This is a genomic window from Actinosynnema sp. NPDC037264, assembly GCF_055603705.1.
Genome location: NZ_JBVJVK010000047.1, coordinates 1 through 54,597 on the forward strand (window position 1 = coordinate 1; position 54,597 = coordinate 54,597).

The 54,597-nt window shown below is 72.5% G+C and carries 54 protein-coding genes, 1 tRNA gene and 2 riboswitches (1 of these 57 only partly in view); of the genes, 35 read left to right on the forward strand and 20 right to left on the reverse strand.

What is annotated here, in order from left to right:
- The first annotated feature begins 135 nt into the window (after positions 1 to 135).
- Complete coding sequence (locus ACZ7GX_RS34235; protein ID WP_498782936.1) at positions 136 to 390, forward strand: hypothetical protein; 255 nt, start codon at positions 136 to 138, stop codon at positions 388 to 390.
- 168 nt (positions 391 to 558) lie between these two features.
- On the opposite strand, the gene ACZ7GX_RS34240 is transcribed toward ACZ7GX_RS34235, so the two are convergent.
- The gene (locus ACZ7GX_RS34240; RefSeq protein ID WP_498782938.1) at positions 559 to 1,659 is read right to left on the reverse strand and encodes a winged helix DNA-binding domain-containing protein; all 1,101 of its coding nucleotides are present in this window, start codon (positions 1,657 to 1,659) and stop codon (positions 559 to 561) included.
- The gene (locus ACZ7GX_RS34245; protein WP_498782940.1) at positions 1,656 to 2,051 is read right to left on the reverse strand and encodes a hypothetical protein; all 396 of its coding nucleotides are present in this window, start codon (positions 2,049 to 2,051) and stop codon (positions 1,656 to 1,658) included. Before ACZ7GX_RS34245 ends, ACZ7GX_RS34240 begins: the two co-directional genes overlap by 4 nt.
- Before the next feature lie 124 nt (positions 2,052 to 2,175).
- Between ACZ7GX_RS34245 and ACZ7GX_RS34250 the strand changes: the two genes are divergently transcribed.
- The 3 genes from ACZ7GX_RS34250 to ACZ7GX_RS34260 all read left to right on the forward strand — a co-directional run bounded on the left by ACZ7GX_RS34250 (position 2,176) and on the right by ACZ7GX_RS34260 (position 7,471).
- Positions 2,176 to 2,730 (forward strand): DM13 domain-containing protein, encoded by a 555-nt coding sequence (locus ACZ7GX_RS34250; protein ID WP_498782941.1) that lies wholly within the window; start codon positions 2,176 to 2,178, stop codon positions 2,728 to 2,730.
- A 248-nt stretch (positions 2,731 to 2,978) separates the two neighbouring features.
- On the forward strand, positions 2,979 to 3,971 hold the full coding sequence (locus ACZ7GX_RS34255) for an AraC family transcriptional regulator (protein ID WP_498782942.1): 993 nt from the start codon (positions 2,979 to 2,981) through the stop codon (positions 3,969 to 3,971).
- A 116-nt stretch (positions 3,972 to 4,087) separates the two neighbouring features.
- On the forward strand, positions 4,088 to 7,471 hold the full coding sequence (locus ACZ7GX_RS34260; RefSeq protein WP_498782944.1) for a phosphodiester glycosidase family protein: 3,384 nt from the start codon (positions 4,088 to 4,090) through the stop codon (positions 7,469 to 7,471).
- A gap of 48 nt (positions 7,472 to 7,519) precedes the next feature.
- Here the strand turns inward: ACZ7GX_RS34260 and ACZ7GX_RS34265 are convergent, their stop codons facing one another.
- From ACZ7GX_RS34265 to ACZ7GX_RS34275, 3 genes are read right to left on the reverse strand one after another with little or no spacing between them, the layout of a single operon-like run.
- Complete coding sequence (locus tag ACZ7GX_RS34265) at positions 7,520 to 9,583, reverse strand: 3-hydroxyacyl-CoA dehydrogenase NAD-binding domain-containing protein (protein ID WP_498782945.1); 2,064 nt, start codon at positions 9,581 to 9,583, stop codon at positions 7,520 to 7,522.
- Complete coding sequence (locus ACZ7GX_RS34270; protein ID WP_498782947.1) at positions 9,583 to 10,785, reverse strand: acetyl-CoA C-acetyltransferase; 1,203 nt, start codon at positions 10,783 to 10,785, stop codon at positions 9,583 to 9,585. The genes ACZ7GX_RS34265 and ACZ7GX_RS34270 overlap by 1 nt, the downstream gene beginning before the upstream one ends.
- A gap of 56 nt (positions 10,786 to 10,841) precedes the next feature.
- Entirely contained in the window at positions 10,842 to 11,294 is a 453-nt protein-coding gene (locus tag ACZ7GX_RS34275) for a GNAT family N-acetyltransferase (RefSeq protein WP_498782948.1), read from the reverse strand.
- Between the two features lie 238 nt (positions 11,295 to 11,532).
- On the opposite strand from ACZ7GX_RS34275, the gene ACZ7GX_RS34280 reads away from it, so the two are divergent.
- The 9 genes from ACZ7GX_RS34280 to ACZ7GX_RS34320 all read left to right on the forward strand — a co-directional run bounded on the left by ACZ7GX_RS34280 (position 11,533) and on the right by ACZ7GX_RS34320 (position 19,342).
- Positions 11,533 to 12,681 (forward strand): acyl-CoA dehydrogenase family protein, encoded by a 1,149-nt coding sequence (locus ACZ7GX_RS34280; protein WP_498782950.1) that lies wholly within the window; start codon positions 11,533 to 11,535, stop codon positions 12,679 to 12,681.
- Positions 12,681 to 13,805 carry a CaiB/BaiF CoA transferase family protein gene (locus ACZ7GX_RS34285; protein WP_498782952.1) on the forward strand — a complete coding sequence of 375 codons (1,125 nt, stop codon included), beginning with the start codon at positions 12,681 to 12,683 and terminating at the stop codon, positions 13,803 to 13,805. Before ACZ7GX_RS34280 ends, ACZ7GX_RS34285 begins: the two co-directional genes overlap by 1 nt.
- Before the next feature lie 416 nt (positions 13,806 to 14,221).
- Positions 14,222 to 14,383 (forward strand): hypothetical protein, encoded by a 162-nt coding sequence (locus ACZ7GX_RS34290; RefSeq protein ID WP_181319924.1) that lies wholly within the window; start codon positions 14,222 to 14,224, stop codon positions 14,381 to 14,383.
- 202 nt (positions 14,384 to 14,585) lie between these two features.
- A complete protein-coding gene (locus ACZ7GX_RS34295) occupies positions 14,586 to 15,074 on the forward strand; it encodes a helix-turn-helix transcriptional regulator (RefSeq protein ID WP_123746208.1) in 489 nt (162 codons plus the stop codon).
- A gap of 110 nt (positions 15,075 to 15,184) precedes the next feature.
- Positions 15,185 to 15,583, forward strand: coding sequence for a hypothetical protein (locus ACZ7GX_RS34300; protein WP_498782954.1), 399 nt, complete (start codon positions 15,185 to 15,187; stop codon positions 15,581 to 15,583).
- 14 nt (positions 15,584 to 15,597) lie between these two features.
- Complete coding sequence (locus tag ACZ7GX_RS34305) at positions 15,598 to 15,900, forward strand: DUF3817 domain-containing protein (RefSeq protein ID WP_498782955.1); 303 nt, start codon at positions 15,598 to 15,600, stop codon at positions 15,898 to 15,900.
- A gap of 63 nt (positions 15,901 to 15,963) precedes the next feature.
- Positions 15,964 to 16,051, forward strand: a riboswitch (glycine riboswitch).
- Position 16,052: 1 nt separating this feature from the next.
- Positions 16,053 to 16,148, forward strand: a riboswitch (glycine riboswitch).
- Between the two features lie 128 nt (positions 16,149 to 16,276).
- A complete protein-coding gene (gcvT, locus tag ACZ7GX_RS34310) occupies positions 16,277 to 17,377 on the forward strand; it encodes a glycine cleavage system aminomethyltransferase GcvT (RefSeq protein ID WP_498782957.1) in 1,101 nt (366 codons plus the stop codon).
- 14 nt (positions 17,378 to 17,391) lie between these two features.
- Entirely contained in the window at positions 17,392 to 18,657 is a 1,266-nt protein-coding gene (gene glyA / locus ACZ7GX_RS34315) for a serine hydroxymethyltransferase (protein ID WP_498782959.1), read from the forward strand.
- 79 nt (positions 18,658 to 18,736) lie between these two features.
- Complete coding sequence (locus tag ACZ7GX_RS34320) at positions 18,737 to 19,342, forward strand: malonic semialdehyde reductase (protein ID WP_498782961.1); 606 nt, start codon at positions 18,737 to 18,739, stop codon at positions 19,340 to 19,342.
- A gap of 87 nt (positions 19,343 to 19,429) precedes the next feature.
- On the opposite strand, the gene ACZ7GX_RS34325 is transcribed toward ACZ7GX_RS34320, so the two are convergent.
- Positions 19,430 to 20,080 (reverse strand): hypothetical protein, encoded by a 651-nt coding sequence (locus ACZ7GX_RS34325; RefSeq protein ID WP_498782963.1) that lies wholly within the window; start codon positions 20,078 to 20,080, stop codon positions 19,430 to 19,432.
- Positions 20,081 to 20,311: 231 nt separating this feature from the next.
- Here ACZ7GX_RS34325 and ACZ7GX_RS34330 point away from each other — a divergent pair, with 231 nt between their 5' ends.
- Complete coding sequence (locus ACZ7GX_RS34330; RefSeq protein ID WP_498782965.1) at positions 20,312 to 22,372, forward strand: S9 family peptidase; 2,061 nt, start codon at positions 20,312 to 20,314, stop codon at positions 22,370 to 22,372.
- 53 nt (positions 22,373 to 22,425) lie between these two features.
- Here ACZ7GX_RS34330 and ACZ7GX_RS34335 read toward each other — a convergent pair whose 3' ends face one another.
- The 4 genes from ACZ7GX_RS34335 to ACZ7GX_RS34350 all read right to left on the reverse strand — a co-directional run bounded on the left by ACZ7GX_RS34335 (position 22,426) and on the right by ACZ7GX_RS34350 (position 26,231).
- On the reverse strand, positions 22,426 to 23,268 hold the full coding sequence (locus ACZ7GX_RS34335; protein WP_498782967.1) for a spermidine synthase: 843 nt from the start codon (positions 23,266 to 23,268) through the stop codon (positions 22,426 to 22,428).
- Positions 23,265 to 23,678, reverse strand: a complete 414-nt coding sequence (gene speD, locus ACZ7GX_RS34340) for an adenosylmethionine decarboxylase (protein ID WP_498782968.1) — start codon at positions 23,676 to 23,678, stop codon at positions 23,265 to 23,267. Before speD ends, ACZ7GX_RS34335 begins: the two co-directional genes overlap by 4 nt.
- 55 nt (positions 23,679 to 23,733) lie before the next feature.
- Entirely contained in the window at positions 23,734 to 24,918 is a 1,185-nt protein-coding gene (locus ACZ7GX_RS34345; RefSeq protein ID WP_498782969.1) for a type III PLP-dependent enzyme, read from the reverse strand.
- Positions 24,919 to 25,016: 98 nt separating this feature from the next.
- On the reverse strand, positions 25,017 to 26,231 hold the full coding sequence (locus ACZ7GX_RS34350) for a metallophosphoesterase (RefSeq protein WP_498782971.1): 1,215 nt from the start codon (positions 26,229 to 26,231) through the stop codon (positions 25,017 to 25,019).
- Positions 26,232 to 26,349: 118 nt separating this feature from the next.
- On the opposite strand from ACZ7GX_RS34350, the gene ACZ7GX_RS34355 reads away from it, so the two are divergent.
- From ACZ7GX_RS34355 to pabB, 3 genes are all read left to right on the forward strand, one after another.
- Positions 26,350 to 26,853 carry a SigE family RNA polymerase sigma factor gene (locus ACZ7GX_RS34355; RefSeq protein ID WP_498782973.1) on the forward strand — a complete coding sequence of 168 codons (504 nt, stop codon included), beginning with the start codon at positions 26,350 to 26,352 and terminating at the stop codon, positions 26,851 to 26,853.
- On the forward strand, positions 26,850 to 27,791 hold the full coding sequence (locus ACZ7GX_RS34360; protein ID WP_498782975.1) for a hypothetical protein: 942 nt from the start codon (positions 26,850 to 26,852) through the stop codon (positions 27,789 to 27,791). Before ACZ7GX_RS34355 ends, ACZ7GX_RS34360 begins: the two co-directional genes overlap by 4 nt.
- A gap of 139 nt (positions 27,792 to 27,930) precedes the next feature.
- Positions 27,931 to 29,955, forward strand: a complete 2,025-nt coding sequence (gene pabB, locus ACZ7GX_RS34365) for an aminodeoxychorismate synthase component I (protein ID WP_498782977.1) — start codon at positions 27,931 to 27,933, stop codon at positions 29,953 to 29,955.
- A 65-nt stretch (positions 29,956 to 30,020) separates the two neighbouring features.
- On the opposite strand, the gene ACZ7GX_RS34370 is transcribed toward pabB, so the two are convergent.
- Positions 30,021 to 30,362 carry a histone-like nucleoid-structuring protein Lsr2 gene (locus tag ACZ7GX_RS34370; protein ID WP_015104119.1) on the reverse strand — a complete coding sequence of 114 codons (342 nt, stop codon included), beginning with the start codon at positions 30,360 to 30,362 and terminating at the stop codon, positions 30,021 to 30,023.
- 273 nt (positions 30,363 to 30,635) lie between these two features.
- Here ACZ7GX_RS34370 and ACZ7GX_RS34375 point away from each other — a divergent pair, with 273 nt between their 5' ends.
- Complete coding sequence (locus ACZ7GX_RS34375) at positions 30,636 to 30,917, forward strand: metal-sensitive transcriptional regulator (protein WP_053722042.1); 282 nt, start codon at positions 30,636 to 30,638, stop codon at positions 30,915 to 30,917.
- Positions 30,918 to 30,985: 68 nt separating this feature from the next.
- Positions 30,986 to 31,059 (forward strand) — tRNA-Leu (locus ACZ7GX_RS34380).
- Positions 31,060 to 31,378: 319 nt separating this feature from the next.
- Here the strand turns inward: ACZ7GX_RS34380 and ACZ7GX_RS34385 are convergent.
- Both ACZ7GX_RS34385 and ACZ7GX_RS34390 read right to left on the reverse strand, forming a co-directional pair.
- Positions 31,379 to 32,260: a sigma-70 family RNA polymerase sigma factor gene (locus tag ACZ7GX_RS34385; protein ID WP_498782979.1), complete on the reverse strand. Its 882-nt coding sequence runs from the start codon at positions 32,258 to 32,260 to the stop codon at positions 31,379 to 31,381.
- On the reverse strand, positions 32,257 to 32,652 hold the full coding sequence (locus ACZ7GX_RS34390) for a VOC family protein (protein WP_498782981.1): 396 nt from the start codon (positions 32,650 to 32,652) through the stop codon (positions 32,257 to 32,259). The genes ACZ7GX_RS34385 and ACZ7GX_RS34390 overlap by 4 nt, the downstream gene beginning before the upstream one ends.
- Positions 32,653 to 32,833: 181 nt before the next feature.
- Here ACZ7GX_RS34390 and ACZ7GX_RS34395 point away from each other — a divergent pair, with 181 nt between their 5' ends.
- The 3 genes from ACZ7GX_RS34395 to ACZ7GX_RS34405 all read left to right on the forward strand — a co-directional run bounded on the left by ACZ7GX_RS34395 (position 32,834) and on the right by ACZ7GX_RS34405 (position 36,722).
- Positions 32,834 to 34,207: a hypothetical protein gene (locus ACZ7GX_RS34395; protein ID WP_498782983.1), complete on the forward strand. Its 1,374-nt coding sequence runs from the start codon at positions 32,834 to 32,836 to the stop codon at positions 34,205 to 34,207.
- A 68-nt stretch (positions 34,208 to 34,275) separates the two neighbouring features.
- Positions 34,276 to 35,505, forward strand: coding sequence for an AAA family ATPase (locus ACZ7GX_RS34400; protein WP_498782985.1), 1,230 nt, complete (start codon positions 34,276 to 34,278; stop codon positions 35,503 to 35,505).
- On the forward strand, positions 35,502 to 36,722 hold the full coding sequence (locus tag ACZ7GX_RS34405) for a vWA domain-containing protein (RefSeq protein ID WP_498782987.1): 1,221 nt from the start codon (positions 35,502 to 35,504) through the stop codon (positions 36,720 to 36,722). The genes ACZ7GX_RS34400 and ACZ7GX_RS34405 overlap by 4 nt, the downstream gene beginning before the upstream one ends.
- Positions 36,723 to 36,762: 40 nt before the next feature.
- Here ACZ7GX_RS34405 and ACZ7GX_RS34410 read toward each other — a convergent pair whose 3' ends face one another.
- Positions 36,763 to 37,083, reverse strand: coding sequence for a hypothetical protein (locus tag ACZ7GX_RS34410; RefSeq protein ID WP_498782989.1), 321 nt, complete (start codon positions 37,081 to 37,083; stop codon positions 36,763 to 36,765).
- A 98-nt stretch (positions 37,084 to 37,181) separates the two neighbouring features.
- On the opposite strand from ACZ7GX_RS34410, the gene ACZ7GX_RS34415 reads away from it, so the two are divergent.
- On the forward strand, positions 37,182 to 37,751 hold the full coding sequence (locus tag ACZ7GX_RS34415) for a TetR/AcrR family transcriptional regulator (protein ID WP_498782991.1): 570 nt from the start codon (positions 37,182 to 37,184) through the stop codon (positions 37,749 to 37,751).
- A 5-nt stretch (positions 37,752 to 37,756) separates the two neighbouring features.
- The gene (locus tag ACZ7GX_RS34420) at positions 37,757 to 39,913 is read left to right on the forward strand and encodes an MMPL family transporter (RefSeq protein ID WP_498782992.1); all 2,157 of its coding nucleotides are present in this window, start codon (positions 37,757 to 37,759) and stop codon (positions 39,911 to 39,913) included.
- 46 nt (positions 39,914 to 39,959) lie between these two features.
- Here ACZ7GX_RS34420 and ACZ7GX_RS34425 read toward each other — a convergent pair whose 3' ends face one another.
- Positions 39,960 to 40,703 (reverse strand): SDR family oxidoreductase, encoded by a 744-nt coding sequence (locus ACZ7GX_RS34425; RefSeq protein WP_498782994.1) that lies wholly within the window; start codon positions 40,701 to 40,703, stop codon positions 39,960 to 39,962.
- An 85-nt stretch (positions 40,704 to 40,788) separates the two neighbouring features.
- On the opposite strand from ACZ7GX_RS34425, the gene ACZ7GX_RS34430 reads away from it, so the two are divergent.
- From ACZ7GX_RS34430 to ACZ7GX_RS34450, 5 genes are all read left to right on the forward strand, one after another.
- Entirely contained in the window at positions 40,789 to 41,283 is a 495-nt protein-coding gene (locus ACZ7GX_RS34430; RefSeq protein ID WP_498782996.1) for an RrF2 family transcriptional regulator, read from the forward strand.
- Between the two features lie 154 nt (positions 41,284 to 41,437).
- Positions 41,438 to 41,737: a WXG100 family type VII secretion target gene (locus ACZ7GX_RS34435; RefSeq protein ID WP_498782998.1), complete on the forward strand. Its 300-nt coding sequence runs from the start codon at positions 41,438 to 41,440 to the stop codon at positions 41,735 to 41,737.
- On the forward strand, positions 41,737 to 43,098 hold the full coding sequence (locus ACZ7GX_RS34440) for a putative T7SS-secreted protein (RefSeq protein ID WP_498782999.1): 1,362 nt from the start codon (positions 41,737 to 41,739) through the stop codon (positions 43,096 to 43,098). The genes ACZ7GX_RS34435 and ACZ7GX_RS34440 overlap by 1 nt, the downstream gene beginning before the upstream one ends.
- Positions 43,099 to 43,121: 23 nt before the next feature.
- Entirely contained in the window at positions 43,122 to 43,607 is a 486-nt protein-coding gene (locus tag ACZ7GX_RS34445; RefSeq protein WP_498783001.1) for a hypothetical protein, read from the forward strand.
- Entirely contained in the window at positions 43,604 to 44,083 is a 480-nt protein-coding gene (locus ACZ7GX_RS34450; RefSeq protein WP_498783003.1) for a YbaB/EbfC family nucleoid-associated protein, read from the forward strand. The genes ACZ7GX_RS34445 and ACZ7GX_RS34450 overlap by 4 nt, the downstream gene beginning before the upstream one ends.
- A gap of 1 nt (position 44,084) precedes the next feature.
- Here the strand turns inward: ACZ7GX_RS34450 and ACZ7GX_RS34455 are convergent, their stop codons facing one another.
- Both ACZ7GX_RS34455 and ACZ7GX_RS34460 read right to left on the reverse strand, forming a co-directional pair.
- On the reverse strand, positions 44,085 to 44,261 hold the full coding sequence (locus ACZ7GX_RS34455; RefSeq protein WP_498783005.1) for an RGCVC family protein: 177 nt from the start codon (positions 44,259 to 44,261) through the stop codon (positions 44,085 to 44,087).
- 491 nt (positions 44,262 to 44,752) lie between these two features.
- Positions 44,753 to 44,953 carry a cold-shock protein gene (locus ACZ7GX_RS34460; RefSeq protein WP_230566948.1) on the reverse strand — a complete coding sequence of 67 codons (201 nt, stop codon included), beginning with the start codon at positions 44,951 to 44,953 and terminating at the stop codon, positions 44,753 to 44,755.
- 515 nt (positions 44,954 to 45,468) lie between these two features.
- Between ACZ7GX_RS34460 and ACZ7GX_RS34465 the strand changes: the two genes are divergently transcribed.
- Positions 45,469 to 45,621 (forward strand): hypothetical protein, encoded by a 153-nt coding sequence (locus ACZ7GX_RS34465; RefSeq protein ID WP_230566947.1) that lies wholly within the window; start codon positions 45,469 to 45,471, stop codon positions 45,619 to 45,621.
- 80 nt (positions 45,622 to 45,701) lie between these two features.
- Here ACZ7GX_RS34465 and ACZ7GX_RS34470 read toward each other — a convergent pair whose 3' ends face one another.
- Positions 45,702 to 46,577, reverse strand: coding sequence for a dioxygenase family protein (locus ACZ7GX_RS34470; protein WP_498783008.1), 876 nt, complete (start codon positions 46,575 to 46,577; stop codon positions 45,702 to 45,704).
- Positions 46,578 to 46,702: 125 nt separating this feature from the next.
- Positions 46,703 to 47,599: a helix-turn-helix transcriptional regulator gene (locus tag ACZ7GX_RS34475; protein ID WP_498783010.1), complete on the reverse strand. Its 897-nt coding sequence runs from the start codon at positions 47,597 to 47,599 to the stop codon at positions 46,703 to 46,705.
- Between the two features lie 264 nt (positions 47,600 to 47,863).
- Here ACZ7GX_RS34475 and ACZ7GX_RS34480 point away from each other — a divergent pair, with 264 nt between their 5' ends.
- From ACZ7GX_RS34480 to ACZ7GX_RS34495, 4 genes are read left to right on the forward strand one after another with little or no spacing between them, the layout of a single operon-like run.
- Entirely contained in the window at positions 47,864 to 48,928 is a 1,065-nt protein-coding gene (locus tag ACZ7GX_RS34480) for an ABC transporter substrate-binding protein (protein ID WP_498783012.1), read from the forward strand.
- Between the two features lies 1 nt (position 48,929).
- Positions 48,930 to 50,432, forward strand: a complete 1,503-nt coding sequence (locus ACZ7GX_RS34485) for a sugar ABC transporter ATP-binding protein (protein ID WP_498783014.1) — start codon at positions 48,930 to 48,932, stop codon at positions 50,430 to 50,432.
- On the forward strand, positions 50,429 to 51,379 hold the full coding sequence (locus ACZ7GX_RS34490; protein ID WP_498783016.1) for an ABC transporter permease: 951 nt from the start codon (positions 50,429 to 50,431) through the stop codon (positions 51,377 to 51,379). The genes ACZ7GX_RS34485 and ACZ7GX_RS34490 overlap by 4 nt, the downstream gene beginning before the upstream one ends.
- Positions 51,380 to 51,432: 53 nt before the next feature.
- Positions 51,433 to 52,320 (forward strand): ABC transporter permease, encoded by an 888-nt coding sequence (locus ACZ7GX_RS34495; RefSeq protein WP_498783054.1) that lies wholly within the window; start codon positions 51,433 to 51,435, stop codon positions 52,318 to 52,320.
- Between the two features lie 21 nt (positions 52,321 to 52,341).
- On the opposite strand, the gene ACZ7GX_RS34500 is transcribed toward ACZ7GX_RS34495, so the two are convergent.
- Complete coding sequence (locus tag ACZ7GX_RS34500) at positions 52,342 to 53,775, reverse strand: AAA family ATPase (protein WP_498783018.1); 1,434 nt, start codon at positions 53,773 to 53,775, stop codon at positions 52,342 to 52,344.
- Between the two features lie 169 nt (positions 53,776 to 53,944).
- On the opposite strand from ACZ7GX_RS34500, the gene ACZ7GX_RS34505 reads away from it, so the two are divergent.
- A protein-coding gene (locus tag ACZ7GX_RS34505) for a phosphorothioated DNA-binding restriction endonuclease family protein (protein WP_498783020.1) crosses the window boundary here: on the forward strand, positions 53,945 to 54,597 show its 5' end (the start). Its footprint extends 1,003 nt past the window's final position; the window shows 653 of its 1,656 coding nt (coding positions 1-653); the start codon lies at positions 53,945 to 53,947; its stop codon lies off the right edge, out of view.

The following is a 54,597-nucleotide window of genomic DNA, read 5'->3' on the forward strand; positions in this document are numbered from 1 at the left end:
CGCTACATCGCCCGCGAGGTCTACTCGGTCCTCTGCCCCGCTACGCCTACCCCAACCGATCTTGAAACCGCAGCTTGACATCCATAGGAGCATCCCCCGCGCGCTCAGTCCCGGCAGTGCGGCGGCGGCAGCGGGTTGAGCGGGCTGCACGGCCACTCGGTGTTCTTCACCGTGGTGGTCGTGGTGGTCGTCGTCGGCGCCTCGGTCGAGGTGTCCGGCGGTGGCGGCGGCGCGGCCGGTGGCGGCGTCGTCGTGGTGGTCCGGACCGCGGTGGTCGAACTCGGCGCCGCCGAGATGGCGTCCGTGGTGACGGAGCTCGGTGGCGTGGTGACGCTGCTGGTCGACGGCCGACCGGTGATCCACGTCGAGGCGGGGGTGTCGGCCTGCTGATCGTCGTTCACCCCGTCGAGGTACACCCCGATGAGGACACCGGTCAGCGCCGACGCCGCCACGGCCAAGCCGCACGTGGCCCACAGCACCCGCACAGCAAGCCTCCTAACAGAACGCACTTGTGGCGCAACGGTGAGCGGCTGAACAGTACCGCCCGCCGGACCGACCTCACCCGACCCAGTGCACCTCGGTCGGCCCGGTCATCCGGTCCACCTCGTTGAGCACGGCTTTCCGCGCCGCAGCGGACAACGAGCGGAACGGCTCGAGGGTGACGGCCAGCCGGCCGCCCTTGCGCTCCTGCGACCACACGCCGGCCAGCATCCCGTCCACCATGAGTACCGGTGACAGCCATCCCTGCGGTCGGTACACCTTTTCGGGGGTCCCACCATCGAGAAGGTGCGTGGCGTGGCGTGTCGCCGCGACGACGTACTGGTCGAACGCCGGCAGCAGCCGCACCGTCCGCACCGGCTCCGCCTCGCGCAAGCTCTCGACGTCCTCCGCCCGTGCCCAAAAGGCCGCGCCCTCGACGTCGACGGGCTCGATCCGGTCGCCGAGCGCCTTGAACACCCGCCCGCCGTCGGCCGGCGTGACACCCCACCAGCGCGCGAAGTCCTCCCTGGTCGCGGGCCCCTGCTGGGCCAGGAACCGCAGCGCGATCTCCTCGACCGCGCCCTCCCGCGCCGCCAGGTCGACCCCGAGCCACGTGCGCGGGGCGGTGAACCGGACGAACTGGCCCTCGCCGGGCCCGAACACCAGCCTGCCCTGGAACGACGCGGGCTTGAGGTACGCGCCCCAGCTCTCCCGCAGCTTCTCGCCGATGTGCGCGGACGTGCGCGCGGCGACCTCGTCGGCCAGCTCGGCGCGGGTCAGCACGCGGTCGGCCAGCACCTCGCCGATCGCGTCGACCAGCGTGGTCAGCTCCTCGGCGGTGATGTGGAAGTTCCGCAGCCACACCGGCTTCAGGTAGTGCCGGTAGGTGGCGAACCCGGCCTGCCACAGCGGGTACTCGGCGGCGGGCAGCAGGTGCAGCGTGCCGCGCATCGACCACGTCTTGACCAGCGCGCGGTCGGTCCACAGCGCCCGTTCGACGGCGTCGTCCGCGAGCCCGTCGACGCGTGCGCGCAACGTCGCCTCGGCCGAGGACATGAGCTGGGCGTGCAGCCCGCACAGCCGCGAGACCACCGCCGCGGCCTCGTCGGCCGGTCGTCGGGCGTCGAGGTGGTGCCTGCGGGTGCGCCAAGCCGCGACCTGCCGCCACGTCACGCTCACCGGCGCTCACCCCGGTTCGGCCCGGCCGAGAGCCTGCGTTCCAGCACCGCCGTGCCGAGCACGCGGGCCAGCACGAGGCCCGCGCCGGCCAGCCCCGCCACGAGCACCGCGCCGGTCATGTGCCAGGTCGGTGAGTCACCCGTGCAGGTGAACACGTCCGTGAACTTCTCCGAGGAGCAGGTCACGTACGGCACGGAGGCCAGACCGATGCTCGCCGCCGCGACCCCGCCGAGCAGCGCGGACCCGAACGTGCGCATCAACGGGAACGCGGCGTTGGCGGCCCCGACCGCGGCGATCAGGAACAGCAGCGGGACCGGGTGCGGGAACGGGCCGAACGCGGCGCAGCCCACCATGAGCGCGCACACGATCGCCAACCCGGCCCGTTCACCCACCCGGCGACCCTAACAACGCCGGACGGCAGACGTCAGAACTTCGTAATCGGGTTTTGCCCGCAGACCGGCGTCCGGTTCGCCAGAGTTGTCCGGTAGGGACGGGTCGACTTCCGGAAGGCGTGAGATGTCCAAGCGGGTAGTGGTGATCGGGGTGGCCGGCGTGCTGGCGGTCGCCCTGGTGGTGGGGCTGGCCCTGTTCCAGCCGTGGCGGCTGGTCACCGACCGGACGGCTGACGAGGCGTTGCTGCTGCCGGCCACGACGACGGTCGGGTCGACGACGACGGCTCCCGCGACGACGACGGCTCCGGTGACCACGACGCCCGCACCGCCCGCGGGCCCGGTCGCGCTGGCCTCCGGACCGTTCCGCTCGCTGGAGCACGCGACGACCGGCAGCGCGACGCTGGTCCGGTTGCCCGACGGCGGCCACGCGGTGCAGTTCGAGGCATTGGACACCAGCGACGGGCCGGACCTGTACGTGTACCTCTCGGACAAGGCATCCGACTCGCCCGAAGCGGCATTCGGCTCCGGTTTCACGAACCTCGGTGAACTGAAGGCGAATCGGGGCAACCAGGTCTACCAGGTGCCCGCCGGCACCGACCTGACCGCGGTGCGCAGCGTCGTGATCTGGTGCAAGAGGTTTTCCGCCGGTTTCGCGGTAGCGCCGTTGGAACAGGGCTGACACATAGGCGAAACAAATACGGGGTGGTCTGGGCCACTTATAGCCTTTTCGCAGTATTGACGTATCTGGTCTAGACCACATACAGTGGTAGCACCACAACGTCCCTCGTTGGTGGGCGGGCGGATGCCCCATCGACGAGGAGCCGGCTCACTGGGGTGGGCCACCGTTGGCGGCGGCGCGGCGCTCTCTCTCCCCGTTCCGCGCCGCCGCACACGGCCTGCGGACCACCGTGATGCACACTGTGAGTGATGCTCACCAGGACCATCGCCATCCACTACGTCAACGCCGCGCTGCGCGGCGCCGTGCGGCGCGGTCACGACGTCGCGCGGCTGCTGGCGACCGCGGGCATCGGCGAGGCCCTGCTCTCCGATGAGCGCGCGCGCGTCACCCCGGCCCAGTACACCAAGATCATCCAGGCCTTGTGGGACGCGCTGGACGACGAGTTCATGGGCCTCGGGCCGCGACCGAGCAAGCGCGGCACGTTCCCGACGATGTGCCTGCTCGCCGTGCACTGCGCGTCACTGGAGGACGCCCTGCGGCGCGGTCTGGCGTTCTACGAGCTGTTCGACGTGCGGCCGGCGATGGCGTTGGGGGAGCACGACGGCGTCGCCGCGTTCACCCTGTCCACGGAGGGCGTGGACGACCCGGACCGGTTCCTGGTCGAGTCGCTGCTGGTGCTGTGGCACCGGTTCTCGTCGTGGCTGATCGGCCGGCGGATCCCGTTGCGCGGGGTCGATCTCGACTATCCGGAACCGCCGCACGGCGCGGAATACCACCTGATCTTCGGCGCTCCGCTGCGGTTTTCCGCGCCCGCCACCACGTTGACTTTCGACGCGCGGTTTCTGCGGATGCCGGTCGTGCAGGACGAAGCCGCATTAAGGCGGTTTCTGCGGAATTCACCCGCCGAGTTGCTGTCCCGGCGCGATTACGGCGCGGACGCGTCCAGCCAGGTGCGGCGGATGCTCGGCGGCGGCGTGGTGGGGCTGGAGAACGTGGCCGCGCGGCTGGGCGTGAGCGCGCCGACGTTGCGGCGGAAGCTGGCGGCCGAGGGCACGTCGTTCCGCGAGGTGCGCGAGCAGCTGCTGCGCGACCAGGCCGTCGCGAGCCTGGTGCGCGGCGGCGAGTCCGTGGAGGAACTGGCGCTGCGGCTGGGTTTCTCCGAGGCGAGCGCATTTCACCGGGCGTTCAAGAGGTGGACGGGCGCCAGTCCTGGAACCTACCGGGGTGGTGGGGTTGGCTGACGTCGCCGGACGGCCGATCGGGTCGTCAACTGCGGCCGAACGGCCGTGTCCGGCGAATCGTCAACACGGTGGACTTACATCGCGTAAGTTCCTCACCCATCCCTGCGGGAGTGCCCGTGTTCCCTCGCCCTCGCTCCGCCGCCCTGGCCGCGTCGCTGGTCCTCGCACTGGCGGCGGCCACGCCCGCGGCCCACGCCGACCCGCCGACCGCTCCTCCCTCGCCGTCCGTCGTCGACCTGCCGGGCGTCGCCGTCGCGCCCGCGGTCGACCCCGCCCGCCGCATCGAGACCGCCCGCACCACCCGGCCGGTCGCGCCGGGCGTGTCGCTGAGCTCGTTCGACTGGTACGAGCCGGGCGGCGCGGGCGGGTGGATCCGCGGCGACGCGCTCACCGTCGACCTCACCGCCGGGACTAAGGTCGACTACCTGCACCCCGGGCAGGTCGCCGCCGCCGAACCGCTGTCCGCGCAGGCGAACCGGACCCGCGCCGTCGCCGCCGTCAACGGCGACTTCTTCGACATCAACAACTCCAACGCGCCGCGCGGCGTCGGCGTCCAGGACGGCCGCACGGTCAAGTCGCCCGTCGCCGGGCACCGCCGCGCGGTCGGCTTCGACGCCGCGGGCGTCGGCCGGGTGATGGAGGTGTTCTTCGACGGGAAGATCACCCGCGCGGACGGCACGTCCATCGGGCTGGACCAGCTCAACAGCGCCGCCGTCGAGCCCGGCGGCGTGGGGCTGTTCGACCCGATCTGGGGTTCCTACAGCCGGGCGCGGGCCGTGCAGGGCGCCACCCGCGTGACCGAGGTCGTGGTGCGCGCGGGCGTGGTCGCCGAACGGCGCGACCGGGCGGGTGACGACCCCGTGCCCGCCGACGGCCAGGTGCTCGTCGGCCGGGAGGCGGGCGCCGACGCGCTCGCGAGGCTGGCCGTGGGGGAGCGGGTCGCCGTCGAGCACACGACGAAGGCCGACGACGGCAGCGCGTTGCGCGCCGCGATCGGCGGGAACCAGTTGCTGCTCGAGGACGGCGAGGTCGTCGCGCCCACCGATCCGCTGCACCCGCGCACGGCGGTCGGCTTCTCGGCGGACGGCAAGAAGATGTTCCTGCTCACCGTGGACGGCCGCCAGGGCGCCTACCTGCTCGGGTTGAACCTCCAGGACGTGGCCGCGATCCTGAAGGAGATGGGCGCGCACAACGCGCTCAACCTCGACGGCGGCGGCTCGTCCACCCTGGTGGCCCGCACGCCCGGTGCGGAGACCGTGACGGTGGAGAACACGCCGTCCGACGGCGGCGAGCGGCCCGTGCCGAACGGGCTCGCGCTCTACGCGCCGACCGGCAGCGGGCAGCTCACGGGCTTCTGGGTGCGCACCGCGATCGACCCGCGGGCCGCGCCGGGGTCGGACACCGTGCCGGGCGGTCACCCGGAGCGCGTGTTCCCCGGCCTGACCCGGCGGCTGGTGGCCGACGGGCACGACGAGACGTACGGCCCGGCGCGGGACGACGAGCACCGGTGGCGGACGGCGCGCGCCGACGTGGGACGGGTGGACGACGACGGCGTGTTCCACGCGCGCCGGCCCGGCACGACGACGGCCGTGGCGCAACGCGGCGGCGTGACCGGCGAGGTGGAGCTGACCGTGCTGGGCGCGTTGGCCGGGCTGTCGGCGACCACGAGCCGGCTGAGCCTGCCCGAGGTGGGTGGGACGAGCGGGTTCGGCGTGGTCGGGCGGGACGGCGACGGGTTCACCGCGCCGGTCGAGCCCGCGGACGTGTCGCTGGACTACGACCGCTCGGTGATCGGCGTCGCGCCGGGCGCCGACGGCTCGCTGCGGGTCACCGCGCTGAAGCCGGGTGCCACGACGGTCGTCGCGCGGGTCGGGTCGCACGTGGTGCGCGTGCCCGTGACCGTGGGGCTGGAGGAGCGGCTGATCGCCGGTTTCGACGACGGCGCGGCGTGGACGTTCGGGTCGGCGCGGGGCTCCGGCTCGGTCGCGCCGGTGGCCGAGGGGCGCACCGGGGCCGGGCTGCGGATGACGTACGACTTCTCGAAGTCCACCGGCACGCGGACGGCCTACGCGATCCCGCCGAAGCCGATCGAGGTGCCGGGGCAGCCGCTGGCGTTGGGCGCGTGGGTCTACGGGCACGGTCGCGGCGAGTGGACGGCGTTCACCGTCACCGACTCCTCGGGGCTCAGCCGGTCGCTCTACGGGCCGTACATCACCTGGACGGGGTGGCGCCACCTTGAGGTGCCGGTGCCGTCGGGGCTCGCGTTCCCGTTGCGGGTGAACAGGTTCTACACGATCGAGACCAAGGCGGACCGGCAGTACACCGGCGAGGTGCTCGTGGACGACATCGTGGCCAAGGTGCCGCCCGCGGTGGACCTGCCGGTGGTGGACGAGCCGGCCGACCGGTTCGTGGTGCAGGACGGCACGGTGGCCGACCGGCCGTGGCGGTTCGCGGTGATGTCGGACGCGCAGTTCGTGGCGCGCAACCCGGACAGCGAGCTGGTGCGCGCGGCGCGGCGGACGTTGCGGGAGATCAAGGCTCAGCGGCCGGACTTCGTGGTGGTCAACGGCGACTTCGTGGACGAGGCGTCGCCCGCGGACCTCGCGTTGGCGCGTCGGGTGCTGACCGAGGAGCTGGGCGACGAGCTGCCCTGGTACTACGTGCCGGGCAACCACGAGATCATGGGACCGGGCACGATCGACAACTTCCGGCGCGAGTTCGGGTCGACCAGCCGGGTGTTCGACCACAAGGGCACGCGGTTCGTGCTGCTGGACTCGTCGACCGGGACGGTGCGCGGCGGTGGGTTCGACCAGGCCGTGATGCTGCGCGACGCGTTGCGCGACCACGGTTCGGTGGACTCCGTCGTGGTGATGGAGCACCACCCGCCGCGCGACCCGACGCCGACCAAGGGCAGCCAGCTGTCCGACCGGATGGAGGCCGACGTGGTCGAGGACTGGCTGGCGGCGTTCCGGCGTGACACCGGGAAGGGCGCGGCGTTCATCGGGGCGCACGTGGGCCTGTTCCACGCCTCGCGGGTGGACGGCGTGCCGTACCTGGTCAACGGCAACTCGGGCAAGGCGCCCGCGGGCGAGGCGGGCCGGGGCGGCTTCACCGGCTGGACCATGCTGGGCGTCGACCCGCGGCGCGGCGACACCTGGCTGGCCGCCGAGATCCGCCCGCACGTGGACGGCCTGACCCTGACCGCCGAGCCCACCACCCGCATCGGCAGCCCGACCGAGGTGAGCGCGTCGATCACCCAGGGTTCCCGCCGAGTCCCGGTCGCCTACCCGGTGACGGCGGACTGGTCCGGCTCACCGAACCTGCACCTCGGCCAGGCCTCCGGCCTGCGCCCGTGGCACGTCGCGTGGCTCGACCCCGACACCGGCGCCCTGACCGCGCTGCGCCCCGGCCAGGTGACCGTCGCCGTCACCGTCAACGGCGTGACCCAACGCGCCGAGGTGGCCACGGCGTTCCCCGAACGGGGCCGCGCCACCGCCTGACCCGCGGCGACAGGCCCCTGGGATCGTTGCCCAGGGGCCTGTTCCCGGTCAGAACTTCTCGCCGCGGGTGGCGCGGTCGCGCAGCGAGGCCGGTGGGCGGAAGCGCTCGCCGTAGGTGTCGGCCAGGTAGTCCGCGCGCTCCACGAACTCCGTCAACCCGTAGGAGTTGACGAACTGGAGGGTGCCGCCGCTCCACGGCGCGAAGCCGAACCCGAACACGCTGCCCACGTTCGCGTCACCGACCGACGTCAGCACGCCCTCGTCCAGGCACCGCACCGTCTCCAACGACTGGATGAACAGCAACCGGTCCTCGACGTCCTGCTCCGTCACGCCCGCGTCGGCCCGCGCGTACCGCGCCAGGCCCGGCCACAGGAACTTCTTCCCGCCCTCGGGGTACTCGTAGAACCCCGCACCGCCGGACTTGCCCGTGCGCCCCTCCGCGACCAGCTCCTCCAGCACGCGGAACGCCGGGTGATCGCCCAGGGCGCCCGCCACCGCCGGGTCGTCGGCCAACGTCTGGTCGCGGATCTTCAGCTGCAACGTCAACGTGACCTCGTCGGACACCGCCAGCGGACCCACCGCCATGCCCGCGCGGCGAGCCACGTTCTCGATCAGCGCCGGCGACACGCCCTCCGCCACCATCGACACCGCCTCGGTGACGTACGTGCCGAACGTCCGCGACGTGTAGAAGCCCCGGCTGTCGTTCACCACGATCGGCGTCTTCCCGATCCGCAGCACGTAGTCGAACGCCCGCGCCAACGTCTCGTCCGACGTCTTCTCCCCGCGGATGATCTCCACCAGCCGCATCTTCGGCACCGGCGAGAAGAAGTGCAACCCGATGAACCGCGACGGATCGCCCACCGCCGACGCCAACCCGGTGATCGGCAACGTGGAGGTGTTCGACGCGATCACCGCGTCGGGCAGCGCCGAGGCTTCTGCCGCGGGCAGCACCTTGTTCTTCAGCTCGCGGTTCTCGAACACCGCCTCGATCACGAGGTCGCAGCCCGCCAGGTCGGCGTCGGAGTCGGTCGGCGTGATGCCCGGCGTGTCACCGGCGCCGCGCCGCGCCGCCTCCAGCGTCACGTCCTTCAGCACGACCTCGATCCCGGCCTTGGCCGTGACCTCGGCGATGCCCGCGCCCATCATGCCCGCGCCGAGCACGCCGACCTTGGCCACCTTCGACCGCTCGACCCCGGCCGGCCGCGACCCGCCCGCGTTGATCTCGTTGAGCTGGAACCAGAACGTGTTGATCATGTTCTTGGAGACCTGACCCGCGGCCAGCTCCACGAAGTACCGGGCCTCGACCTTGAGCGCCGTGTCGAAGTCCACCAGCGCGCCCTCGACCGCGGCGGCCAGGACCTTCTCCGGCGCCGGGTACACGCCGTGCGTCTTCTTCCGCAGCACGGCGGGCGCGGCGGCCAGCAGCCCGTACAGGTTCGGGTCGCCGACCCGCACGTCCGGCACGGTGTACCCCGGCCGGTCCCACGGCTGCTGCGGCGCCGGGTTCTCCTTGATCCACGCCCGCGCCTTGGCGATCAGCTCCTCGGGCGAGGACGCCAGCTCGTGCACGATCCCGGCCTGCAACGCCCGCGCCGGCCGCAGCTGCTTGCCCTCCATCAGCAGCGGCAACGCCGGCTGCACGCCCAGCAGCCGCACCATCCGGGTCACGCCGCCACCGCCGGGCAGCAGGCCCAGGGTCGCCTCGGGCAGTCCGAGCTTGATCTTGTCGTCGTCCAGGACCACCCGGTGGTGGCACGCCAGCGCGATCTCCAGGCCGCCGCCCAGCGCGCTGCCGTTGATCGCCGCGACGACCGGCTTGCCCAGCAGCTCCAACCGCCGCAGCTGGCCCTTGATCTCCTCCAGGAACCCGAGCGCCTCGGCCGCGTTCTCGGGCGTGATCCGGATCAGCACGTTCAGGTCGCCACCGGCGAAGAACGTCTTCTTGGCCGACGTCAGCACCACGCCGGTGATGTCGTCGCGCTCCGCCTCCAGCCGCGCGACCGCGTCGCCCATGTCCTTGTGGTACTCGGCGTTCATCACGTTCGCCGAGCCGGACATGTCCATCGTGAGGGTGACGACGCCCTCGTCGTCCCGCTCGAAGTGGATAGCCATCAGACCCTCTCGATGATCGTCGCGATGCCCATGCCGCCGCCCACGCACAGCGTGGCCAGACCCCGTCGCAGGTCCCGGCGCTCCAGCTCGTCGAGCAGGGTGCCGAGGATCATGCAGCCGGTCGCGCCGAGCGGGTGGCCCATGGCGATCGCGCCGCCGTTGACGTTGACCTTGTCGTCGGGCAGGTCCAGCTCCCGCTGGAACTTCAGCACCACCGACGAGAACGCCTCGTTGATCTCGAACAGGTCGATGTCCTCGACGGTCAGCCTGGCCTTGTCCAGCGCCTTGCGCGCGGCCGGCGCCGGGCCGGTCAGCATGATCGTGGGCTCGGAGCCGACGACCGCCGTCGCGATGATCCGCGCGCGGGGCGTGAGGCCCAGCTCCTGCCCGGTGCGGGCGTTGCCGATCAGCATCGCCGCCGCGCCGTCCACGATCTGCGACGAGTTGCCCGGCGTGTGGACGTGGTCGATGCGCTCCACGGTCGGGTAGCGGTCGATGGCGACGGCGTCGAAGCCCAGGTCGCCGTGGAACGCGAAGCTCGGCTTGAGCTTGCCGAGCCCGTCCAGCGTGGTCTCCGGGCGGATCGCCTCGTCGTGGTCGAGCACGACCGAGCCGTTCTGGTCGACCACGGCCACCAGCGACCGGTCGAAGTAGCCCTTGTCGCGCGCCAGCGTGGCCCGCTGCTGCGAGCGCAGCGCGAAGGCGTCCACGTCCTCGCGGGTGAAGCCCTCCAGCGTGGCGATGAGGTCCGCGCTCACGCCCTGCGGCACGAAGTTGGTCGCCATGTTGGTCTCCGGGTCGGCCATCCACGCGCCGCCGTCCGAGCCCATCGGCACCCGCGACATCGACTCGACGCCGCCCGCCACCACCAGGTCCTCGAACCCGGACGCGACCTTGGCCGCGGCCAGGTTCACCGACTCCAGGCCCGACGCGCAGAACCGGTTGAGCTGCACGCCGGCGGGCCGCAGGTCCCACCCGGCCGCCAGCACCGCCGTGCGGGCGATGTCCGCGCCCTGCTCGCCGACCGGCGACACGACGCCGAACACCACGTCGTCCACGGCGGAGGTGTCCAGGTCGTTGCGCCGCGCCAGCGCCGCGAGCACCCCGGAGGCGAGGGTGATCGGCTTGACGCTGTGCAGCGAACCGCGCTTTCCCCGGCCACGCGGTGTGCGCACCGCGTCGAAGATCAAGGCTTCGCTCATGCACCCCACGGTAGGGAGCACGCCGGCGGTTGCCCATGACCTCCCGAGGTGACTTATTAGCTCACCGGCGTGAGCGGGTAGTCCATGATCTCGCCCTCGCCGACGAACCCCAGCCGCGCGTACAGCCGCCGGGCGGTCTCGTTGTCCTGGAACACGCGCAGCTGCACCCGCGCCCACCCGTGCTCACGCGCCCACGCCAGCACGTCGGCGATCAACGCCGCGCCGACGCCGCGCCGCCGGAACTCCGGCATGACCCACATGGAGTACAGGTACAACACGTCCGGGCCGACTTCGTGCGGCACCCCGGCGACGAGCCCGATCGGCTCCGGGGCCTCGGCGACGACCTTCACCCCGCGCCCGGGCGTCACCAGCTCGCGCCACCGCTTCTCGTCGAACGTCCGCTCCAGCGCCAACGTGGAGCCGAACTCCCCGGGATCGCTGCTCAGCGCGGTCAACCGGATGTCACGCCAGGTCGCCCAGTCCTCGGGCCCGAGCCGCCGCAGTCGCATACCCCCAGTGTCCCGCCAACCCCCCGCGAGGTCGCGTCGATCGTTCGCGTCCTCATTCCCGGCGATCACGCTTTTCGATCGTCGGCGAATCAGGACGCGAACGGTCGACTTCCCGGCGACCTCGCCCGCCGTCTGCGGAGCAGCGGCCATCCAACACTGACTTTTGCGCTCACGATCACCCCCCACGCAGCGCGCTGCGGTCATGGCGGCGCGGGCCGGCCGGTGGGACCGTCGAGGCATGCCGACTCGCCGTTCCGCATGGATGACCGAGGACCTGGACCAGTTGCGCAAGCTGGCCCGCACGTTCTTCGAGAGGGAAGCGGTCCCGAACCAGGAGCGCTGGGCCGCGCAGAAGCAGGTGGACCGGGACTTCTGGCGCCAGGCCGGCGAGGTTGGCCTGCTCTGCCTGTCCATCCCCGAGGAGTACGGCGGTGGCGGCGGCACGTTCGCGCACGAGGCCGTGCTGCTGGAGGAGCAGGCCCGGTGCGGCGACACCGCGTGGGGCAACAGCGTGCACAGCGGGATCGTCGCCCACTACCTCAACGCCTACGGCACCGAGGAGCAGAAGCTGCGCTGGCTGCCGAAGATGGCCTCCGGCGAGTACGTCGGCGCGATCGCCATGTCCGAGCCCGGCGGTGGCTCCGACCTGCAGAACATCAAGACGCGCGCGCTGCGGCGCGGTGACGAGTACGTGCTGTCGGGCTCGAAGACGTTCATCACCAACGGCGCGCAGGCCGACCTGGTGGTCGTGGTCGCCAAGACCGACCCCAGCCAGGGCGCGACGGGCATCTCGCTGCTGGTCGTGGAGACCGCGCAGGCGTCGGGCTTCCGCCGCGGCCGGGTGCTGGACAAGATCGGGATGCACGGCCAGGACACCGCCGAGCTGTTCTTCGACGACGTCCGCGTGCCCGCGGCGAACCTGCTCGGCACCGGCGAGGGCCAGGGGTTCATCCAGCTGATGCAGCAGCTGCCCCAGGAGCGGCTGATCATCGCGGTGGCGTCGGTCGCGGGCATCGAGGCGGCGGTCGACCTCACGCTCGCCTACGTCAAGGACCGCACGGCGTTCGGCCGGGAGCTGATCAAGTTCCAGAACACCCGGTTCAAGCTCGCCGAGTGCGCCACCGAGGCCCGCGTGACCAGGGCTTTCGTGGACGAGTGCGTGCAGGAGCACCTGGCGGGCCGCCTCGACGTGCCCACCGCGGCGATGGCCAAGTGGTGGGCCACCGAACGGCTGTGCCAGGTCGTGGACGAGTGCGTGCAGCTGTTCGGCGGCTACGGCTACATGGCCGAGTACCCGATCGCGCGCGCGTGGGCGGACGCGCGCGTGCAGAAGATCTACGGCGGGACGAACGAGATCATGAAGGAAATCATCGCGAGGTCGCTCTAGTGCCGGGGCCGCTGGAGGGGTTGAAGGTCGTCGAGCTGGCCGGCCTCGCGCCCGCGCCGTTCGGCTGCATGGTGCTGGCCGACCTCGGCGCGTCCGTGGTCCGGGTGGACCGCGTCGGCGGCGGCACGGAGGTGCCCCTGCTCGGCCGCGGCCGGCGCTCGATCGGGGTGGACGTGCGCCGACCCGAGGGCGCCGAGCTGGTGCTGCGCCTGGTCGCGGAGTCGGACGTGCTGGTCGAGGGCTTCCGGCCGGGCGTGACCGAACGGCTGGGCATCGGCCCGGCGCAGTGCCTGGCCCGCAACCCGCGCCTGGTCTACGGGCGGATGACCGGCTGGGGCCAGGACGGGCCGCTGGCCGACCGCGCCGGGCACGACATCAACTACATCGCGGTGGCGGGCGCGCTGGAGCCGATCGGCCGGGCGGGCGCGCCGCCGACCGTGCCGCTCAACGTCGTCGGTGACTTCGGCGGTGGCGGGCTGCTGCTGGCGCTCGGCGTGCTGGCCGCGCTGTACGAGCGGGAGCGGTCCGGGCGGGGGCAGGTGGTGGACGCGGCGATGGTCGACGGCGCGGCGCTGCTGACCACGTTCCTGCACGGGATGTCGTCGGTGGGCGCCTGGTCGGGCGCGCGCGGGACGAACCTGCTCGACGGCGGCGCGCCGTTCTACGACGTGTACGAGGCGGCCGACGGCCGGTTCGTCGGCATCGGGGCGCTGGAGGAGAAGTTCTACGCCGAGCTGCTGGTCGTGCTCGGGCTCGCCGACGCCGGGCTGCCCGGGCGGCACGACCCGGCGAACTGGCCGGAGCTGCGGGCCCGCATCGCCGCGGCGGTGGCGACCCGGACCAGGGACGAGTGGGCCGCGCTCGCCGAGGGCACCGACGCGTGCCTCGCGCCCGTGCTGGCGCCCGGTGAGGCGCCGAAGCACGGGCACAACGCCGAGCGGGGGACGTTCGTCGAGGTGGACGGGGTGGCGCAGCCCGCGCCCGCGCCGCGGTTCGGGCGGACGCCCGCGGCCACGCCCGGTCCGCCGCCCGCCGTCGGCGAGCACACGGTCGAGGTGCTGGCCGGGCTGGGGCTGGGCGGGGACGAGATCGCCGGGCTCCGGCGGTCCGGCGTGATCGGGTGACGGACCCGCGGGCGCGGACCCGATCGGGCCGGAAAAAGGCAAGGGAAATCACCTGAAGGGGTACCGGAAATGAGTGGCAGCCGCGAGCGGCCTTTGTCACGCTCGGTGCGTGCGTCGGCGCAATCAGGTGATGGGCTGTGCAGAGGTGGCAGTGTCTGAAGAACCTCGGTGTCCGTGCCAGGGGGGTGGGCGAGCGCCCGTACCTTGGTGATCGGCGGGACCACCGGTCCCCTTGATCGTCCGTTCGGGTGACTCTCCGGGCGACCCAGGCGTGGTTGCGTGGTGTTCGTGCGACCGGTCGAGGGATGGCGGCGGGTTCGATCGTCATCATCCGGGTGAATGAGGGACCATGGCCGTTGACACGACCGGAGCGGCGCTCGGCCGCCCTGCCCAGTGACACGGACGGAGACCGATCAGTGAACGTCAAGAAGGTGGTGACGCTGGCGGCGGTCGCGCTGGTGCTGTTCCTCCTGATCACCCAGCCGAACGAGTCCGCCGAGGCGGTGAGGACCGCGCTCGGGTGGCTCCAGTCCGGCGCCGAGTCGATCATCACCTTCGTCCGCAGCCTGTTCGCCTAGAGGTCCCGCGGTAACCCCGCGTACTCCCGCTCAATGCGGTCACGATCGGTGACTATGCGCCCCGAACGTTGCACCGTACGGGTGGAATGAGGGCTATAACGCCCTGGTAACAGGGTTTTAGACAAACCAGGGTCTAGCGGTTGTCGGTACCCGCTAATACGGTGCGTCGCATTGGCTGATCTTCGACCGATGAGGAGGCAGAATGGTCGAGGACTCCGGAGTCGACGAGCTGTTGCGGCAGTGGGCGGCTGAGCGCTCGGACGACGCCGAGCTGCAGGAGGTGAACCGGATCAAGGACGCGTGGCTCGCGGAAGCCCCGCCGTCCGCGCCGGGGATCCCCGTGCAGCGGGCGAATGGCGGTCCCCGCGGCCTGGTGAAGGTCGAGTCCGCGGATCCGGCGTACGTGGCGGCGATGCGGAAGCGGGCGCCCGAGGTGCCCGAGCCCCTGCTCGCCGCGGCCGCCAGCTACTGGCAGCTGGTCGGCGACCTGTCCGAGGCGGAGCAGTGGTGGGACGCGGGCATCAGCCCGTTGGACCAGCGCGCTCTGGACTACCGGGCGGCCGGGCTCTCGCCCGCCGACCTCGGTCGTCGCCTCGGCCCGATGACGGTGCTCCAGCACCTGCGTCGGGGTAGTGCGGCGGCCTGGTGCGTGGCCAGGTTGCAGAGGCAACGCCGGGACGGCGTGGCCTAGGTCCGACGAGTCGGGGCGGGCTCCTGCGGTCGAGGAGCCCTTGCCGTCGAGGTGCGGGCTCCCGTGCGGGGAGCCCCAGCCTCGTGCGACGCACGAAGTACTCTTGAGGCGTGCGAGGCCTCATCACCCCCCAGCGCCTGGCCATCGCGGCCGTCTGCCTGGCGTCGCTGGTCGTGTGCTGCGGCCTGGCCTACTGGCAGTGGGAGCGGTTCTCCGAGGCCGGTGGCACGTTCCAGAACCTCGGCTACGTGTTCCAGTGGCCGCTGTTCGGCCTCTTCCCCGCGTTCATGGTGTGGCGCATCCGCAGGCTGGACGCCCGCCGCAAGGCCGAGGCCGCCGCCGGGACGGCGGACGCCGCCGCCGAGGCCGCGCCGGAGCCGGTGGCCGCGCCGCCGCGGCCGGTAGTTACCGTTGAGCCCGTCAGAGCGCCCGTGCGGGACGACGAGGACGAAGAGCTCGCGGCCTACAACCGCATGCTCGCCGAACTCAACGCGCGGGACCAGCGGTGAGCGAAGGTAGGGCGATGAGCGGCGCGTTGACCAGGTTCCGGTTCATGGCTTACGTGGTCGGTGTCGGCCTGCTGCTGCTCGTGGTCGCGATGATCGCCAAGTACGCGGGCGACAGCGAGGGCATGATGCAGGTCGTCGGCCCGGTGCACGGCTTCCTCTACGCGGTCTACCTGGTGCTCACCGTCGACCTCGCGCTCAAGGCCCGCTGGTCGATCAAGGGCACGGTGCTGGTGCTGCTCGCGGGCACGATCCCGTTCGTGTCGTTCTACGCCGAGCGCAAGGTGGTCGAGAGCGTCCGGGCCGAGAAGAGCCTGTGACCGGGGTTGACCCCGCCCGCCGGGCACCCCTAGCGTCTGGCGGTACCAACTGAACACGGCCGTCGATGTCGCGCGGGAGAGTCCCCCAGCGGGGCGCCGAAGGAGCAACTCCTCCCCGGAATCTCTCAGGCACAGGTACCGCGCGACGAAGGCAACTCTGGAAAGCAGGCGCACCCCGGTGCGCCTCGCCCACGGTGCAAGCCGCCCCCACCGGGTGGTGAAGCTCTCAGGCTCATGGCAGAGGGGGAGGCTCACTCGACGAGGAGTCTCCGGTGGACCGTGTCATCCTTTCGCTCGTGAATCGCTCGGACGTGCCCGCCCGTCGACCCGACCGGTCGGCCCATCGGCATGTCCGCACCCAGGGAGGGCCCGCCTGATGGAAAGCCGCCGCACGCCCCTGCACGCCGAGCACGAGGCGCTGGGCGCCATGTTCACCGACTTCGCGGGCTGGCGGATGCCGCTGCGCTACGACAGCGAGCTGGCCGAGCACCACGCGGTGCGCACGTCGGCGGGCCTGTTCGACCTGACCCACATGGGTGAGATCCTGCTCACCGGCCCGGAGGCGTGCGCCGCGCTCGACCACGCCCTGGTCGGCCACGCGTCCGCGATCGGCGTCGGCCGCGCCCGGTACACGATGATCTGCGAGGCCGACGGTGGCGTCATCGACGACCTGATCGTGTACCGCACGGGTGATGAGGAGTACCTCGTCGTCGCCAACGCCTCGAACGCCGCCGTCGTGCACGAGGCCCTGGTCGAGCGGGCGAAGGGCTTCGACGCGGTGGTCGCGGACAAGTCGACCGACTACGCGCTGCTCGCCGTGCAGGGCCCGAAGGCCACCGCCATCCTCGCCGGCCTCACGTCGACCGACCTGGCCGCGGTGAAGTACTACGCGTCGTACCCGACCGAGGTCGCGGGCAAGCCCGTGCTGCTGGCCCGCACCGGCTACACCGGCGAGGACGGCTTCGAGCTGTTCGTCGCGCCGGACGACGCCGCGCACGTCTGGCGGGCCCTGCTGGAGGCGGGCGCACCGCACGACCTCAAGCCCGCCGGCCTCGGCTGCCGCGACACGCTGCGGCTGGAGGCGGGCATGCCGCTGTACGGCAACGAGCTCGGCCGCGACCGCACGCCGTTCCAGGCGAACCTCGGCCGCGTGGTGAAGCTGGACAAGCCGGGCGACTTCGTCGGCCGCGACGCGCTGGCCGCCGTCGCCGAGCGGGGCGTCGAGGAGGTCCTGGTCGGCCTGAAGACCGCCTCGCGCCGCGCGCCGCGGCACGGCTACCCCGTGCTGGACGCCTCGGGCGCCCGGATCGGCGAGGTGACCAGCGGCGCGTTGTCGCCGACCCTGGGCTACTCGGTGGCGATGGCGTACGTGGCCGTCGGCAACACCGAGCCCGGCACCCGGCTGTCGGTGGACGTCCGCGGCAAGCACGAGCCGGTCGAAGTCGTCGCACTGCCCTTCTACAAGCGCACCTCGTAAGGGAGACCCCACACATGTCCGAGCACTTCACCACCTCCCTCGCGGAGTTCGACCCGGAGGTCGCGAACGCCGTCGCCGCCGAGCTGCACCGGCAGCAGAGCACGCTGGAGATGATCGCCTCGGAGAACTTCACGCCGGTGTCGGTGCTCCAGGCGCAGGGGTCGGTGCTGACGAACAAGTACGCCGAGGGCTACCCCGGCCGGCGCTACTACGGCGGCTGCGAGCACGTCGACGTGATCGAGCGGCTGGCGATCGAGCGGGTGAAGGAGCTGTTCGGCGCCGGTTTCGCGAACGTGCAGCCGCACTCGGGCGCGCAGGCCAACGCGTGCGCGATGTTCGCCCTGCTCCAGCCGGGCGACACGATCCTGGGCCTGGACCTCGCGCACGGCGGCCACCTCACGCACGGCATGCGGATCAACTTCTCCGGCAAGCTCTACAACGTGGTGCCCTACCACGTGTCGGAGGCCGACGGCCGCGTCGACATGGCCGAGGTGGAGCGGCTGGCGACCGAGCACCGGCCGAAGCTGATCGTGGCCGGCTGGTCGGCGTACCCGCGCCAGCTGGACTTCGCCGAGTTCCGCCGGATCGCCGACTCGGTGGACGCCTACCTGATGGTGGACATGGCGCACTTCGCCGGCCTCGTGGCGGCGGGCCTGCACCCGAGCCCCGTGCCGCACGCGCACGTCGTGACCACGACCACGCACAAGACGCTCGGCGGCCCGCGCGGCGGCGTGATCCTGACCAACGAGGCCGACCTGGCGAAGAAGATCAACTCGGCGGTGTTCCCGGGTCAGCAGGGCGGCCCGCTGGAGCACGTGATCGCGGGCAAGGCGGTGGCGTTCAAGCACGCCGCGTCGCCCGAGTTCGCCGACCGCCAGCGGCGCACGGTCGAGGGCGCGAAGATCCTCGCCGAGCGCCTGTCGCAGCCCGACGCGGCGGCGGCCGGTGTGAAGGTGCTCACCGGCGGCACGGACGTGCACCTCGTGCTGGTGGACCTGGTGGCGTCCGAACTGGACGGCAAGCAGGCCGAGGACCGGCTGCACGAGGTGGGCATCACGGTCAACCGCAACGCGGTGCCGAACGACCCGCGGCCGCCGATGGTGACCTCCGGCCTGCGCATCGGCACGCCGGCGCTGGCCACGCGCGGTTTCGGCGCGGCCGACTTCACCGAGGTGGCGGAGATCATCGCGGCGGCGTTGCAGCCGTCGCCGGACCTGGCCGAGCTGCGGGCGCGGGTCGAGGTGCTGGCCGCCAAGCACCCGCTGTACCCGTCTTTGTGAACGACGACACGAAATAGCTCGCGCTTACTGGAGGTTGTCCCGTGCGCAACCCGCGTACGGGACAACCGAAAGAGGCACCATGACCGCCACCCTCGACACGCTGGCCCTCCCACGCGAAGCGCAGGACCTGCTGTTCCGCGAGGCCCGCACGGCGAACGCGTTCACCGACGAGCCGGTGACCGACGAGCAGCTCCACGACGTCTACGACCTCGTGAAGTGGGGCCCGACCGCGATGAACAGCCAGCCGCTGCGCGTGCTGCTCATCCGGGGCGAGGACGCCAAGGCCCGGCTCGCGCCCCACATGGCGGAGGGCAACCGGGCCAAGACCCTGGCCGCGCCGGTGACCGCGATCCTGGCGGCCGACACCGACTTCCACGAGCACCTGGCCACGACGTTCCCGCACTACCCGGGCGCGAAGGCGGCGTTCGCGGACGACGCGGGGCGCACCGAGGCGGCGAAGACGAGCGCACTGCTCCAGGCCGGCTACTTCATCGTCGGCGTCCGCGCGGCGGGCCTCGCCGCCGGACCGATGAGCGGCTTCGACGCCGAGGGCGTGCGCGGCGAGTTCTTCGCCGGCACCAACCAGCTGCCCCTGGTGATCGTCAACATCGGTCACCCGGACCACTCCGGCACCCACCCGCGCAACCCGCGCCTGGACTTCGCCGAGGCCGTCCGCACCCTCTGACGCCACTTCGAGCCGCACGGTCCGCGATGCGACGCCCTGATCCCCCGGCCAACCCCGGGCCGGGGGATCAGGGCGAGGCACAGTGGACTAGGCGGCGGGCGGCGTCACCCCCGGCGGCAGGCACTCGACGTTGCGCTTGCCGTCGGGCTGCACCACGAACCACGTGCCGCCCACGCCCTGGCCCTTCCACTGGCCGGGCGCCTCGTCCTTCGCGTAGGTGTAGAGCGGCCAGCCGTCGAGCGTCACCTGGTCGGTGCCGTCGGCCCGCTTCACCGTCGACACGAGCGCCGGGTCGACGCCCTGCAGCTGCGGCTTGCCGTCGGACAGCACGGGGGGCCACGTCACGGCGCACTGACCCTCGCAGTTGGACTTCGCCGGGTCCGGCGTGTCCTTGTCGAACCGGTACAGCGTGCGGCCGTCACCGTCCTGCACGACCTCGCCCATCTTGGGCACGCTCTTGCCGACCAGCGTGACCTGCGGGCCGGACGGCGCGGGCGCGGCCTGGCCCTCCGGCGCGTCGGCGGCGGGCTCCTCGACAGGCGCCGCCTCTTCGCTGGTCGGAGGGGCCAAGGGCTCCTGAACGTCGCCGTAGTCGCCCTGGGCCGCGGCGCCGACCTGCTCGGTCTGCGCGACCGTCCTGCCCTGCAGGCCGGTGGCGTTGGAAGTCCACATGACCAGCGCGAGCACGGCGGCCATGCCACCCGCGACGGCGATGGCGATGCGGTTTCGTCGGATCACACTCAACTCCTCCTCGGTCCGTCGATCGCTCCACCCACGACTACGGCCCGTCCGCCGACGCGGTTCAGCCCGCCTCGACGACGCGGACCAAGACAGGGGTCGCCCACCGCCACGACCGGGCACCGCCGCCGCACCGCCGGTCGGACGGTCGTCGCCTCGCCTGACCACAGCCAAGGCAGGGCACCGTCGCATCGCCTGACCGCCGGCCGGCCGGGGACATAGGGTGTCCGGGTGGGCAACGAGATCTCCTTCCCGCGCCAGCACGCGCGCACCCAGCGGTTCACCCTCGGCGCACCCCGGACGTTCACCGCGTCGCCGGACGGCGCGAAGGTGTACTTCCTCCGCACCGCCACGGCCACGAGCCGGGCGAACGGCCTGTGGGCGTTCGACACCGCGACCCGGTCCGAGACGCTGCTGGCCGACCCCGGCGTCCTGCTGACCGACCCCGAGGACCTGTCCCCGGAGGAACGGGCACGCCGCGAGCGCACCCGCGAGTCGGCCGCCGGGATCGTCGGCTACGCCACCGACGGCGACGCGCGGCAGGCGGTGTTCGCGTTGTCCGGCAGGCTCTTCGTGGTCGAACTCGCCACCGCCGCGGTCCGCGAGCTGCCGGTCGCGGGCCCGGTGGTCGACCCCCGGCTGGACCCGACCGGCCGCAAGGTCGGCTACGTGGCTGCGGGCGCGCTGCACGTGGTGGACCTGGAGTCCGGCGCGGACCGCGTGGTCGCGTCGCCGGACGGCCCGGACGTCACGTGGGGCCTCGCGGAGTTCATCGCGGCCGAGGAGATGGGCCGCCACCGGGGCTACTGGTTCTCCCCGGACGGCGAGCACGTGCTGGCGGCCAGGGTGGACAACGCACCCGTGCCGCGCTGGCACATCGCCGACCCGGCGAACCCGGGCACGCCCGCCGCCGAGATCGCCTACCCGGCCGCCGGCGAGGCCAACGCCGTGGTGGAGCTGGCCGTCCTCGGCGCCGGCCGGACCGACGTGACGTGGGACCGCGACGCCTTCCCGTACGTCAACGCGGTGTCGTGGACCTCGCACGGCAAGCCGCTGGTGCAGGTCCAGTCACGCGACCAGCGCCGCGTCCGGGTGCTCGCGGTCGACGTGGAGACCGGTGCCACCGAGGTGGTCGCCGACGACACCGACCCGCACTGGCTGGAGATCGTGCCGGGCGCGCCGCGCTGGACCCCGGACGGCGAACTGCTGCGCGTGCTGCCGATCGGCGACGCGAACCGGCTCGTCGTGGGCGACCGGCCGTGGACGCCGGACGGCTTCCAGGTCCGCGCGGTGCTCGACGTGGACGGCGACGGCGCGCTGGTCACCGCGTCCACCGACGACCCGACGCAGACGCACGTCTTCCTGGTCGGCCCCGAAGAGATCACCCGACTGTCCACTGAGGACGGGGTGCACGGCGCGACGCGCGCGGGCGGCGTGCTGGTGCTGTCCCGGTCGTCGATGGACCACTTCGGGCCGAAGGTCACCGTGTCGACCGGCGGTGAGATCGGCACGTTCGCCGAAACCCCCGTGCTGGCACCGGAAGTGCGGCTGCTGACCGTCGGCGAGCGCGACCTGAGGGCGGCGCTGCTGTTCCCGCGCGGCCACGTGCCGGGCACGAAGCTGCCGGTCCTGCTCGACCCGTACGGCGGTCCGCACGCGCAGCGCGTGGTGTCGGCGCGCAACGCCTACCTGGCCTCGCAGTGGCTGGCCGACCAGGGTTTCGCGGTCCTCGTCGTGGACGGCCGCGGCACGCCCGGTCGCGGTCCGGCGTGGGAGCGGGAGATCGCGTTCGACTTCGCCGGCGCCACCCTGGAGGACCAGGTGGACGCCCTGCACGCGGTCGCGAAGGGCGAACCCGACCTCGACCTGACCAGGGTCGGCATCCGGGGCTGGTCCTACGGCGGCTACCTGGCCGCGCTGGCCGTGCTGCGCCGACCGGACGTGTTCCACGCGGGCATCGCGGGCGCGCCGGTCACCGACTGGCGGCTCTACGACACCCACTACACCGAGCGCTACCTGGGCCACCCGGCCGAGAAGCCGCAGGTCTACGACGCCAACTCGCTCATCGCCGACGCGCCGAAGCTCGAGCGCCCGCTGATGATCGTGCACGGCCTGGCGGACGACAACGTGGTGGCCGCGCACACCCTGCGCCTGTCCTCGGCCCTGCTGGCCGCCGGCCGCCCGCACACCGTGCTGCCGCTGTCCGGCGTGACCCACATGACCCCGCAGGAACAGGTGGCGGAGAACCTGCTCCTGCTCCAGGTCGACTTCCTGCGCCGCGCCCTGGCCTGAACGCGGAACGGGGCCGTCCCCCGAGAGGAGGACGGCCCCGTTCGAGCCAGGCGTCAGGCCAGTGAGTGGCGGACCTGGTACGGCGGGATCGAGTTGCCCACCAGCGCCAGGTCGTCGATCGACTCCGGCTGGTAGCCGCACGCGGGCAGCCGCTCGACCATCAGCGCGGTCGGGTCGGCCACCTCGTCGGCGCGCCCGAACAGGTACGCCCACTCGTGCTCGTCCGAGCCGTAGTACGCGACCGTGCCGAACACCTCGTTGAACCGCTCCCACATGCGGATCAGCGTGGTGTTGCGCCACATCGTCTGGCAGCCCGCCTGGGACACCACGACGCCGCCGGGGGTGAGCAGCGCCTTGCACATGGCCAGGAACTCGGCGCCGTACAAGCGGTTGTGCTGCGCCTCCTCCTCGCGCTCGTCCGGAAGGTCCACCAGGACGATGTCGTAGCGCTCCGACGTCGTCCGGATGTACTCGTAGCCGTCGATGTACCGGACGTGGATCGGGCCCTCGCCCTTCTCGGCCAGCGCGAGCTCGTCGAGCGTGTACCCGTAGGGCAGGTGCTCGGCGCACAGCCGCACGGCCTGGGCGTCGATGTCGATGTGGTCGACCACCGAAGCGCCGGCGGCCACCGCCATCTGGCACACCACGCCCTCCGACGACCCGATGACCAGCACCCGGTCGACGCGGTCGGCCAGCAGCAGCGCCGGGACCATCAGCGCCTCGTGGTAGGTCAGCTGGCTGAACTCGGTGCTCTGCCGGTCGTCGTCGCAGAACAGCGACAACCCCTGGGACGTGCGGGCGATCACCAGGTGCTGGAACTCGGTCCGGGTGTCGACCACGACCTCGTCGACGTCCCAGTGCCTGGTCATACCGGCCGCGAGCGGTTCGCGGATCAAGACGCCTTCTCCTCACCGACGAGCGCGGGGACGCGGTGGCCCCGGCTGATCATGTCCGTCCGTGCCGACACAGCTCCCAGCGCCTCGGCCAGCAACTGCACCGCGAGCGCGGGTTTGGCGCGCGTGCCGCAGGTGAACACGTCCACGAACACGGCCCCGACCTCGGGGTACGTGTGGATGGACGCGTGCGACTCCGACAACAGGGCCAGCACGGTGACCCCTTGCGGCTCGAACTGCTTGGAGACCACCTCCAACACCGTGGCATCAGCCTGGGTGAGCGCTTCACCGAGCGCGTGTCGCAGGAACCGCTCGTCGTCGAGCAGTTCCGGGCTCACGCCTTCGAGCTCGGCGAGCACGTGCTGTCCTGCGAACAAGCCAACCGGCTCGGATTCGCACGGGAGTTCGGACATCAATCACTCCAAACATCTTCAGGAGGGGCACAGCAGCGGACAGGCGGGGGCGCGCTCATCGCACGCAGTGGGTGGCCAACGGCGGGAAGCCGTTGAACGCCACCGACGAGTAGCTGGCCGTGTAGGCGCCCGCGCCGAGCAGGTCGACGTGGTCGCCCGCGCGCAGTTCCAGCGGCAGCTCGTAGCACGTGTTCTGGTACAGCACGTCGTCCGCGTCGCACGTGGGACCCGCCAGCACGACGGGGCCGACGGGCGCCCCGGTCTGCGGCACGCCCTCGCGGCTGGTGGCCAACGGGTACGCGATGGCCTCGCCCTCGGTCTCGGCGAGGCCGCCGTAGCGGCCGATGTCGAGGAAGACCCAGCGCCGTTCGTCCGAATAGGACTTCCGGGACACCAGCACCACTTCGGAGCGGATCACACCGGACTCCGCCACGATAGCGCGTCCCGGCTCGATCATCACCTCGGGCGCGAAGGCGCCGAAGTGGCGGGCGATCGACGCGGTGATGGCCGCGGCGTACTCGGCCAGCGGCGGCGGCTGCGTCAGGTAGCCCGCGGGCAGGCCGCCGCCGAGGTTGACCGTGGTCGGCGAGAGCCCCTCGGCGCGCAGCTTCCCGATGACGACGGCGGCGTCGGCGATCGCGCCGTCCCAGCCGTTCGGGTCGAGCTGCTGCGACCCCGCGTGGAAGGCCACGCCGAGCGGAACGAGTCCGAGTTCGGCGGCCAACCGCAGGAGATCCGTCGCCATCTCGGGCGAACAGCCGAACTTCTTGCCGAACGGGTAGGTGGAACCGTTGCTGTCGACCAAGATCCGCAGCAGCACGGACGAGCCGGGCGCGTGCTCGGCCAGCGCGCGCACGTCCTGCTCGCTGTCGGACACGAAGAGTCGCACACCGCGCCCGTAGGCGTAGGCGATGTCGCGCGCCTTCTTGATCGGGTTGCTGTAGGAGACGGCCTCCGGCGCGGCGCCCCGCGCCAGGCACAGGTCGATCTCGGCGGGGCTGGCGACGTCGAAGCTGGACCCCTCGGCGGCCAGCAGCTCGACCACCTCGGGCGTCGGGTTCGCCTTGACCGCGTAGAAGATCCCCACCCGCGGCAGCGCCGCGCGGATCGCCGTGAACCGGTCCCGCACCGTCGGCAGGTCGATGACGAGGCAGGGCGTGTCGGGGCGGTCGTGGTCCAGGAAACGACGAATACGAGCCATTGCCTCGTGAAGCCGTTCGTCGGCAAAGCTCGTCGTCATCTCGCTAGGGGTCCCCCTTCGCGACCGTGATCAGGCACGGTCCGACCGTGTTCGGGCACGGCGGTCCACTCTAGGTGGTGAAGGCGAAAAAAGCGCTATCAGCCGGCGAACTTGTGACGCAGCTCCACGATGGAGATGTCGGGCGCCGCGCCCACGCGCACCGGCGGACCCCAGAACCCGGCCCCGTTGCTGGTGTAGACCTGCGTGCCGTCGACGGTCTCCAGCCCGCTGCGCACCGGCTGCTGCAAGCCCACCGCGAGGTGGAACGGGAACATCTGCCCGCCGTGCGTGTGCCCGGACAGCTGCAGGTCCACCCCGTGCTTGGCGGCCTCGTGGACCTGCACCGGCTGGTGCGCCATCAGCACGACCGGCGTGGACGTGTCGCGGCCGTCCAGCGCGCGGGCGTAGTCGGGACCGTCCTGGACGTTCTTGCCGGTGACGTCGTTGACGCCCGCGAGGTCGAACGACGCGCCGGCCCGCTCGATCCGCAGCCGCTCGTTGCGCAGCGGGTTCACCCCGAGCCGCTCCAGCTCCGCCACCCACGGCTCCACGCCCGAGTAGTACTCGTGGTTGCCGGTGACGAAGAAGCTGCCGTGCGTGCTCACGAGGTCGCGCAGCGGAGCCGCCGCCTCGCCCAGCTCGGCCACCGTGCCGTCGACCAGGTCGCCGACGATGGCGACCAGGTCCACCTGCTGCTCGTTGATCATGCGCACGATCCGCTCGGTGTGCTCGCGGCCGAGCAGCGGCCCCAGGTGGATGTCGCTCACCACCGCGATCCGGTAGCCCGACAGCCGCTGGTCGAGCTTGCCCAGGGTCACCGGCACCCGCTTGACCACGGGGTCGCCCAGTGCCTGCGTGGTGCCGAAGCCGACGACGCCGACCGTGGCCACGCCGCCCGCGACGGCGAGCGACCGGGCGATGAACAGCCGTCGGCCCGGGTCGGCCGGCTGCCCGGCGAGCGTGGCCCCGGGCGCCTCCACCTCCGCGGTCGGCGCGCCGACCGCGGCCGGCACCTCGTGCTCTCGCATCGCGCGGTTCAGGACCAGCCGGGGGATCTCCAGCACGGCCAGGATCACCGCGAAGTAGAACGCGCACGCCAGCCAGATGAACCCCGGCCAGGCCAGGACCACGGCGAACCCCGACCCGCCGATCCCGGCCACCGACAGCGCCGTCATCACCAGCACGTAGAGGAAGAGCACCACCCCGGTGCCGATCCGACGGCCGCGCCCGGGTCGGGTCGTGGCCCGCACGGCACGCGTCCAGATGTAGTAGTGGGCGACGCCCATCACGACCGCGAACAGCACGAAGAACATCAAGGCCGGGCCTCCCCAGTGGTGGTGAGTCCAGTTTCCACGAATCCCGGAGCGGGGATGCAACCCCGTGGCCGCCCGTGAGCGTGATTACCTCGTACCGCAGCACGGGGGAGGACAGATGAGTGATCGGGACGCCGCGTTCGCCGAGTACTTCGCGGCGCGGTCCGAGGCCATGCGCGGCACGGCGTACCTGCTGTGCGGCGACTGGCACCGTGCCGAGGACCTGGTCCAGGCCACGTTCGCCAAGCTCTACGTGGCGTGGCGCCGGATCAACCGGCACGAGGCACTCGACGCCTACACCCGGCAGACGCTCGTCCGGACGTTCGTGTCCGACCTGCGCCGGGGCTGGTTCCGCAAGGAACGGGTGAGCGAGACGACCGCCGACGTGGCGGCCGTCGCGCGCGGCTCGGCGGAGGACCGGCTGGTGCTGCTGGCGGCGCTGGCCCAGGTGCCGCCGAGGCAGCGCGCCGTGCTCGTGCTGCGGTACTGGGAAGACCTGTCGGTCGAGGAGACCGCCAGGGCGTTGGACTGCTCCGAAGGAACGGTGAAGAGCCAGGCCGCGCGGGGGCTGCAGACGCTGCGCGGCCTGATCACCCCCCAGCAGGGAGAAAAGGTGCGATGAACGAGCACGAGCTGAAGAGCGCGTTGCAGGAAGTGATGGTGGCGAGCAGCCCGCCGCCGCCCATGAGCCCCGAGGCCGCGCTGGAGGGCGGTCGACGTGCCCAGCGCCGGCGGAAGGCCACCTGGGGCGGCGCGGTCGCGGGCCTCGCGGTGGTGGCCATCGCGGTCGGCGCCGTGCTGGTGCCGACCCTGACCGGCGGTGGTGGCGACGTCGTCCAGGTGGCGGGAGGGCAGCCGTCGGAGTCCGGGCCGCGGGTCACCCCGACCGACCGGCCGCCGTCCGAGTCGCCGTCGGTGACCGTGATGCCGCCCAGCGGGTCACCGCCGCCGTCGGACACGAGCACCCGGTGGCCGAACGGGCAGAGCGACCGGACCTCGACCAGCGGGCCGCGCGCCGACAAGGGCGCCAAGCTGCTCAACGACCTGGCCTCGTCGCTGCCGCCCGGCGTGAAGGCCGAGGACCGAACCCGGATCGGGTTCGCCGACTACGGCCCCATGACCTGGCGCCAGGCGCAGTTCGCCGAGTACGTCGGCGACCTGGAGGTCTGGGACTACGAGGCGCGCACACCGGTCGTGATCACCGGTGAGGCGGGCGTGGGCGAGCTGTCCATCGAGGTCGAGACCAAGGGCAACACCCGGCTCGGCGACCTCGTCGGGTGCGAGGCGGCGACCAAGTACCCGTACCCGGTCACCGGCGGGACGTGCGAGGTGATCGACGTCGGCGGCAAGAAGGTCGGCGTCGTCACCGGCGCCGACCCGGACGCGGGCGGCAACACGATGGACGCCGGGGCGTTCTACCGGCACCCGGACGGCACGCTGGTGACCGTCGCGTACTCGAGCGAGTACCTGGAGTCCGGTCACCCGGCGCTGTCCCGGCCGGCGTTGACGGGCGCGCAGCTCGCGGCGATCGCCGCGGACCCGAAGTTCCACCTGGACTGAGCCACCGCCGGGGACGGGGAGGCCGGGCGCCACGACGCGCCCGGCCTCTTCGGCGTCCTGGGTCGTCTCCCGGTGTCGTCCCGTCCCTCGTCCGTGGGTACTCCGTCCGGGTGTTCGTGCAGGTACCGTGCTGTTTGCCATGCGGACGCTGCTCATCGACAACTACGACTCGTTCACGTTCAACCTCTTCCAGTACCTGGCTCAGGTGAACGGGCGGGAACCGGTCGTCATCACCAACGACGACCCGCGGTTCCGGCTGTCCGACCTGCGGCGGTTCGACAACGTGGTGATCTCGCCCGGACCGGGCCGGCCGCAGCGCGCCGCCGACTTCGGCCTGTGCCGGGCGGTGATCGAGCACGCCGACATCCCCCTTCTGGGTGTCTGCCTGGGTCACCAAGGGCTGTGCCTCGCGCACGGTGCGTCCGTGGGCTTGGTCACGCCGAGGCACGGCGTGGTGGACCACGTGCGGCACACGGGGGTGGACGTGTTCGCCGGCCTGCCGTCGCCGCTGCCCGTCGTGCGCTACCACTCGCTGGCCGTGTCGGACCTGCCGCCGTCGCTGGAGCCGATCGCCTGGGCGTCGTCCGACGACGTGCTGATGGGCGTGCGGCACCGGTCGCGGCCCGCCTGGGGCGTGCAGTTCCACCCCGAGTCGGTGTGCACGTCGCACGGCCACCAGCTGCTGGCCAACTTCCGCGACCTGACCGACGCCGCCGCCGTCGTGCCGGCGCTCCCCGAGCTCCCCGCGCCTCCCGTTCGGGCCCGTGAGGCGGCCCGTGAGGTGCTCGTGCGACGGGTGGACGTGCACCCGTCGCCCGAGGACGTCCACGCGGCCCTGTACGGGTCGTCGCACGACGCGTTCTGGCTGGACAGCAGCCTCGTCGGGGAGCGTGGCCGGTTCTCCGTGATGGGCGACGCGTCCGGGCCGCTGGCGCGCGTGGCGACGTACGACGTGTGGACCGGCGAGGTGACGGTGGACGGGGTGACGCGTCCCGGGCCGTTCTTCGACTGGCTGGAGGCCGACCTGGCGGCGTGGCGGGTGGCGCCGCCGGACGTGCCGTTCGAGTTCGCGCTCGGCTGGGTGGGCTACCTCGGGTACGAGCTCAAGGCGGAATGCGGCGGTGCGGCGGCGCACCGTTCGGAGCAGCCGGACGCGGCATTCGTGTTCGCCGACCGGGCGCTGGTTTTCGACCACGATTCCCGGTGCGTCTACCTGTTGGCGTTGTCCGACGAGGACGGGTGGTTGGGCCGAACGGCCGATTTCCTGCGTCGGTTCACCGCGCCGCCGGCGGCCCCGCCGCGCCCGGCCCGCGCCGACTCGGTGCAGCCGCGACACGGCCGTTCGCACTACTTGAAGCTGGTGGCGGCTTGCCAGGAGGCCATCACGGCGGGCGAGACCTATGAGGTGTGTTTGACGAACACGGTGACGTGGCGCGGGCCGGTCGACCCGTGGGACGCCTACCGGTTCCTGCGCGCGGAAAGCCCCGCGCCGTTCGGGGCGTTGCTCCGTTTCGGTGCGCTCTCCGTGCTCAGCACTTCACCCGAGCGGTTCATCCGGGTCGACCGACAGGGTGTCGTCGAATCCGAGCCAATCAAGGGCACGCGCCCCCGCGGGGCGACCGCCGCCGAGGACGGGGCTTTGCGCAGGGCCTTGGCTGCCAGCGCGAAGGACCGCGCCGAGAACCTCATGATCGTGGACTTGGTCCGCAATGATCTGGGTCATTGCGCGGAAGTCGGCAGCGTCGAGGTGCCCAGGATCTTCGAGGTGGAGAGCTACGCGACAGTGCACCAGCTCGTCAGCACCGTTCGGGCTCGGCTGCGTTCCGGTAGTTCCGCCGCGCGGGTGGTTAGGGCGGCGTTCCCCGGCGGGTCCATGACGGGCGCGCCCAAGATCCGGACAATGCAGATCATCGACGGGCTGGAAGCCGGGCCCCGGGGTGTCTACTCCGGGGCGCTCGGTTACTTCTCACTCTCCGGAACGGCCGACTTCAGCATCGTCATCAGGACGCTGGTCGTGGACCGGGACAAGGTGAGTTTCGGGGTCGGGGGCGCGGTCATCGCGCTGTCCGACCCCGCGGAGGAATTCGAGGAGACCGCGGTCAAGGCGACCGCCCTGCTCAGCCTGGCCGGCGTGGAGTTCCCGGGGCGCACCTCGCCGGCCTGAGCGCCCCTGACCTGCTGTTTTCCCCTGCGGCAGGGGTGGTCCGCCGCAGGGGAAAACGACGTGGCTCAGGAAGCGTGGGCTTCCTGGAACTGCACGACCAGACCCTGGGGAATGCGGCCCCGGTCGGAGATCTGGTGGCCCTGCGCGCGTGCCCAGTCCCGAATGGCCTGGGCCTGCGCCTTGTCACCAGCCTTTACCGTGCTCTTGCCGGTGCCCTTGCGCTGCTTGCGGCCACCTGCGCGGCGCGCCTTGGCGACGAAGTCGGCCAGGGACTCGCGGAGCTTGTCCGCATTGTCCTTGGAGAGGTCGATGGAGTACTCCACACCGTCCAGCGCGAAGGTCACGGTCTCGGCGGCTTCGCTGCCGTCGAGGTCGTCGATGAGTTGGACGACGGTCTGCTGTGCCACTGTTCCTCCGTGTGTGCTCGCATAGCGCGTGCTGCCCTCGACTAGTTCTGCGCCACACGCTTAGGTCGACACCATAGTGCACGAGAGGAATATCGCCTAACCTTTCGCGGTGAAAATGTGAGTGATGCCCCCGGACGGGTCATTTCGCGACACAAACCGCACGGAGCCGAAATGTGCGGCCCGCGAGCCGTCACCCCGTGGTGCCGGTCACACCCGGTCGAGTGGCCTATCCTGGACTCGGATACCCGCCCAGGGTAGGGAAGGTCGGGAGCGATGCTCGGTTACACGGCGGACAAGGACGCGTACCTCAAGCGATTGCGCCGCATCGAGGGGCAGGTCCGCGGCCTCCAGCGGATGGTCGAGAACGACGAGTACTGCATCGACGTGCTGACCCAGATCTCCGCCGCGACGAAGGCGTTGCAGGCGGTCTCCTTGGGTCTGCTCGACGAGCACCTGAAGCACTGCGTGGCGCAGGCCGTGGCCGAGGGGGGCGAGGTGGCGGAGGAGAAGATCGCCGAAGCCTCCGCCGCGATCACCCGCCTGGTCCGCTCCTGACCGCCACGCGCCCGGCCGCCACCCCGTACGGCGGCCGGGCAACCTGATCGAGTACAGTGCTCCCGCCGGCCCCCGTAGCCCAATCGGCAGAGGCAGCGGACTCAAAATCCGTCCAGTGTGCGTTCGAGTCGCACCGGGGGCACATTCGCACTTCACCTGGCTCGGCCCCTGACCCGTGCTCTTCGGGTCAGGGGCCGATCTTGTTCCGGCTGGCCGGTTCGTCGGGTGTCGGGGTGGGTGCGTCCTCAGGGGTCAGAGCCGGGTCGTTTGGTCGGCGGTTGTCGGTCCGCCTCGGTGGAGGCGTGCAAGGCGGACGAGTCCTTTGTAGACGCGCTGTCTCGAACCTGTCCGCTAACCGCGTGGTAATGCTCGGCTGACCGTTGAGTTCCTGCGGCGACTGCGCGGGGTATGCGGCGGGTGTGTTCGGGTCGAGGCCGGGCCGCGCTGGAACACGCCCGCCCTCACGGTGGCTTCGGCAGGGTCGTCGACGCGAGCTTGGCCGGGTCGGTCACGATCGTGATCTCGGCGATCCGGCCGCCGACGACGGTGAAGGCCATGACGGCCAGAGGGGTGCCGTCGTCGTGCCAGGACAGCAGGCCTGGGCGGCCGTTGACGAGCACTGCCCGACCGTGGCCGGCCGCGCCGGCGGACAGTCGGGCGCCGGTGGCGACCTTGGTGGCGCCGAGGACGACGACCTGGCCGTCGGGGGTGTCGGCGGTCAGCCGCACCTCGGGGTCGAGGACGCGCAGCAGCCCTTCGAAGTCGCCGTCGCGAGCGGCCGCCAGGAAGGCTTGGACGACTTCCCGCTGCTCCCGCCCGACGCCCGCCGGCCGGCCGGTCGCCCGCACCTTCCCGCGGGCGCGGCTGGCGAGCATCTTGGTGGCGTCGGTCGACTTGCCGAGGATCCGGCCGATCTCGTCGAACGGCACCGCGAACAGGTCGTGCAGCACGAACGCCAGCCGCTCGTTCGGCCGCAGCGACTCCAGCACGACGAGCAGCGCGAGCCCCACCGAGTCGGCCAGCGCCACGTCGTCCTCCGGCGCGCCGCCGCCGTCGTCGGCCGTCACCACGAGCTCGGGCGGCCCGCTGTCGTAGGACGCCTCGGGACGGGCCCGGCGCGCGCGCAGGACGTCCAGGCTGATCCGGCCGACCACCGTGGTCAGCCAGCCCGCCAGGTTCCCGATGGCCGCCGCGTCCTGGCGGGAGAGCCGCAGCCAGGCCTCCTGCACCACGTCCTCGGCGTCGGCGTGCGATCCGAGCACCCGGTGGGCGATCGCGCGCAACCGGTCCCGCTGCCCCTCGAACGCCTCGGCCACCGGGTCCCGCCGGCCGGGGTCGGTCACTTCCCGGTTCCGCGGGGCTGCTGGCGCAACGAGATCCGGTTGCCGTCGGGATCCACCGCCTCGACGCGCACGCCGAACGGGTAGTCCACCGGTTCGGGCTCGACGAACGTCACGCCCCGCCGGCGGAACACCTCGAAGTCCGCCCTCAGGTCGTCCGACTCGAGGATGAGCGGACCGGGCGCGGCGCCCGGCTCGGCGGGGTGCCCCGCGGCCGGCGCGTGCGGCCACAGGATGATCTTGACCGGACTGCCGGGTGCGCCCACGGTGAGGAAGCGCCCGTCCGGGCCGGGGTAGTCGACGTGCTTCGCCAAGCCGAGCCCCTCGGTGTAGAACTCCAGCGCGCGGTCCTGGTCGGTGACGTAGACCGTCACGTACATGAGGTTGGTCAGCATCCTGCTCTCCGTCCACTCGGGTCCGACGACCGGTGGGTGCACCCGGTCGTCGCCGGTATGACGGGAGCCGGCGGGAAGAGGTAACAGAACCGGGTCCGCCCGTTGTCGATCCTGGTACGCTCGCGGCGATGGTTACCTACGTGAACGGATCGGAGGTTCTCTTCGCGCAAGGTGAGTGCTGATGCTCCCCTTGACCGCGAACGAGGACGACCGCCTCTTCTTCTGGGCGCACGTGCGCGAGTTCGCCGTGCCGCCGCCGATGATCGAGTCAGCGACCGCCCGCCGACTGGTGGGCGACTGGGCCGGCGCCTGCGCCGCCGCACGCGTCGACGTGGACCTGGACCTGAGAACCGCGGGTCGCGCCCACGGCCGGCTCCTCGCGGCCCGGGTCCGCGCCGACCTCCGTCACCTGGCTCCCGACCTGCTGCGCTGGCACTTCCCGAGGATCGCCCCGGACGGCCTGCTGCGGCCCGGCCTCACCGTTGCCCTGGCCCGTTATCCCGCGACGGCCGACAGCGGCGGCGAGCTGCACCTCGTCGCGCGCACCCCGCCGTCCTGGGCCGGTGCCGGCCAGCGGATCAGCCTTGCGCTGTGGGCGCCGTCCCGACCGGGGGACGGGGCCGGCCTGCACCCCCACCCCCGGCCCGACCGGCGGTTCCGCCTCGACCTGCACCGCCACCTGTGGGACGTGCGCAGGGCCGGTGAGCTGGGGGAGCGGTCCGGGCAACGGCCCACCGGCCGTGATCCCGCGCCACCGGTGATCCCGGACGGGATGGCGGCGGAGCTGAGCGGCTTCGCCGTCGACCGGTGGCCGGCGGAGGCGGCGTTGCTGCTCCGCGCGGACGGACGTGCGGACGGACGTGCGGACGGCGTCGTCACCGTGCGGCTCGACACCCGGCGCCGGCTGGTGCTGGACCCGGGCGCGGGGATCACGGTGGCTCCGCCGAGAGGTCGCGGCCGTGCGTGGCCGGTCCTGCCCGACGCCGCGACCCGGGTGCTACCCGACCTGGAGCTGCTCCGGACGGGGTTGATCGACGCCGACCGGCTGCACCCCCTTGTCGCGTCGGCACTCCTGCCCGATCACCGGCCCTCCCGTCCGTCACCGAGCCCCGACGGCCCGGAGCACGCACGCCTGGTCGAGTGCCGCGGCGCCACGCACCGCATCGGCGTGGTGGACGGGGTGCTCGTCCCGCTGGACCACGACCCCGACGAGATCCGCCGCGAGGAGCTGCTGGTCGCGTTGGGCGGCACGCCGTTGCCGTGCCTGCGGGTGATCGACGACGTGCACCGGCGCCCGGAATCCCTTGTGGACGTTCGCGCCCGGCTGGACCACGGCGACACCGCCGGCGCCCTCGCGATCGTCGAACGCCTGCTGGGCCCGGAGGTGCTGCTCCGCAGCGGTGCGTTGCGCGACGAGCTGGAGACGGCGGCGCGTCGTCGGGTGGCGCACGGGCTGTTCCGGGCCGGACTCGCCGGCGCCGGGCGTGCGCCGGTCGTCAAGGACGCCCGCCGCCGCGACGTCCGGTCCCACCCGCGCCACGCGATCAGTCGCTGACCTCGCACCCGGCTCCACCCACCGGCCGACCACGGCCCCCTTCGACTCGACCCCAAAGGTGATCCGACATGCCCACTTCCGTTGAAGCGGCCCACGTCCGACCCATGGACGCCGCCGCCGCCCTGCTCGCCCTGCTCCAGGACACGACCACTGAGCCGCGTCCCGACATCCAGCTGGAAGCCCTGACCCTGGCCGTGTCCGCCGACCTGCCCGTGCTGCTGTGGGGCGAGCCGGGCATCGGCAAGACCGCGGCGCTGAACCAGCTCGCCGACGCGCTGGACCTGCCGCTGACCACGGTGATCGCCAGCGTGCACGAGCCCTCGGACTTCTCCGGGCTGCCTGTGGTCGGTGACGACCCGGCCGTGCAAGGAGTCCCGATGGCCCCGCCCGACTGGGCCGTGCGCCTGGTCCGGGCGGGGCGAGGGCTCTTGTTCCTCGACGAGCTGTCCACCGCGCCGCCCGCGGTCCAGGCCGCGTTGCTGCGCGTGGTGCTCGAACGCCGGATCGGCGCGCTGCGGCTCCCGCCCGGTGTCCGGATCGTGGCCGCCGCCAACCCCCGTTCCTCCGCGGCCGACGGCTGGGAGCTCAGTCCACCGCTGGCCAACCGGTTCGTCCACCTGCGGTGGGCCCACGACCACGAGGTCGTGGTGCGCGGGCTGGGTGGGACGTGGCCGCGAGCGTCGCTGCCGCGGCTGGACCCGGGACGGCTGGCCGAGGCCGTGGCGTTCGCCCGACGGGCGGTGTGCGGACTCCTGGCCGCACGTCCCGGTTTGGTGCACCAGCTGCCGAAGAGCGAAGCGGGCCGCGGCGGTGCGTGGCCGTCGCCGCGCAGTTGGGAGATGGCGCTGCGGCTGATCGCCTTCGCCACGGCGGCGGACGCCTCCCGGGAGGTGCTGTCGATGCTGGTGCGGGCCACCGTGGGCGACGGGCCGGGCCTGGAGCTGTTGGCGAGCCTGGACCGGATGGACCTGCCGGATCCCGAGGCGCTGCTCGCGGATCCGGCGGCGGCCGTGCTGCCCGAGCGCGGCGACCTGCGCCAGACGGTGCTCGACGGCGTGGTGGAGGCGGTGCGCAGGCGGCCGGATCGGTCCCGTTGGGACGCCGCGTGGTCGTTGCTGGTGCTGGCCTTGGAGACCGGCGCGCCGGACCTGGTGGTCGTGCCGGCGTCCACGCTGGCCGCGCTGCGCCGCGAGGACTGGCAGGTGCCGGCGGCGATCGAGCGGCTGGTCGGTGTGGTGTCGCTGTCGCGGCGGGCGGACCGGGCAGCGGCGGTCGTCGGCGCGGGTGCCCGCCGATGACGCCGAGCCTGGATGAGGAGAAGCTCTTCGCCGCCCGGGTGCACGCGGTCCGCAGCCGGCCGTACCTGGCGACGGCGTTGTTCGCGTTGCACGTGGTGCGGTCGCGGCGAGTGCCGACGATGGCGGTGGACCGGCACTGGCGCTGCTACGTCTCGCCGGCGTTCGTGGACCGCACCCCGTTGGAGGAGTTGGCCGGGGTCTGGGTGCACGAGGTCGCCCACCTGCTGCGCGACCACCACGGGCGCGGCGACCGGTTCGCGGCCGAGCACGGGCTGACCGGGCCGGGGGAGCGGTTGCGGATGAACATCGCCGCGGACTGCGAGATCAACGACGACGTGTTCGGCGAGGGGTTGGCGAAGCCGGCGGGCGCCGTCGAGCCGGCCATGCTCAGGTTGCCCGAGGGGCAGTTGATGGAGGACTACCTGCGCCAGTTCCGGCTCGGGCCGCACACCGACCGGTACGGCTGGCTGGACTGCGGCAGCGGCGCCGACGGGCTGGAGCGGGAGTGGGACGTGGGGCCGGACGGCGCCGACGGGCTCACCGCGCAGGAGTGCGATGCCATCCGGTTCCGGGTGGCGCAGGGCCTCACCGCCCGGCCGGGCAACGCGCCGAAGGGCTGGCGACGGTGGGCGCAGGAGGTGTTCCACCCGCCGCAGCCGTGGCGCGACCTGCTGGGCGCGGCGGTCCGCTCGGCGGTGTCCGGGCCGGGTGTGGGTGAGGACTACACCTACGGTCGGCCCTCGCGCAGGTCGGCCGGCCTGCCCGGGGTCGTGCTGCCGAGCCTGCGGCGGCGGCCGCCTCGCGTCTGCGTGATCGTCGACACCTCCGGGTCGGTGAGCGACGACGAGTTGGGCAGCGCGATCGTCGAGATCGCCGCGATCGTCCGCGCGGTGGGCGGCCGGCGCGACCTCGTCTCGGTGCTGTCGTGCGACGCCGCCGCCCACGTCACGCACCCGCTGTGCCGTGCCGAGGGGATCCCGCTGGTGGGCGGTGGCGGCACGGACCTGCGCAGCGGCTTCGCCAAGGCGTTGCGCGGCAGCCCCCGCCCCGACGTCGTCGTGGCCCTGACCGACGGGCAGACGCCCTGGCCCGGCGCCCGTCCACCGTGCCGGACGGTCGTGGGCCTGTTCTCCCGACCGCCTCGACCGCGCGAGGACGATCCCGACTACGTGCCGGACTCGCCACCGGCGTGGGCGCGGGTGGTCGCGATCGGTTGATCCCACGTGGGCAGGAGCGCCACCGCACGGCCGGTTGCGATCACCGATCCGGCGCGGTCTCGGCGTCACCGGGCCGGATCGCCGACTCGGCCATCTCCCGCAGGCGTTCGAGGTACTCGCGTGCGCCGCCGTCCTCGCCGATCGACGGCAGGACCTTCTCGACGGCCCCGAGGCACCTCACCAGGACCCGGTGACGCCGTTCGTCGAGGTGTCCCGACAACGCCGAAGAGACGCAGCCCGCGATGTCCGCGTCCAGCATCACCACGTCCTCGCCGGCGACGTCTCGACCGCGGAGGTGCGGCGGGAACGTCGCGCGCAGGTGTTGCTCCCACAGCAATGAGAGCCGGTCCGGTTCGCTCACGGTGCAGATCCTGCCCCGGGCGCGGGGTGACGGAAGCCACCTACCGGATCGGTCGGCTTACCGACCGGATCGGTCGGTAAGTACGTACCGTGGGAGGTATGGCACGCGCGCTGACCGAGGACCAGTTGCTGGACCGCGTGGCCGGTCTGTTCGCCCGGCACGGGTTCGACCACACGTCGGTGAAGGACCTGGCCGACGCGGTCGGGTTGTCGAAGGCCGGCCTGCTGCACCACTACCCGAGCAAGCAGGCGCTGTTCGACGCCGCGCGGGACGTCGGGCGCACGCACAGCGGGGAGCTGTTCGCGCAGGCCGCGCAGGCGCCGGCCGGTCCGGCGCGGGACCGGCGGGCGGTGGAGCTGCTGGTCGACTTCGCCCTGGACCGGCCCGGCCTGATCGCGCTGGAGTCCCGCGCGATCAGCCTGCTGGGCGCCGAGGACGTGGAGGGCGACTTGGATGCCCTGTCCCAGCACGTGTTCGCGGTGTTCGGCGTCGAGCAGGACACGCGCGACACGGCACGGCTGGTCCGCGTGATCGGCATGCTCAGCGCCCTGGCCGTGCTCAGCCTGGCCGCCAACCACACGGGCGAGAAGACCGCGTGGCGGCCGCACATCATCGCCACCTGCCTCGACGCGCTCGGGCACCGAGACCCATCCCACCCGGAGGCCTGACTCCCATGGCACGTCTGCTCTACCGACTCGGCTTCGGCGCGCACCGGCGCCGCCTGGTCGTCGTCCTGCTGTGGCTGCTCGTGCTCGGCGGCACGGCGTTCGGCGCGGTCACGCTGGCCGGCACGACCTCCGGCTCCTTCTCCATCCCGGGGCAGGAGTCGACCACCGCGCTGGACAAGATCTCCGACGAGTTCGGCACGGGCGGCGGCGCGACCGCGCGGGTCGTCGTGCGGGCTCCGGACGGGCAGCAGGTCACCTCGCCCGAGAACGCCGCGAAGCTCGCCGGGCTGGTGCGGGAGCTGTCCGCGCTGCCCGGCGTGACGTCCGCGAGCAACCCGCTCGACCCGCGTGCGCCGACCGTGAACGCGGACCAGGACGTCGCCTACAGCACGGTCACCTACGAGGCCCAGGTCGGCGAGGTCACCGAGGAGCAGCGCACCGCGCTCTTCGACGCCACGCGCGAGGTGACCGGGCTGACCGTGGAGGCCACCGGTGAGGCCACGCAGGCCCCGCCGCACGTCGGCGGTCCGGCGGAGGTCATCGGCGTGGTCATCGCGCTGCTGGTCCTGGCCGTCACCTACGGCTCGCTCGTGCTGGCCGGCATGAACCTGCTGACCGCCTCCGTGGGCGTCGGCATCGGGGCGCTGGGCGTCACCATCGCCACCGGCTTCATGGACCTGCAGTCCACCACCCCGATCCTGGCCGCGATGCTCGGCCTGGCGGTCGGCATCGACTACGCCCTGTTCATCATCAACCGCTACCGGCAGGAGCTGCGCCGGGGCCGGGACGTGGGCGACGCGATCGGCACGGCCGTCGGCACCGCGGGCTCCGCCGTCGTGACCGCCGGTCTGACCGTGGTCATCGCGCTGGCGGGCCTGGCCGTGGTCGGCATCCCGTTCCTGACCCAGATGGGCGTCGCCGCCGCGTTGACGATCGTGGTCGCGGTGCTCGTCGCCGTCACGCTGGTGCCCGCCGTGCTCGGCTACCTCGGCCGCCGCGTGCTGCCGCGCAAGGAGCGCGACGCGCCCGCCGAGCCCGCCGCGGACGCGCCCGAGCGCGGCTTCTTCCACGGCTGGATCGGCGCGGTCACCCGCAACCGGGTCGTGGCGCTGCTGCTGGCGGTCGTGGGCCTGGGCGCGGTCGCCGTGCCCGTGCTGTCGATGGAGACGACCCTGGTCGCGGCGCCGGCCGCCGAGTCGAGCCAGGCCCGCGCGGAACGGCTGCTCGCCGAGGGCTTCGGCGAGGGCTTCAACGGCCCGCTGGTCGTGCTGTTCGAGGGCGACGGCGCCGCCGCCACCGCCTCGGCCGCCGTCGCGACCATCCAGGGCGCGGGGGACATCGCGCTGGTCACGCCGCCGACGCCGAACGCCGACGGCACGGCCGCGATGCTCACCGTGATCCCGAAGTCCGGCCCGGCCACGCAGGCCACCGAGCAGCTGGTCACCGACCTGCGCGAACGGCTGGCCGACGTGGACGGCGCGACCACCTACGTCACCGGCGCCACCGCGGTGAGCGTGGACGTGGCCGTCGCCCTGGACGAGGCCATGCCGGTCTACCTGGCGCTGGTCGTCGGCCTCGCGCTGGTGCTGCTGGTGCTGGTGTTCCGGTCGATCCTGGTGCCGCTGGTCGGCGTGCTGGGCTTCCTGCTCACCATCGGCGCGTCGCTCGGCGCGACGGTCGCGGTGTTCCAGTGGGGCTGGCTGGCCGACGCGGTCAACCTCGACGGCACCGGCCCGCTGCTCAGCCTCACCCCGATCCTGATGGTGGGCATCCTGTTCGGCCTGGCGATGGACTACCAGATCTTCCTGGTGTCCCGGATGCACGAGGCGCACCACCACGGCAAGGCGCCGCTGGCCGCGATCGGCACCGGCTTCCGCCAGGCCGCGCCCGTGGTCGTGGCCGCCGCGCTGATCATGTTCTCGGTGTTCGCGGGCTTCGTGCCCGCGGGCGAGGGCCCGATGAAGTCCATCGCGTTCGCCCTGGCCATCGGCATCCTGTTCGACGCGTTCGTGGTCCGGATGGTCCTCGTGCCCGCCGCGCTGGCCCTGCTGGGCGAGAAGGCGTGGTGGCTGCCCAAGTGGCTGAGCCGCCTGCCGACCCTCGACGTGGAGGGCGCCGCGCTGGAGGAGGACCGCAAGGAGCTCGTCGACGCCACCCGCTGACCTCGACGGGTCCGGCGTCGAGCACCGGCGCCGGACCCGCTGGGGTTCACACCGACTTCGCGAGCCACTCGTCGAACGTGGTCGGCGCGATCCGGGCGCGCTCGCCGGGCAGCAGCGCGTTCCCGGCCATCTCCGGCCCGAACACGCCCGACCACGTCGGCACGAGGCGCACGTCCCGGCCACGCGCCTGGTGCGTGCGCCGTGCCATGTCGACCAGGTCCTGCGTCTCGGGGCCGGCGACGTCCGCGTAGCGCCCCTGCGGCTCGCCGACGGCGAGCTCGGCGAGGACGTCGGCCACGTCCTGCGGCGCGATCGGCTGCACCAGCAGCGGCGCGATGGTGGCGACGCCGTCCCGCTCGGTCCAGCCCGCGACCATCTCGGCGAAGTCGTGGAACTGCGTGGCCGGCACGATCGTCCACGGCACGGGGCTCGCCTCGACCAGGCGTTCCTGCTCGCGCTTGCCCGCGTAGTGCACGTTGCCCTCGATGTCCGCGATGCCCACGATCGACAGCAGCACGTGGTGCCGGACGCCGGCCCGCGCCTCGGCCGCGAGCAGGTTCCGGGTCATCGCGCCGAACAGGCCCACGGTCTCGGCGCGGTCCGCCGACGGCACGTTGACCGCGTCCACCACCGCGTCGACGCCGGCCAGCGCCGCGTCGAGCCCGTCGCCGGTCGACAGGTCCACGCCGTGCGACCGGCTGATGCGCACGACCTCGTGCCCGTCGCGCTCGAGGTTGGCGACGGTGAGGGAGCCGATGTTGCCGGTCGCGCCGGCGACTGCGATCCGCATGACGATCCTTCCGCTGCTGCTGGGCTGTGCCCCGAACCTATCTCGGACTAAACAGATCCGCAATATCTTGGATAGACTGGCCCGTGTGAAGCTGCCTGTGAGCACGGAGTGGGTCCTGCACTGCGCGACGACGCTGGCGCAGCTCGAACCGGGGACCACCGCGTCGGCGGCCCAGCTCGCGGCGTACTACGACCTGCCCGCGCCCTACCTCGCCAAGCAGTTGCAGGGGCTGGTCAAGGCGGGTGTGCTGACCGCGACGACCGGTCCGCGCGGTGGCTTCCGGCTGGCCAGGCCCGCCTCGGAGATCACGCTGCTGCACGTGGTGGAGGCCGTGGACGGCGCGTCCTCCCCGTACGAGTGCCAGGAGATCCGGCAGCGTGGCCGGGGCGCGCTGCCCGCCGAGGACTGCCGCAACGCGTGCCTGCTCGCCGCGAAGATGGCCACCGCGCACGACGCGTGGCGGCGCACGCTCGCCGCGGAGTCGTTGGCCGACGTCGTCGCCGAGTTGCCGCCGACGGCCGTCGCCCGCACCCGGTCGCTCATGGCGGCCACGGCTGCCGCGCTCCGCCGCACGCCGTGAGGCCCTGACGCGCCCCGGAGGCCCCGCGGCACGAACCCGATTCGGCCAAACGTCTGCGCGCGCACTGCGCCTGCCGATATAGCTGTACCCCTGGGAACGGCCGACGCGCCGGCGCCGTCTGACGGCGCGGTGTCGAGTGGACTGGTGGGCGGACATGAGTGGGTTCGGTGCGGTGCCCGAGGAGCTGCGGCGGGCGGCCGGGCAGATCGGTGACGTCGGCGACAGAACCGCGGGCATGGTGTGGTGCGGGCCGAGCGGTGAGTACGGGCACGCCGGGGTCGCCGGCGCGTGGGAGCTGTTCATCGAGGAGATGCGCGCCTACGTGGAGCGGCTGCGCCGGGAGGCCGACGAGCACTCCATCGGGCTGCGCGCGGCGGCATCGTCCTATGCGGACGTCGACGACGCGCGCGCAGACGTCTTCGGCCGGCTCAACCCGGAAGGGCCGGTGTCCTGATGGCGGCACGACTCGGCGAGACGACCGACCCCAAGGCGCTCGTCCCCGGTGAGCCCGAGCTGATCACCGGCGACCTGCGGCAGCTCGTGGGCACGTTGCGGCTGGTCGTGGCCGTGGGCGAGGACCTCGGCCGGATCGACCCCGGCGGCTGGAGCGGCGGCGCGGGCGACGCGTTCCGGTCGGCCTTCCGGGCCGAACCGCCCCGGTGGCTCCGGGCGGGCGAGGACCTCGGCGGCGGCGGGCAGCTGCTGGCCGACTACGGCGACGCGCTGGTCGCGAGCCAGCGCGAGGCGCAACGCGCCGTCGAGCTGCACCTGGCGGCGCAGGCGGCGACCCGGCTGGCCGCCGCCGAGCACGCCGCCGCGGCGCTCTCCGGCGGGCAGACCGCGCCGTTCCAGGACCCGGGCCAGGCGGGCGCGTCGGAGGCCCAGAAGGTGCTCGACGACGCCCGCAAGGGCCTGTCCGGCATCGGCGACGTGGTCGCGAAGGCGCTCGGCTGGGAGTCCGACGGCAAGGGCGGCTACAAGAAGACGTTCGGCAAGGAGAAGTACGGCGCGGCGCACCGCGAGACCGACGAGGAGGGCGAGGACACCGGCGGCTGGCAGTACGGCGTCAACGGGCGCTCGTACGAGAGCAAGTCCGGCAGCGAGTCCAAGCGCCTGCTCACCGACGCGCTCGGCGAGATCGCCGAGAAGATCGGCATCGACCTGCACGAGCGCGAGTGGGGCGACGACAAGCACGTCGACGTCAAGCACGGCGAGAAGGACGGCGACTTCCACGCGGGCCCGGTCACGGGCCAGGGCCGGATCGGCGGCTCCGTGCTCGGCGCGGACGCCGGGTACACCGCCACCGCGAGCTACGCGGGCGTGTCGGTCGGCGCGCACGCGGGCGCGTACCTGGCCAGCGGGTACGCCGACGGCGAGATCAAGGTCGGGCAGCACGCGAGCGTCTCGGGCAGCGCCGAGGGCACGATCGGCGCCGCCGCGGAGGCCAAGGGCTCCATCGGGATCCTCGGTGCGAAGGGCAACGCGGAGGCCTTCGCGGGCGCGAAGGTGTCCGGTGAGGCGGGCGCCGAGGTCGCCGGCATCGGCGCGGGCGTGAACGGCGAGGCCTGGGCCGGTGTCGGCGGGCACGCGAGCGGGCAGTTCGGCATGGGCGAGGACGGCAAGTTCCACATCGGAGGGTCGGTGGGGCTCGCGTTCGGCGTGGGTGGCAAGGTCGGTTTCGACGTCACCGTCGACCCGGTCGAGGTCGTGGAGACGGTGGTCGACGTCGCGGACGACGTCGGCGAGGTCGCCAAGGACGTCGGCCGCGGCGTGGAGAACGCCGGCCGCGCGATCGGCCGCCTGTTCGGCCGATGAGCTATCCCAGGAGGACACCAGGCATGGCCACCACCCTTCCGGTGCCGATCGAGTTCTCGCTGCCCGACGGGTGGCTCTCGGCGCCGCCCGACGAGGTTGGCGCCTCGCAGGCGGCGTTCGTCGCGCTGCACCCCGGTTCCAGCGCGGGGTTCACCGCGAACATCACCATCAGCGGCGAGGTCCGGGCCGACGACGCGACGCTGGCGCAGATCGCCGACCAGACCGCGGCGAGGCTGCGCCGCGACGTCGGCGAGGTGGAGGTGGGGCGGCGCAACGAGCTGGAGTCCGCCTACACGCAGGTGCTGCGGCTGACCGCGCCCGTCGGTGACCGCTCGGTGGACCTGGTGCAGCTGCAGGTGTTCCTGGCGATGGCGGACGTGCGCGACGAGCGCAGGCGCGCGGTGCTGGAGATCGTGCTCAGCGCGACGCCCGGCCAGTTCGAGGACCTGGTCGGCGACTTCCAGGCGTTCCTCAAGACCATCCGACCGGACGAGGGGGCATCCCGGTGACGGAGTCCGCCGACATCCTGCTGCGGCGCATCGAGGCCATCGACACCGCCGCGGCCGACAACCGGTTGCGCGCGGAGTCGTTCCAGCGCATGACCGAAGGGCTGCGGGACGTGGTCGGCACGGCGACGTCCGACGACGGCGTGGTGACCGTGGTCGCGGGGTCGGACGGCGCGGTCAAGTCGATCGCGTTCGGCCCGGCCGTGCGCACGACGGACCCGGCGGCGCTGTCGTCCGCCACCCTGCGCGTGATCGCGCTGGCCCGCGCGGACGCGGCGCGCAAGCAGGCCGAGGTGGTCCGCTCGGCGCTGGGCGACACCACGCTGCTGGACCGGGTGCTCGCCGAGGACCGGCGGGTGTTCGGCGACGAGCCGCCGCAGGAACCGCCCGCCACCGTGCCGCCCCGCGTGATCCGGAGGGTCGCGCCGGTGGAGGACGAGGAGCCGGAGCCCGCTTACCGGAGCCGCGACGCCTGGTGAGTCAGGAGCCGCAGACGCAACCCCGGTGGTGGTTCTCGCTGACGGTCGCGGTGCAGAAGCGCATCGCGATCCGGTCGTGGGACTTCCACGGGTGCGGGCACACGGCGCACTGAAGGGTGTCGGCGGCGTCGGTCTCGGTGACGTCGGTCGACTCGGTGGTCGGCATGACGTGGTTCATCGGATCTGTCCTGTCCGCACCCGCGGAGCGCGTCGATCTCCGGGCGGTGCGAGATGGGTCGGGACACCGGCAACTCATGACTGATGCTCGAACGGTTCCCGCCTGCACCCAAAGGTACACGCTGAGCCGGCATCGGCCGTCGGCCGGACGGCCTGGTCCCAGTGGCCCGCCATGGCGCACCCGTGGGCGTGCGCGGCGACCGTGCCGATGAACGTCCGCTACGGCTCGGGCTCGAAGCGCTCCAACGCGTGCTCGGGCCCTGCGCGGGCGACGCCTCCGAGCTCCATTGTGGAGCGACGCATTTCCTTCGGTGCGCCGGAAAATCACACCGGACGGGCGATCCGCGGGTGGTCTCCGGTGCCCGGGTCCCGCGCGACCGGTGCGGAGAAGCCCGGCGCCCCTCGGCCCAGGACTGGACCGAGGGGCGCCGGGTTTCGAGTCTCCGCCGGCGTCACCGCTGGTAGGAGCAAGTCGAACGGGCTGCGAAGTGATCAGATGGCGCGGACGCCGACGGCCTGGGGACCCTTGGGGCCCTGGTTGACGTCGAACTCGACGCGCTGGTTCTCCTCGAGGCTGCGGTAGCCGTTGCCCTCGATCTCGGAGTAGTGGACGAACACGTCCGGGCCGCCCTCCTGCGCGAGGAAGCCGAAGCCCTTCTCCGAGTTGAACCACTTCACGGTTCCCTGAGTCATGATCTCTCCTTGGCAGTGCCGGCTGCGGCGCCCCGGTCGGGGCTCCGGGTCGGATTCCAGACGACGACTTCTCCAGCTTGTCCTGCAAGGCAAAGGAAGAACTTCGTCCGCAACATCATTCCCGCGAGACTTCGATGGAAACACGGACACAAGATTGACGACCACCCCGTACAACCACGGGAGGGCCGGGTTCGTTCCCCGGACCCTCCCCGGGTGGCCCAAGTCACCCGTTCGAGGGTGGGAGGGGTCACGGGCATCGCTAGTACATTGTGGACAGACGGGTGCGGGGTGCGATCCGCCGATCGGCCGTGTCGTCGGAGCCGACGTCGTGGTGGTGCGCCCGACACGCCCGCGCCAATGCTGTGGCGGTCACGGCACCGCGACGTGTACCGTAGGTCTCATCGGGGCGTTTCTCTATCTTCTCGAACCCCGAACACCCTCGCGCCGTGCGGGGATCTCCGGACCGGCATCGCCGACCGTGAGCACGCATCGGACGCGGAGAAAGTCGGAAACCCATGTCATCCACGTACCACGACCTGTTCAGCCACCCGGACACGGACCGGCCCGAGGACACCAGCGGCCCGCGCCGCGACGAGCAGCGCGCCTACACCGACCTGTTCCGCGAGCCGGCCGATGTGCCGCCGCAGGGCACCGGCAACACCGCCTGACCAGGGCACTCCACCCGCGCGGGAACCCCCGGTGTCATCCGCACACACCGAGGGCTCCCTTCGCGGGCGTCAGGCCGCACTCACTCCGCGCGCCACAGCGCGGGCACGTTCGGCGGTTCCCAGCCCGGCTGGGCGAGGTGCCCCTGCAAGCACACGTACCCCACGCCGTTGTAGGTGACGGTCGCGCCGATCGCGTAGTTCGTGCCCACCGCCCACGTGCCGCCGCCCGGTGACGACGGGGTCGTGGTCGTGGTCGTCGGCCGCGTGGTGGTGCTCTGCGGCACGTTCAGCACGAAGTCGAACTTCGCCTCACGGCCGCCGCCGACGGTGCGCACCTCCATCAGCAGCCGCGGGTCGAAGATGCTGTCGGTGTTGTTGCGCGGCTCGCCCGGGAAGTACAGCTGGGTGGTGAGCACGGGCCGGTCGGGCGCCTGCAGCTTCACGTGGATGTGCCTGGTGCGGCCGGGGTAGAGGCCGGGCACGATCGTGCTCAGCGTGAACGTGCCGTCCGGGTTGGTGAACTGGTGGCCGCGGAACCGGTAGCCGGTGTTGTCGTACACGCCGTTGACGTCGGCCTGCCAGAAGTCCATCAGCACGTTGCCCAGCGGCAGGCACGCCAGGCCGAACACGTAGCCGGTGACGGTGAGCCTCGTGCCGGGCGTCCCCGCGTCGACCAGCGACGTGCGGCGCGGCGAGTTCGGCTTGAAGTACGGTCCCTCGGTCTGCGGCGGCGTCGGGTCGTCGCCGTCGTCGCACTCCGGCGTCAGCGCGACCTGCTCGCCGTTCGTGCCGACCGTGCGGGCCAGCGCGGGCACGCCCATCATCGCCACCGGCAGCGCGACCCCCGCGGCCACCGCGGCGCGCAGCACCGTCTTGCGGCTGAGGTGGCGTGCGTCCGACTCGTCGGCCGAGGGCTGCCCGGTCGTGCCGCGGTCGCCGTCCGTGGATGCGTCCATACCTGCTCCTCGTGGGGGCGTTCGGTTCGGGATCGACCACGAACCTACGGACGCCGCTCACCCGCGGACGATGGACTGGCGCCGCCGTTCGTGGTGATCCTCGCGGTCTCCGTTGCCGTTCGCGCTCACTGTGAACGGCCTGCCGCGCGGCGGAACGCCCCGGGGCTCGCGCCCGTCTCCCGGCGGAAGAAGCGGCAGAAGTAGGCGGGATCGTCGAAGCCGACCCGGTTCGCCACCTGCCGCACGCTCAGCTCCGTCTTGGCCAGCAGCCGTTGCGCCTCCTGCGTCCGCGCCTGGCGGACCAGCTGCGACGGCGTCCGCCCGGTCGCGGCCTTCACCGCCTCGGTCAGGTAGCCGGGGGTCACGCCGATCCGCTCCGCGTACGCGCGCACGGACCACAGCCGGTGGTCCGTGCGGCCGGACAGCCGGACGAACTCCTCCGCCACCGCGCCGGGTCGGGCGGGCGGCGGCGCGGCCGGTGTCGCGGTCAGCCGGGCCGCGCGCACGACGAGCACGTGCAGCAACGCCCGCAGCACCGTGTCCGCGCCCGCTTCGCCGTGCCGGTACTCCTCGTGCAGCTCGCCGATGAGCCGGCCGATCCGGGCGTGCGCGGGCTCGTCCAGCGTCAGCCAGGGCCGTTCGCTGAGCCGGCGCAGCAGGTCGCGGTCGGCGGGGTGGTCGAGCAGGAAGTCGTCGGTGAACAGCAGCACCGAGCCCTGCAGGTCGTGCGCGTCGTCCCAGTGGTGCACCTGGCCGGGCGCGATCACGCACAGGTGCGGCGGGCGCAGCTCCCAGCGGGCCAGGTCGACGACGTGCGTGCCGGTGCCGCCGGTGACGTGCACGATCTCGTGGAACGTGTGCCGGTGCGGGAACGGCGCGCGCGACATCGGCCCGATGGTGTCGAACGTGCCGACCGCGAACGGGAGCGCGCTGGGCGCCGGCACCTCCAGCCGGTGCAGCGGCAACTCGCCCTCGCGCGGCTCCCGGCACGGCGTTCCCGGTAACACGGTGGTGCCGCGCATAGTCCCGATCCCCTCTCCGGTGAAGGTCCAGACCAATTCTCGCTCTCGACCACCATGGCACGACCGGGCGCGCGGGGGACGGCGGCGAGGTCGTCCGGTCGCCCTGGGTAAGCGCTTGCCTGCGGTGCGTCGGCCGTTCGCCGTCCGATCGCGCTCCGCAGCGCTGGCGGGGCGAACCTTTACAACGTTGTATCAACGATGTAAAACGGAGCCGCCCTTGAAGAGTGACGCCGCTCACTCACACCCGGATCGAGGAGCGCACGAATGTCCCTGCCTGCCCGCGTCGGCGTCGCGGTGGTCGCGACCGCCGCCCTGCTGACCTCCTGCACCAGCCGTGAAGCCGAACCGTCCACCCGCGGCACGGGCGGTCCCGCCGCCTCGGCCGCCGCCTCCCAGGCGAGCGGCCCCGGCTGCGCCCGCGAGCGGATCGGCTACCCGAAGATCGACGTCAAGGACGCCGTGATCGGGTTCTCCCAGTCCGAGAAGGAGACCAACCCCTTCCGCATCGCGGAGACGAAGTCGATCGAGGAGGAGGCCGCGAGGCTCGGCGTCCCGGCCGACAAGCTCCTCGTCACCAACGCCCAGAGCGACCTGAACAAGCAGATCAGCGACATCAAGTCGCTGCTGGACCGGGGCGCGCAGCTGCTGGTCGTCGCGCCGCTGAACTCCGACGGGCTCCAGCCCGCGCTGGACGCGGCGAAGGCCAAGAAGGTCCCGGTGGTCACGATCGACCGCAAGGTGACCGCCGAGCCGTGCGCCGACTACCTGACGTTCATCGGCTCGGACTTCGTCGAGCAGGGCAAGCGCGCCGCCCGGGCGATGGTCGCGGCGACCGGTGGCGTCGGCAAGGTGGCCATCCTGCTCGGCGCGTCGGGCAACAACGTCACCACCGACCGCACGAAGGGCTTCAAGGACGAGATCGCCAAGACGCCGGGCATCACCGTGGTGGCCGAGCAGACCGGCGAGTTCGACCGCTCCAAGGGCCAGGCCGTGATGGAGCAGCTGATCCTGGGCAACCCCGACATCACCGCCGTCTACGCGGAGAACGACGAGATGGGCATCGGCGCGGTCACCGCGTTGAAGGCCGCGGGGCGCACGCCGGGCCAGGACGTGAAGATCGTCTCGATCGACGGCACGCTCACCGCCGTCCAGCTCGTCGCCGACGGCGGGTACGACGCCGTGATCGAGTCGAACCCCCGGTTCGGCCCGTTGGCGTTCCAGACCTTGCAGGACTTCGCCGACGGCGAGGAGATCCCGCCGGCCGTGATCATCGCCGACGACTCCTACGACCGGTCCAACGCCGCCCAGAAGCTCGCGAACGCGTACTGACATGGTGTTGGAGGTCGTCGACGCCACCAAGGAGTTCGTCGGCGTCAAGGCATTGGACCGGGTGTCGTTCTCGGTGCGGCCGGGTGAGGTGCACGCCCTGGTCGGCGAGAACGGCGCGGGCAAGTCGACGTTGATCAAAGTGCTGACCGGCGTGCACCGGCCCGACTCCGGGCAGGTGCGCCACCGCGGCGAGCCGGTCGAGTTCCACCGGCCGCTCGACGCGCAGCGGGCCGGCATCTCCACCATCTACCAGGAGGTGAACCTCGTCCCGCTGATGAGCGTGGCGGCGAACCTGTTCCTCGGCCGGGAACCGCGCACCCGCTTCGGCCTCGTCGACCGGGCCCGGGTGCACGCCGAGGCGGCCGAGGTGCTCGCCGGGTACGGGATCCACGACGACGTGCGCCGCCCGCTCGGGACGCTCGCGGTGGGCGCCCAGCAGATGGTCGCGCTGGCCCGCGCGGTCGCGGCGGACGCGCACGTGGTCATCATGGACGAGCCGACGTCGTCGTTGGAGCCGCGCGAGGTCGAGACGCTGTTCTCGGTCATCGAGCGGCTGCACGGGCGCGGCATCGCGATCGTGTACGTCAGCCACCGCATGGACGAGCTGTACCGGATCTGCGACCGCGTCACCGTGCTGCGGGACGGCCGGCACGTGCACACCGGGCCGTTGGCGGACCTGCCGCGCATCGAGCTGGTGTCGATGATGCTCGGCCGCAGCGTCGGCGACATCCGCGCGCACGGCGCGACGGCGTTCAGCGAGGAGCACCGGGCGGGCGCGGAACCGTTGCTGCGCGCGGAGGACCTCACCAGCGGACGGCGGTTGTCGGGCGTCTCGGTGTCGATCCGGCCCGGTGAGGTCGTCGGCCTCGCCGGGCTGCTCGGATCCGGTCGTACGGAGACGGCGCGCGCGATCATCGGCGCGCTGCCGCTGGACTCCGGCACGGTCCTGCTCGGCGGCAAGGCGTTGCCGGGCAACGTCGGCGCGGCCGTGCGCGCGGGGGTGAGCCTGCTGGCGGAGGACCGCAAGACCGAGGGGATCGTGCCGAACCTGTCCGTGCGGGAGAACATCGTGCTCGCCGCGCTGCCCCGGCTGTCCCGCTTCGGCGTGGTCAGCCGGGCCAGGCAGGACCGGGTGGTGGAGACGTTCATCCGGCGGCTGCGGATCAAGGTGTCCGGGCCGGAGCAGAAGGTCGCCGAGCTGTCCGGCGGCAACCAGCAGAAGGTGCTGCTGGCGCGGTGGCTGTGCACGCAGCCGAAGGTGCTGCTGCTGGACGAGCCGACCCGCGGCATCGACGTCGGCGCGAAGGCCGAGGTGCAGGCGTTGATCGACGAGCTGGCCCGCGAAGGGCTGGCGGTGCTGCTGATCTCGTCGGAGCTGGAGGAGCTGCTGGACGGCGCGGACCGGCTGGTCGTGCTCAAGGACGGCGCGGTGGTGTCGGAGCTGGTCGGCGACCGGCTGACGCGCGACCACGTGCTGTCCGCGATCGCCTCGGGGGACTCATGACGGCTCTGGTGCGGGACCGCGCGCGCACGGCGCGGTGGTTGCAGGAGTACGGCGTGTACGTCGCCGTGGTGGCGTTGCTGTTGTTCAACATCGCGTTCACGTCGAACTTCCTGACCGCGGGCAACCTCCGCACGCAGCTCGTGCAGGCGGCGCCGGTGTGCATCGTGGCGTTGGGCATGGCGCTGGTGATCGGCACCGAGGGGGTGGACCTGTCGGTCGGCGCGGTGATGGCGGTGTCGGCCGCGGTCATCCCGCTGTACCTGGGGTACGGGCCGTTGCCGGCGATCGCCATCGCGCTGGTGGCGGGGCTGGTCGCGGGCATGTTCAACGGGGTGCTGGTCGCCTACCTGGGCATCCAGCCGATCGTGGCCACGCTGGCGCTGCTGGTCGGCGGTCGCGGGTTGGCGCTGGTGATCGCGGAGGGGCAGTTGGTGCAGCTGCGCGACCCGACGTTCCTCGCGCTGGGGACGGGCGACGTGTTCGGCGTGCCGGTCGCGGTGGTGGCGGCGGCGGTGTTCGCGGTGGCCGTGGCGCTGATCGTGGGGCGCACGACGTTCGGCAGGCAGTTGGTCGCGGTCGGCGGCAACCGGGCGGCGTCGGTGCTGGCGGGCGTGCCGGTGCGACGGGTGCTGGTCGGCGTGTACGCGATCTGCGGCGTGCTGGCGGCGGTGGCGGGCGTGCTGTCCACGGCGCGGCTGGGCGCGAGCGACCCGGCCGACATCGGGCTGCTGATGGAGCTGTCCGCGATCACCGCCGTGGTGGTGGGCGGCACGCCGTTGACCGGTGGCCGGGTGCGGGTGCTCGGCACCGTGGTGGGAGCGCTGCTGATGCAGCTGGTGCGGGCGACGTTGATCAAGCACGACCTGCCCGACTCGACCGCGCAGATGGCGCAGGCCGCGATCATCGTCGGCGCGGTGTACCTGGCGCGTGAGCGGAGCAGCCGGTGACCGGGCTGCGCGGCGGGGTCGGCCGGCACGGCGCCGCGGTCGCTCTGGTGCTGATGGTCGTGGTGGCGTGGCTGTCGTTCCCCCGGTTCGGCAGCCTGGACAACGTGCGCGACCTGGCGTTGCAGGGGTCGTTCCTGGCGATCGTGGCGCTCGGCATGACGTTCGTGATCATCACGGGTGGGATCGACCTGTCGGTGGGGTCGGTGTACGCGCTGGGCGGCGTGCTGGCCGCGTACGGCTCGCAGTGGGGCTTCCTCGTGGCCCTGCTGCTGCCGCTGGCGGTGTGCGGGTTGATCGGGTTGCTCAACGGCCTGCTCGTGGCGCGGACCGGCATGGCGCCGTTCATCGTCACGCTGGCGACGTTGTTGCTGGCGCGCGGGCTGCTGCTGGCGATCACGTCCGAGGGGTCGACGACGTACCGGATCGCGTCCGGGTCGGCGTTCCTGGAGCTGGGGCGGGGGACCGTGTTCGGGTTCGGGTACCCGGTGTTCCTGGCGGCGGCGCTGTGCCTGGCCGGTGGTCTCGTGCTGCGGCGGACGGGGTTCGGGCAGTCGGTGTTCGCCACCGGCGGCGCGGAGCAGTCCGCGGTGCTGATGGGGCTGCCGGTGGCGCGGACCAAGGTGGTCGTCTACACCGTGAGCGGGGTGCTGTCCGGCTTCGCGGGCGCGGTGACGGCGGCGTACCTGGAGTCCGGCGTGACCGTGATCGGGGTCGGGCTGGAGCTGGACGCCATCGCCGCGGTCGTCATCGGCGGCACCCTGCTGACCGGCGGGCTGGGCACGGTGCTGGGCACGGTCGTCGGCGTCGCGCTGCGGGCCGTGATCCAGAACGTGATCAACCAGATCGGCACGCTGGACAGCAACTACCAGTCGGTGGTCAGCGGCGCGTTCCTGCTCGTGGTGGTGGTGCTGCAACGCACCCTGGCCGGGCGGGGCGGTTGAGCGCTCGTGGCGCCCGACCGCTTAGTACCTCTTGGTGGCCCTCACCGTGATCCCCTGCGGCGCCAGGCCCGGTTGCGCCGGGCCCGGCCCGCCGGGTCCCGGTCCGGTCGCCGTGCTCGCCGAGCCGCCGAGCAGGATGCCGGTGAGCGACGCGCGTTCGGCGGCCATGGCCCGCGCCACGTCGGCGAGCTCGTCGCCCACCACCGGCACGCCGCCCGCGCCGTCCGCCCGCACCGCGCCCAGGACGGCCCGCCGCAGCAGCTCCTTGATGAACGACGCCGTGACGCCCTCGGTCGCCTCGACCACCGGGCCCAGGTCGGCCCGCAGGTCGACGCCGCGCCCGTACAGCTCGACCAGCCTGCGGCGGCCGTCGGCGTCGGGTCGGGGCACCTCGATGGCCAGGTCGACGCGCCCCGGCCGGTCGGCGAGCGCGCGTTCCAGCTCGTCGGCCCGGTTCGTGGTGAGCACGAACGTGACGTCCGCGTCCGCGCCGACCCCGTCCATCGCGTCGAGCAGCGTGAACAGCAGCGGGTTCGTGGGGCCGGCCGCGTAACCGCGGTCCATGGCCACCAGGTCGACGTCCTCCACCACGACCATCGACGGCTGCAACCGCCGCGCCAGCGCCGCCGCCTGCCCGATCAGCCGCATCGCCTGGCCGGTCAGCAGGATCACCGTGCAGTCGGACAGCCGGCTCATCAGGTAGCGGACGGTGTGCGTCTTGCCGGTGCCGGGCGGTCCGTGCAGCAGCAGTCCGCGCTTGAGGTGCTGGCCCGCCGCGAGCAGCCGTTCGGAGTGCTCGGCGATGCCGACCACGTGCTCCTCGATCGTGTCCAGCACGCCGTCCGGCAGCACGACGTCGTCGGCGTCCAGGGCGGGTCGGGGGAGGAACGTCAGCAGCTCGTTGCCGCGGTGCTCGCTCACGCCGAACGCCAGCACTTGCCGCCGGAACACGTCGTGCTCCCGCATCAACCGCTCGATCTCACCACCGACCGCCCGCGCCGCCGCGCGGTCGGCCGCGAGGACCTCCAACCGGCAGGCCGGCGGCCCGAAGTCGTTGGACCCCCGGATGCCCACCAGCACGGGCGTGCCGTCGGGAGCCGTGGTCGGCACCAGGCCGAGCTGGACGACCTCGACGCTGTCCTCCGGCCCCACCGCCGCGGTCGCGTAGTCCGCCGCCCCGAGCCCGACGCCGACCGAGTGCCGTGCGGCCAGGAGCATCCCCATGAAGTCCTCGTGGCCGCGGTGGTGCCCACCGACCCCGAACCACTCGGCCTCCGGCGTGTGCTCCGCGAGGTAGGCGTCGACACCCCGCTGGAGGTTGACGTGCTCCCACGCCTCGAACTTCGTGGCGACCGACAGCACCTGCGCCAACTCGCACCCGAGGTGATCCCGGAGCCGTGCGAGCAACGGCGCCGCCTCACCGTCCTGCTCGACGAGGTTCGCGGTCACCTGCATCAGGCGCCGCAAGCTACTCGCCAGCGCTCTTGCCTCGTCCGCGGAAATCTCCCCCATCATCGCCACCCCCTGCCGACCATCTTCACCCATCCGGGCCGCCGTGTCGCGCGGATGACCTGATGTCCACGTCTCCCGGATTTCACCCCATCGTGTCTGGCACGGTGGGGCGGTGCGAGTTGCGGACGATGCCGGCCACGTGTTGAACGCCGAGTTCTCGGTGAAGCCGGACGGTGAGCACCTGGCGGTGCTGTTGGAGAGCGCCGGCGGGCAGACCGCCGACGGCGGGGTGCGCAACGCCGACTACCGGCCCGGGTTGACCGCGCTGCTGAGCAGGCTGGCGGCGGTCGACGCCGTGCTGCTGGACGCGCTGGTCGACTCGCGCCAGGTCCGCGACCTGGCCGAGGACGAGCGCAGGCTCCTCCCGGAGCCGGTGTGGCTGGGTCGGGGCGTCGACATCTCCGAGCTGCGCCGGCGGCTCACCAGCGGCCAGGGGCGCATCGGGCAGCGGCCGGGCGCGCCGAAGGCGGGCAACAACAGCAAGCGCCTTCGGTTGCGGGTCGACGTGCCGGGGTACCGGCCGGCGGAGGCGGACGCCGAGCGGCTGGCGAGCGACCTCGCGCGGCCACTCACTCGGCTCCCGGAGCGGTTCCGCGTGCCCGACCTGCTGGCCGCGTTGGAGAGCCTGGTCGCGCACCAGCAGGGCGGCCGGGTCACGCTGCACAAGCCCTTGGCGCTGACGTGGGCCCTCGGGCAGCTCGCGGCCGGGCACGGCCGGTTGTTCGAGTGGGCCGAGTTCCGGACGCCGGTCGCCGCGCTGTTGCG

Excerpts from the sequence above, each read along its gene's own strand:
- ACZ7GX_RS34250 (WP_498782941.1), top strand. The coding sequence starts at position 2,176 with ATGTCCAAGCGGGTAGTGGTGATCGGGGTGGCCGGCGTGCTGGCGGTC.
- ACZ7GX_RS34255 (WP_498782942.1), top strand. The coding sequence starts at position 2,979 with ATGCTCACCAGGACCATCGCCATCCACTACGTCAACGCCGCGCTGCGC.
- ACZ7GX_RS34265 (WP_498782945.1), bottom strand. The coding sequence starts at position 9,583 with ATGGCTATCCACTTCGAGCGGGACGACGAGGGCGTCGTCACCCTCACG.
- ACZ7GX_RS34270 (WP_498782947.1), bottom strand. The coding sequence starts at position 10,785 with ATGAGCGAAGCCTTGATCTTCGACGCGGTGCGCACACCGCGTGGCCGG.
- ACZ7GX_RS34275 (WP_498782948.1), bottom strand. The coding sequence starts at position 11,294 with ATGCGACTGCGGCGGCTCGGGCCCGAGGACTGGGCGACCTGGCGTGAC.
- ACZ7GX_RS34280 (WP_498782950.1), top strand. The coding sequence starts at position 11,533 with ATGCCGACTCGCCGTTCCGCATGGATGACCGAGGACCTGGACCAGTTG.
- ACZ7GX_RS34295 (WP_123746208.1), top strand. The coding sequence starts at position 14,586 with ATGGTCGAGGACTCCGGAGTCGACGAGCTGTTGCGGCAGTGGGCGGCT.
- ACZ7GX_RS34305 (WP_498782955.1), top strand. The coding sequence starts at position 15,598 with ATGAGCGGCGCGTTGACCAGGTTCCGGTTCATGGCTTACGTGGTCGGT.
- gcvT (WP_498782957.1), top strand. The coding sequence starts at position 16,277 with ATGGAAAGCCGCCGCACGCCCCTGCACGCCGAGCACGAGGCGCTGGGC.
- glyA (WP_498782959.1), top strand. The coding sequence starts at position 17,392 with ATGTCCGAGCACTTCACCACCTCCCTCGCGGAGTTCGACCCGGAGGTC.
- ACZ7GX_RS34320 (WP_498782961.1), top strand. The coding sequence starts at position 18,737 with ATGACCGCCACCCTCGACACGCTGGCCCTCCCACGCGAAGCGCAGGAC.
- speD (WP_498782968.1), bottom strand. The coding sequence starts at position 23,678 with ATGTCCGAACTCCCGTGCGAATCCGAGCCGGTTGGCTTGTTCGCAGGA.
- ACZ7GX_RS34345 (WP_498782969.1), bottom strand. The coding sequence starts at position 24,918 with ATGACGACGAGCTTTGCCGACGAACGGCTTCACGAGGCAATGGCTCGT.
- ACZ7GX_RS34350 (WP_498782971.1), bottom strand. The coding sequence starts at position 26,231 with ATGTTCTTCGTGCTGTTCGCGGTCGTGATGGGCGTCGCCCACTACTAC.
- ACZ7GX_RS34355 (WP_498782973.1), top strand. The coding sequence starts at position 26,350 with ATGAGTGATCGGGACGCCGCGTTCGCCGAGTACTTCGCGGCGCGGTCC.
- ACZ7GX_RS34360 (WP_498782975.1), top strand. The coding sequence starts at position 26,850 with ATGAACGAGCACGAGCTGAAGAGCGCGTTGCAGGAAGTGATGGTGGCG.
- pabB (WP_498782977.1), top strand. The coding sequence starts at position 27,931 with ATGCGGACGCTGCTCATCGACAACTACGACTCGTTCACGTTCAACCTC.
- ACZ7GX_RS34375 (WP_053722042.1), top strand. The coding sequence starts at position 30,636 with ATGCTCGGTTACACGGCGGACAAGGACGCGTACCTCAAGCGATTGCGC.
- ACZ7GX_RS34390 (WP_498782981.1), bottom strand. The coding sequence starts at position 32,652 with ATGCTGACCAACCTCATGTACGTGACGGTCTACGTCACCGACCAGGAC.
- ACZ7GX_RS34395 (WP_498782983.1), top strand. The coding sequence starts at position 32,834 with ATGCTCCCCTTGACCGCGAACGAGGACGACCGCCTCTTCTTCTGGGCG.
- ACZ7GX_RS34400 (WP_498782985.1), top strand. The coding sequence starts at position 34,276 with ATGCCCACTTCCGTTGAAGCGGCCCACGTCCGACCCATGGACGCCGCC.
- ACZ7GX_RS34405 (WP_498782987.1), top strand. The coding sequence starts at position 35,502 with ATGACGCCGAGCCTGGATGAGGAGAAGCTCTTCGCCGCCCGGGTGCAC.
- ACZ7GX_RS34415 (WP_498782991.1), top strand. The coding sequence starts at position 37,182 with ATGGCACGCGCGCTGACCGAGGACCAGTTGCTGGACCGCGTGGCCGGT.
- ACZ7GX_RS34420 (WP_498782992.1), top strand. The coding sequence starts at position 37,757 with ATGGCACGTCTGCTCTACCGACTCGGCTTCGGCGCGCACCGGCGCCGC.
- ACZ7GX_RS34425 (WP_498782994.1), bottom strand. The coding sequence starts at position 40,703 with ATGCGGATCGCAGTCGCCGGCGCGACCGGCAACATCGGCTCCCTCACC.
- ACZ7GX_RS34435 (WP_498782998.1), top strand. The coding sequence starts at position 41,438 with ATGAGTGGGTTCGGTGCGGTGCCCGAGGAGCTGCGGCGGGCGGCCGGG.
- ACZ7GX_RS34440 (WP_498782999.1), top strand. The coding sequence starts at position 41,737 with ATGGCGGCACGACTCGGCGAGACGACCGACCCCAAGGCGCTCGTCCCC.
- ACZ7GX_RS34445 (WP_498783001.1), top strand. The coding sequence starts at position 43,122 with ATGGCCACCACCCTTCCGGTGCCGATCGAGTTCTCGCTGCCCGACGGG.
- ACZ7GX_RS34455 (WP_498783005.1), bottom strand. The coding sequence starts at position 44,261 with ATGAACCACGTCATGCCGACCACCGAGTCGACCGACGTCACCGAGACC.
- ACZ7GX_RS34460 (WP_230566948.1), bottom strand. The coding sequence starts at position 44,953 with ATGACTCAGGGAACCGTGAAGTGGTTCAACTCGGAGAAGGGCTTCGGC.
- ACZ7GX_RS34465 (WP_230566947.1), top strand. The coding sequence starts at position 45,469 with ATGTCATCCACGTACCACGACCTGTTCAGCCACCCGGACACGGACCGG.
- ACZ7GX_RS34470 (WP_498783008.1), bottom strand. The coding sequence starts at position 46,577 with ATGGACGCATCCACGGACGGCGACCGCGGCACGACCGGGCAGCCCTCG.
- ACZ7GX_RS34475 (WP_498783010.1), bottom strand. The coding sequence starts at position 47,599 with ATGCGCGGCACCACCGTGTTACCGGGAACGCCGTGCCGGGAGCCGCGC.
- ACZ7GX_RS34480 (WP_498783012.1), top strand. The coding sequence starts at position 47,864 with ATGTCCCTGCCTGCCCGCGTCGGCGTCGCGGTGGTCGCGACCGCCGCC.
- ACZ7GX_RS34485 (WP_498783014.1), top strand. The coding sequence starts at position 48,930 with ATGGTGTTGGAGGTCGTCGACGCCACCAAGGAGTTCGTCGGCGTCAAG.
- ACZ7GX_RS34490 (WP_498783016.1), top strand. The coding sequence starts at position 50,429 with ATGACGGCTCTGGTGCGGGACCGCGCGCGCACGGCGCGGTGGTTGCAG.
- ACZ7GX_RS34495 (WP_498783054.1), top strand. The coding sequence starts at position 51,433 with ATGGTCGTGGTGGCGTGGCTGTCGTTCCCCCGGTTCGGCAGCCTGGAC.
- ACZ7GX_RS34500 (WP_498783018.1), bottom strand. The coding sequence starts at position 53,775 with ATGCAGGTGACCGCGAACCTCGTCGAGCAGGACGGTGAGGCGGCGCCG.